This window comes from Deltaproteobacteria bacterium (assembly GCA_026388415.1).
Classification (GTDB): domain Bacteria; phylum Desulfobacterota; class Syntrophia; order Syntrophales; family JACQWR01; genus JAPLJV01.
This window is the reverse complement of record JAPLJV010000063.1, coordinates 1-57,127: the sequence shown is the minus strand read 5'-3', so window position 1 is coordinate 57,127 and position 57,127 is coordinate 1. Positions and strand designations below refer to the sequence as shown.

The 57,127-nt window shown below is 52.8% G+C and carries 60 protein-coding genes, 1 tRNA gene and 2 pseudogenes; 21 read left to right on the top strand and 42 right to left on the bottom strand.

The genetic code is table 11. From position 1 onward, the window contains the following. Window positions 1–54: 54 nt before the first annotated feature. Window positions 55–1,110: an alpha/beta fold hydrolase gene (locus NT140_13155; GenBank protein ID MCX5832807.1), complete on the bottom strand. Its 1,056-nt coding sequence runs from the start codon at window positions 1,108–1,110 to the stop codon at window positions 55–57. Window positions 1,111–1,310: 200 nt separating this feature from the next. Between NT140_13155 and NT140_13150 the strand changes: the two genes are divergently transcribed. Then, complete coding sequence (locus NT140_13150; protein MCX5832806.1) at window positions 1,311–1,469, top strand: hypothetical protein; 159 nt, start codon at window positions 1,311–1,313, stop codon at window positions 1,467–1,469. A 104-nt stretch (window positions 1,470–1,573) separates the two neighbouring features. Here the strand turns inward: NT140_13150 and NT140_13145 are convergent, their stop codons facing one another. The 28 genes and pseudogenes from NT140_13145 to NT140_13010 form a co-directional block, all read right to left on the bottom strand. Then, entirely contained in the window at window positions 1,574–1,759 is a 186-nt protein-coding gene (locus NT140_13145) for a hypothetical protein (GenBank protein ID MCX5832805.1), read from the bottom strand. 42 nt (window positions 1,760–1,801) lie between these two features. Further along, complete coding sequence (gene cydB, locus NT140_13140; protein ID MCX5832804.1) at window positions 1,802–2,812, bottom strand: cytochrome d ubiquinol oxidase subunit II; 1,011 nt, start codon at window positions 2,810–2,812, stop codon at window positions 1,802–1,804. A gap of 32 nt (window positions 2,813–2,844) precedes the next feature. Next, a complete protein-coding gene (locus NT140_13135) occupies window positions 2,845–4,146 on the bottom strand; it encodes a cytochrome ubiquinol oxidase subunit I (protein MCX5832803.1) in 1,302 nt (433 codons plus the stop codon). Window positions 4,147–4,617: 471 nt separating this feature from the next. After that, window positions 4,618–5,409 (bottom strand): alpha/beta fold hydrolase, encoded by a 792-nt coding sequence (locus NT140_13130; protein ID MCX5832802.1) that lies wholly within the window; start codon window positions 5,407–5,409, stop codon window positions 4,618–4,620. Window positions 5,410–5,441: 32 nt separating this feature from the next. Beyond that, a complete protein-coding gene (locus NT140_13125) occupies window positions 5,442–6,233 on the bottom strand; it encodes an EFR1 family ferrodoxin (GenBank protein MCX5832801.1) in 792 nt (263 codons plus the stop codon). 48 nt (window positions 6,234–6,281) lie between these two features. Further along, window positions 6,282–7,544 carry an aminotransferase class III-fold pyridoxal phosphate-dependent enzyme gene (locus tag NT140_13120; GenBank protein ID MCX5832800.1) on the bottom strand — a complete coding sequence of 421 codons (1,263 nt, stop codon included), beginning with the start codon at window positions 7,542–7,544 and terminating at the stop codon, window positions 6,282–6,284. 31 nt (window positions 7,545–7,575) lie between these two features. After that, complete coding sequence (locus tag NT140_13115) at window positions 7,576–8,718, bottom strand: saccharopine dehydrogenase NADP-binding domain-containing protein (protein ID MCX5832799.1); 1,143 nt, start codon at window positions 8,716–8,718, stop codon at window positions 7,576–7,578. 28 nt (window positions 8,719–8,746) lie between these two features. Beyond that, entirely contained in the window at window positions 8,747–9,169 is a 423-nt protein-coding gene (locus NT140_13110) for a VOC family protein (GenBank protein MCX5832798.1), read from the bottom strand. Window positions 9,170–9,346: 177 nt separating this feature from the next. Continuing rightward, on the bottom strand, window positions 9,347–11,629 hold the full coding sequence (locus NT140_13105; protein ID MCX5832797.1) for a xanthine dehydrogenase family protein molybdopterin-binding subunit: 2,283 nt from the start codon (window positions 11,627–11,629) through the stop codon (window positions 9,347–9,349). Between the two features lie 5 nt (window positions 11,630–11,634). Further along, window positions 11,635–12,105, bottom strand: coding sequence for a (2Fe-2S)-binding protein (locus NT140_13100; GenBank protein MCX5832796.1), 471 nt, complete (start codon window positions 12,103–12,105; stop codon window positions 11,635–11,637). Between the two features lie 10 nt (window positions 12,106–12,115). Continuing rightward, window positions 12,116–13,114 (bottom strand): FAD binding domain-containing protein, encoded by a 999-nt coding sequence (locus NT140_13095; protein MCX5832795.1) that lies wholly within the window; start codon window positions 13,112–13,114, stop codon window positions 12,116–12,118. Next, entirely contained in the window at window positions 13,111–15,411 is a 2,301-nt protein-coding gene (locus NT140_13090) for a xanthine dehydrogenase family protein molybdopterin-binding subunit (protein ID MCX5832794.1), read from the bottom strand. Before NT140_13090 ends, NT140_13095 begins: the two co-directional genes overlap by 4 nt. Next, complete coding sequence (locus NT140_13085) at window positions 15,408–15,881, bottom strand: (2Fe-2S)-binding protein (protein MCX5832793.1); 474 nt, start codon at window positions 15,879–15,881, stop codon at window positions 15,408–15,410. Before NT140_13085 ends, NT140_13090 begins: the two co-directional genes overlap by 4 nt. A 12-nt stretch (window positions 15,882–15,893) precedes the next feature. Beyond that, complete coding sequence (locus NT140_13080) at window positions 15,894–16,877, bottom strand: FAD binding domain-containing protein (protein MCX5832792.1); 984 nt, start codon at window positions 16,875–16,877, stop codon at window positions 15,894–15,896. Between the two features lie 15 nt (window positions 16,878–16,892). Continuing rightward, window positions 16,893–18,191 carry a phenylacetate--CoA ligase gene (locus tag NT140_13075; GenBank protein ID MCX5832791.1) on the bottom strand — a complete coding sequence of 433 codons (1,299 nt, stop codon included), beginning with the start codon at window positions 18,189–18,191 and terminating at the stop codon, window positions 16,893–16,895. 187 nt (window positions 18,192–18,378) lie between these two features. After that, on the bottom strand, window positions 18,379–18,573 hold the full coding sequence (locus NT140_13070; GenBank protein MCX5832790.1) for a hypothetical protein: 195 nt from the start codon (window positions 18,571–18,573) through the stop codon (window positions 18,379–18,381). After that, window positions 18,573–19,157, bottom strand: coding sequence for a zeta toxin family protein (locus tag NT140_13065; GenBank protein MCX5832789.1), 585 nt, complete (start codon window positions 19,155–19,157; stop codon window positions 18,573–18,575). Before NT140_13065 ends, NT140_13070 begins: the two co-directional genes overlap by 1 nt. Before the next feature lie 160 nt (window positions 19,158–19,317). Then, window positions 19,318–19,635: a helix-turn-helix transcriptional regulator gene (locus tag NT140_13060; GenBank protein MCX5832788.1), complete on the bottom strand. Its 318-nt coding sequence runs from the start codon at window positions 19,633–19,635 to the stop codon at window positions 19,318–19,320. A gap of 330 nt (window positions 19,636–19,965) precedes the next feature. Next, window positions 19,966–21,327: an SEC-C metal-binding domain-containing protein gene (locus NT140_13055; GenBank protein MCX5832787.1), complete on the bottom strand. Its 1,362-nt coding sequence runs from the start codon at window positions 21,325–21,327 to the stop codon at window positions 19,966–19,968. A 315-nt stretch (window positions 21,328–21,642) separates the two neighbouring features. After that, window positions 21,643–22,007: pseudogene (locus NT140_13050) on the bottom strand (putative DNA binding domain-containing protein). A gap of 150 nt (window positions 22,008–22,157) precedes the next feature. Then, window positions 22,158–22,649 (bottom strand): DUF6088 family protein, encoded by a 492-nt coding sequence (locus NT140_13045; GenBank protein MCX5832786.1) that lies wholly within the window; start codon window positions 22,647–22,649, stop codon window positions 22,158–22,160. Between the two features lie 499 nt (window positions 22,650–23,148). After that, the gene (locus NT140_13040; protein ID MCX5832785.1) at window positions 23,149–24,546 is read right to left on the bottom strand and encodes a DUF1566 domain-containing protein; all 1,398 of its coding nucleotides are present in this window, start codon (window positions 24,544–24,546) and stop codon (window positions 23,149–23,151) included. A gap of 150 nt (window positions 24,547–24,696) precedes the next feature. Then, a complete protein-coding gene (locus tag NT140_13035; protein MCX5832784.1) occupies window positions 24,697–24,978 on the bottom strand; it encodes a BrnA antitoxin family protein in 282 nt (93 codons plus the stop codon). Continuing rightward, a pseudogene (locus NT140_13030) lies at window positions 24,947–25,178 on the bottom strand (BrnT family toxin). Before NT140_13030 ends, NT140_13035 begins: the two are co-directional and overlap by 32 nt. A gap of 531 nt (window positions 25,179–25,709) precedes the next feature. Then, window positions 25,710–26,747, bottom strand: coding sequence for a uracil-DNA glycosylase family protein (locus NT140_13025; protein ID MCX5832783.1), 1,038 nt, complete (start codon window positions 26,745–26,747; stop codon window positions 25,710–25,712). A 617-nt stretch (window positions 26,748–27,364) separates the two neighbouring features. Then, the gene (locus NT140_13020; GenBank protein MCX5832782.1) at window positions 27,365–27,964 is read right to left on the bottom strand and encodes a hypothetical protein; all 600 of its coding nucleotides are present in this window, start codon (window positions 27,962–27,964) and stop codon (window positions 27,365–27,367) included. Window positions 27,965–28,089: 125 nt separating this feature from the next. Further along, entirely contained in the window at window positions 28,090–29,649 is a 1,560-nt protein-coding gene (locus NT140_13015) for a 4Fe-4S binding protein (GenBank protein MCX5832781.1), read from the bottom strand. A gap of 13 nt (window positions 29,650–29,662) precedes the next feature. Further along, the gene (locus NT140_13010) at window positions 29,663–30,556 is read right to left on the bottom strand and encodes a DUF362 domain-containing protein (GenBank protein ID MCX5832780.1); all 894 of its coding nucleotides are present in this window, start codon (window positions 30,554–30,556) and stop codon (window positions 29,663–29,665) included. Window positions 30,557–30,735: 179 nt separating this feature from the next. Here NT140_13010 and NT140_13005 point away from each other — a divergent pair, with 179 nt between their 5' ends. Next, window positions 30,736–32,046 carry an OmpA family protein gene (locus NT140_13005; protein MCX5832779.1) on the top strand — a complete coding sequence of 437 codons (1,311 nt, stop codon included), beginning with the start codon at window positions 30,736–30,738 and terminating at the stop codon, window positions 32,044–32,046. A 263-nt stretch (window positions 32,047–32,309) separates the two neighbouring features. Here NT140_13005 and NT140_13000 read toward each other — a convergent pair whose 3' ends face one another. Next, window positions 32,310–33,995, bottom strand: coding sequence for a glutamine--tRNA ligase/YqeY domain fusion protein (locus NT140_13000; protein ID MCX5832778.1), 1,686 nt, complete (start codon window positions 33,993–33,995; stop codon window positions 32,310–32,312). Window positions 33,996–34,161: 166 nt separating this feature from the next. Between NT140_13000 and NT140_12995 the strand changes: the two genes are divergently transcribed. The 16 genes from NT140_12995 (at window position 34,162) to lptE (ending at window position 46,157) form a co-directional block, all read left to right on the top strand. Then, window positions 34,162–34,686, top strand: coding sequence for a DUF177 domain-containing protein (locus NT140_12995; GenBank protein ID MCX5832777.1), 525 nt, complete (start codon window positions 34,162–34,164; stop codon window positions 34,684–34,686). 51 nt (window positions 34,687–34,737) lie between these two features. After that, window positions 34,738–34,923, top strand: coding sequence for a 50S ribosomal protein L32 (gene rpmF, locus NT140_12990; protein ID MCX5832776.1), 186 nt, complete (start codon window positions 34,738–34,740; stop codon window positions 34,921–34,923). Next, on the top strand, window positions 34,923–35,102 hold the full coding sequence (locus tag NT140_12985; GenBank protein ID MCX5832775.1) for a hypothetical protein: 180 nt from the start codon (window positions 34,923–34,925) through the stop codon (window positions 35,100–35,102). The genes rpmF and NT140_12985 overlap by 1 nt, the downstream gene beginning before the upstream one ends. Further along, entirely contained in the window at window positions 35,086–35,829 is a 744-nt protein-coding gene (gene fabG, locus NT140_12980; GenBank protein MCX5832774.1) for a 3-oxoacyl-[acyl-carrier-protein] reductase, read from the top strand. Before NT140_12985 ends, fabG begins: the two co-directional genes overlap by 17 nt. Window positions 35,830–35,837: 8 nt before the next feature. Beyond that, window positions 35,838–36,074 carry an acyl carrier protein gene (gene acpP, locus NT140_12975; protein MCX5832773.1) on the top strand — a complete coding sequence of 79 codons (237 nt, stop codon included), beginning with the start codon at window positions 35,838–35,840 and terminating at the stop codon, window positions 36,072–36,074. 44 nt (window positions 36,075–36,118) lie between these two features. Beyond that, window positions 36,119–37,360 carry a beta-ketoacyl-ACP synthase II gene (fabF, locus tag NT140_12970; GenBank protein ID MCX5832772.1) on the top strand — a complete coding sequence of 414 codons (1,242 nt, stop codon included), beginning with the start codon at window positions 36,119–36,121 and terminating at the stop codon, window positions 37,358–37,360. An 80-nt stretch (window positions 37,361–37,440) separates the two neighbouring features. After that, complete coding sequence (gene rpiB, locus NT140_12965; GenBank protein ID MCX5832771.1) at window positions 37,441–37,902, top strand: ribose 5-phosphate isomerase B; 462 nt, start codon at window positions 37,441–37,443, stop codon at window positions 37,900–37,902. After that, window positions 37,903–39,171, top strand: coding sequence for a serine hydroxymethyltransferase (locus NT140_12960; GenBank protein ID MCX5832770.1), 1,269 nt, complete (start codon window positions 37,903–37,905; stop codon window positions 39,169–39,171). After that, window positions 39,168–39,629, top strand: a complete 462-nt coding sequence (locus NT140_12955) for a cytidine/deoxycytidylate deaminase family protein (protein ID MCX5832769.1) — start codon at window positions 39,168–39,170, stop codon at window positions 39,627–39,629. Before NT140_12960 ends, NT140_12955 begins: the two co-directional genes overlap by 4 nt. Beyond that, entirely contained in the window at window positions 39,626–40,099 is a 474-nt protein-coding gene (nrdR, locus tag NT140_12950) for a transcriptional regulator NrdR (protein ID MCX5832768.1), read from the top strand. The genes NT140_12955 and nrdR overlap by 4 nt, the downstream gene beginning before the upstream one ends. Before the next feature lie 35 nt (window positions 40,100–40,134). Further along, the gene (locus tag NT140_12945; GenBank protein MCX5832767.1) at window positions 40,135–40,770 is read left to right on the top strand and encodes a riboflavin synthase; all 636 of its coding nucleotides are present in this window, start codon (window positions 40,135–40,137) and stop codon (window positions 40,768–40,770) included. A gap of 21 nt (window positions 40,771–40,791) precedes the next feature. Next, window positions 40,792–41,991, top strand: coding sequence for a bifunctional 3,4-dihydroxy-2-butanone-4-phosphate synthase/GTP cyclohydrolase II (locus NT140_12940; protein ID MCX5832766.1), 1,200 nt, complete (start codon window positions 40,792–40,794; stop codon window positions 41,989–41,991). 45 nt (window positions 41,992–42,036) lie between these two features. Next, window positions 42,037–42,501, top strand: coding sequence for a 6,7-dimethyl-8-ribityllumazine synthase (gene ribE, locus NT140_12935; GenBank protein MCX5832765.1), 465 nt, complete (start codon window positions 42,037–42,039; stop codon window positions 42,499–42,501). Window positions 42,502–42,533: 32 nt separating this feature from the next. Beyond that, window positions 42,534–42,959, top strand: coding sequence for a transcription antitermination factor NusB (gene nusB, locus NT140_12930; protein MCX5832764.1), 426 nt, complete (start codon window positions 42,534–42,536; stop codon window positions 42,957–42,959). A gap of 19 nt (window positions 42,960–42,978) precedes the next feature. Beyond that, complete coding sequence (gene leuS / locus NT140_12925; protein ID MCX5832763.1) at window positions 42,979–45,573, top strand: leucine--tRNA ligase; 2,595 nt, start codon at window positions 42,979–42,981, stop codon at window positions 45,571–45,573. Continuing rightward, window positions 45,570–46,157 carry an LPS assembly lipoprotein LptE gene (gene lptE / locus NT140_12920; protein ID MCX5832762.1) on the top strand — a complete coding sequence of 196 codons (588 nt, stop codon included), beginning with the start codon at window positions 45,570–45,572 and terminating at the stop codon, window positions 46,155–46,157. The genes leuS and lptE overlap by 4 nt, the downstream gene beginning before the upstream one ends. Before the next feature lie 39 nt (window positions 46,158–46,196). Here lptE and rpsT read toward each other — a convergent pair whose 3' ends face one another. Beyond that, window positions 46,197–46,460, bottom strand: coding sequence for a 30S ribosomal protein S20 (gene rpsT, locus NT140_12915; protein ID MCX5832761.1), 264 nt, complete (start codon window positions 46,458–46,460; stop codon window positions 46,197–46,199). Between the two features lie 424 nt (window positions 46,461–46,884). Here rpsT and feoB point away from each other — a divergent pair, with 424 nt between their 5' ends. Genes feoB through NT140_12900 form a run of 3 tightly spaced genes read left to right on the top strand, consistent with a single transcriptional unit; the run spans window position 46,885 to window position 49,684 of the window. After that, window positions 46,885–48,828, top strand: coding sequence for a ferrous iron transport protein B (feoB, locus tag NT140_12910; protein ID MCX5832760.1), 1,944 nt, complete (start codon window positions 46,885–46,887; stop codon window positions 48,826–48,828). Window positions 48,829–48,839: 11 nt separating this feature from the next. Beyond that, window positions 48,840–49,502, top strand: a complete 663-nt coding sequence (locus NT140_12905; protein MCX5832759.1) for a metal-dependent transcriptional regulator — start codon at window positions 48,840–48,842, stop codon at window positions 49,500–49,502. Between the two features lie 29 nt (window positions 49,503–49,531). Then, window positions 49,532–49,684, top strand: a complete 153-nt coding sequence (locus tag NT140_12900; GenBank protein MCX5832758.1) for an EcsC family protein — start codon at window positions 49,532–49,534, stop codon at window positions 49,682–49,684. 62 nt (window positions 49,685–49,746) lie between these two features. On the opposite strand, the gene NT140_12895 is transcribed toward NT140_12900, so the two are convergent. The 11 genes from NT140_12895 to NT140_12845 form a co-directional block, all read right to left on the bottom strand. Continuing rightward, window positions 49,747–50,958, bottom strand: coding sequence for an OmpA family protein (locus tag NT140_12895; protein ID MCX5832757.1), 1,212 nt, complete (start codon window positions 50,956–50,958; stop codon window positions 49,747–49,749). A 13-nt stretch (window positions 50,959–50,971) separates the two neighbouring features. Further along, complete coding sequence (locus NT140_12890; protein ID MCX5832756.1) at window positions 50,972–51,370, bottom strand: DUF4398 domain-containing protein; 399 nt, start codon at window positions 51,368–51,370, stop codon at window positions 50,972–50,974. 96 nt (window positions 51,371–51,466) lie between these two features. Beyond that, the gene (locus NT140_12885; GenBank protein MCX5832755.1) at window positions 51,467–52,285 is read right to left on the bottom strand and encodes a DUF169 domain-containing protein; all 819 of its coding nucleotides are present in this window, start codon (window positions 52,283–52,285) and stop codon (window positions 51,467–51,469) included. Between the two features lie 54 nt (window positions 52,286–52,339). Then, on the bottom strand, window positions 52,340–52,528 hold the full coding sequence (locus NT140_12880; protein ID MCX5832754.1) for a hypothetical protein: 189 nt from the start codon (window positions 52,526–52,528) through the stop codon (window positions 52,340–52,342). A 24-nt stretch (window positions 52,529–52,552) separates the two neighbouring features. Next, window positions 52,553–52,927, bottom strand: a complete 375-nt coding sequence (locus NT140_12875; GenBank protein ID MCX5832753.1) for a desulfoferrodoxin family protein — start codon at window positions 52,925–52,927, stop codon at window positions 52,553–52,555. Between the two features lie 85 nt (window positions 52,928–53,012). Then, window positions 53,013–53,099, bottom strand: a tRNA-Leu gene (locus NT140_12870). Window positions 53,100–53,132: 33 nt separating this feature from the next. After that, on the bottom strand, window positions 53,133–53,501 hold the full coding sequence (secG, locus tag NT140_12865) for a preprotein translocase subunit SecG (protein MCX5832752.1): 369 nt from the start codon (window positions 53,499–53,501) through the stop codon (window positions 53,133–53,135). Between the two features lie 22 nt (window positions 53,502–53,523). Further along, window positions 53,524–54,273: a triose-phosphate isomerase gene (gene tpiA, locus NT140_12860; GenBank protein MCX5832751.1), complete on the bottom strand. Its 750-nt coding sequence runs from the start codon at window positions 54,271–54,273 to the stop codon at window positions 53,524–53,526. Window positions 54,274–54,276: 3 nt separating this feature from the next. Then, window positions 54,277–55,287: a type I glyceraldehyde-3-phosphate dehydrogenase gene (gene gap / locus NT140_12855; GenBank protein ID MCX5832750.1), complete on the bottom strand. Its 1,011-nt coding sequence runs from the start codon at window positions 55,285–55,287 to the stop codon at window positions 54,277–54,279. A gap of 132 nt (window positions 55,288–55,419) precedes the next feature. After that, window positions 55,420–56,076 carry an endonuclease III gene (locus tag NT140_12850; protein ID MCX5832749.1) on the bottom strand — a complete coding sequence of 219 codons (657 nt, stop codon included), beginning with the start codon at window positions 56,074–56,076 and terminating at the stop codon, window positions 55,420–55,422. After that, entirely contained in the window at window positions 56,069–56,902 is an 834-nt protein-coding gene (locus NT140_12845) for a formate dehydrogenase accessory protein FdhE (protein ID MCX5832748.1), read from the bottom strand. The genes NT140_12850 and NT140_12845 overlap by 8 nt, the downstream gene beginning before the upstream one ends. Window positions 56,903–57,127 lie beyond the last annotated feature (225 nt).

Below are 57,127 nucleotides of genomic sequence, written 5' to 3'. Positions count from 1 at the left end.
TTGAGAGTCTTGTTCGGCGCATAATGCATCTCGCCTCTGGATTACCAGCGACTCTTATTTCATGAAAGCCCGGATCGGCTTGTCCGCATTGATCAGATCATAGGCACACCCTACGTGTCCGAATAGTGAATCGTACATAAACATCTGCGCCCCATTTATTGTCTTCGAAAGGGCAATTATGTCGGGGGGCGGGAAAAGCTCATCCTGGTTAATGCCGATAACGAGAGCCCGTGCCTTGATATTCGATATGCGATCTTTTGTGTCGTACGTTCTCATGCTGTCATTACGCCAGACAACGTCGTTTGCGTCCGACCTGGTGCCCGCCTGCCCGGCACCATCCAGAGTCTTGAGGAAGGCCTCCGTTGTGGGATACTTCTCCTTATAGAACATGTCAGAAAAATACCAGAGGAAATTCCCCATGAACCCATTTCTCAGGCCGGTCACGGGTTGTTCCTTGTAGTTGCCGTCCTGATAAGCAGGGTCCGTTTTTATGGCGTTGCTCATCAATGTAAATATCCCGAGCACTCGGCCCTTATTTTCATAACTCGTCGCGATGGGTATGACAAAATCCATGAAATCAGGGTATGATACGGCCCACTCCAGCGTCTGGAATCCCCCCATTGAGGGTCCCACCACCCCTTTAAGGTGTTTGATCTTCAAATGTTCGGTCACAAGGATGTACTGGGCCTTGACCATGTCCCCTACGGTATATTTTGGAAACTTCGGTCCGAGCTTCGACGTGGAAGGAGATGAGGATCCCGGTGACCCAATAGCTGTGGGCAGGATGATAAAATACTGGTTGGTGTCGAACATTTTACCCGGTCCGACGACTCCTTTCGCTTCCTTGATCTGAGCAGCCTTCCCACTCCATCCATGGCACCAGACAAGAGCGTTTATAATGGTACCGGTGTTGTCCACCTTCTTGGTTCCAATGGTTGCATATTCAACTACCATATCAGGCAGCACTTCACCTGATTGGAATCTGAAATCTTTGATGTGGAAGTACCGCGGGGTAACGGTAATTTCCTGTGCGAAGAGGGGAGAAACAAACACCAGAAGCGCGAAAAGTGCGGTTAGTAGGGAAAAATGACGTAGCCTTTCTGCTTTCACAGAACCCCTCCTTTTTTGATATTTGTTTGATAAGACATTGCTTTTCGACGGGGGGAGCATAGGTGGGCTGTTTTTGCTTGTCAAGGGGTATTTTTGGCAGACACTGTGTCTGCAATCCTGAATATATCAGTAAAATAAGTAAGATCGCTCGACCGAGGCTGTTCGCTTTTAAAACCAATTCCAACCCAAGAATCATGGGATTGGCCACCAAAATGGACCACATCCGGACAAACATCTTCTTCTTCGATCTCGTTGATCAGCGCTTAACGAATGACGAATTCGTGGCGCGCCTCAAGGAGCAGGGGGTGCTGCTCCATCATGCGGGGCCTTCCCACTTCCGGATGGTTACCCACTACTAGATCAGTGCCGCCGATATAGCAACGGCGATTGAGGCGCTCCGTGCGGTGATGAGGGATTGATACGATAAACCGGTTTTCATGCGCGGGTGGCTTCGCACGATTGCTCATATTTCAGGATCAGTAGGTACGATGGTCACGTAACCAAACACTTTAAGAATTATATCATCACCTTTAATCTGTTTTTCCATGGCGGGCGTATTTTCATCTAATGCCCGTAAGTGAGCAAAGATGGTTACCCAAACAGGATCGCTAAAATATAAGCGCCAATTATCAAGACGATCAACAATCATTTGGGATTTCCCTCGGCAGCTATTTTATTCTGGAAAAGCTTTTCAATAATGGTCAGATAATTTAGCCTTCCCCTTAAAAATCCGGTAAACAAAGATGGTATAACCAATGACAATCGGCATACCGATTAGGGCAATAGCGCTCATGACCTTTAGTGTTTGCAAACCGGTGGAACTGTTAAAAATCGTTATGCTTAAATTTTGATCGTTGCTTGCTTTGATCAAATTGGGGAAATGAACCATAGCAACCGCAAGCCACAGCCCGATAAAAGAAAATGACGATTCCCAAAACGGGGCGGAGTCATTTTCTTTTTTGATAGAGAAGAAAATTCCCGCAAGCCCTAGCAACGTAAAGAGCATCGCCACATAGAATAACCAATTTGACGTAAGCCACTGAAAAGTTAAGGCCAGGGTCACAAAATAAGCAATTGCGGTGATGAGATTAACCCAGACCAAAATGCTAACTGCGCGAAAAGACCGCTTCTGCAATTCGCCTTCGGTTCTCATCACTGCGTAAGACGCTCCCTGCAGGAGAATAGCGGCAAGCCCGGTGATGCCAAAGAATAGCGGAACTGGTCTTAACAGGGTGAAAAAGCTTCCGGTAAATTCCATTTTATTATCCAGCGGCACTCCATAAACAACATTCCCCAGCGCTACGCCAAATAAAAGAGCGGCAAGGCCACTGCCGAAAGTAAAGGCTTTCTCCCAGAGCAAGGCTCGCCCCTCGTCACCTGCGCGAAATTCCATCGAGACAGCCCGAAAAATCAGGGCGAATAAAACAAGCATCATCGCCAGATAAAAGCCGGAAAAGGCCGTGGCATAAGCTTGGGGGAAGGCCGCAAATAGCGCGCCACCGCCGGTGATCAGCCAGACTTCATTGCCATCCCAGACAGGTCCGATAGAATTGATCAGTATATCCGTTTCCTCTTTGGTCTTACCGAGAAAAGGCAGGAGCGCTCCCACGCCCAGATCAAATCCATCTAAAAGGGAGTAGCCGATAAACAGTATCAAAACTAGAACGAACCAGAGCATTTGATAGTTCTGTATAGTATCCATTTAGTATTCCCCCATATTGGTATTTATTACGCTTACGGACCTTTTTTAACAATTTTTACAAACAGCATGATAAATATTATCGCCAAGAGCAGATAAATCAGGAAAAACATAATCAGGCTGAAAGCTATTTCACCCGATGTTACGATAACCGATGCGGCCTTAGCGGTCTTCATCAGTTTATAGATTATCCACGGCTGCCGGCCTACTTCCGCCGCGATCCATCCTGTCTCATGAGCGATATGCGGTAGCGGTATCAGAAAGGGCAGCATGAAAAGATATAATTTATTCTCATAGATTTTTTTAGTCCAAAGCAGATACACGCCAAGTAATCCCAAGGCAATGGCAAGCATGCCTATCCCCACCATTATATGGTAGGCTTGAAACACAAAATTAACAGGTGGCCAATCTTCTTTGGGGAAATCTTTCAATCCTTTTATTTCCGAGTTCCAGTCAAAGTTGTATAATAAGCTCAAACCTTTGGGAACGTAAATTCCATATGTTTTTTCGTTTTGCTCATCAACAAACCCCACAATATAAAGAGGTACACCTCTGGCAGTCTCAAAATGACCCTCCATAGCTGCCGCTTTTTCCGGCTGCCTGTTGATGACTTCCACTGCATGAATATGTCCTGTTGCCAGTTGCAATATCGGTGTGATGGCAAAAAGAATTATGCCAATTTTCAGCATTGTTTTGGCCGTCTGGCCATGCAATCCTTTTCTTACATAGTATCCGGCAATTCCCGCGATCATGATCGCGCAGGTCATCCACGAAGCCACAACCGTATGACAAAACCTGATGATTGTTGATGGATTAAAAACAGCATCGGTAAAACTGGTCAGGACTATTTTGCCCGCTTCATTTATTGCGTGGCCCGCGGGAGTCTGCATCCATGAATTGGCGACTACTATCCAGAAAGCGGAAAGGTGGCCACCTAAAAATACCAGAAGCGCCGCTACCCAGTAAACTTTCGCGGATACCTTGTTTCTGCCAAAAACTAGCACACCGATGAATACTGATTCTAGAAAAAAAGCGATCACGCCTTCGGCTGCAAGTATTGGCCCGAAGATATCTCCTACCGCCCTTGAATATCCCGACCAGTTAGTACCAAAAGAAAATTCCATAGTGATGCCGGTTGCCGCTCCTACTACAAAAATCAGCCCGAGCAGTTTGGCGAGAAGATCAGTTACCTTTTTATAAATTTCATCTTTTTTGACAAGATACATGGTTTCGGATATGAGGATGATCAGGGCGGTACCCAATGTCATGGCAGGAAAAAGAAAATGAAAGCCTATCGTAAAGGCGAATTGGATACGGGCAAGGAGTAACGCACTCATAAACACCTCCATGTTTTTGATTGATTGATAAGACATTGCTTTTCGATAGCTGGAGTGTAGGGTGGCCGTTTTTGGTTGTCAAGGGATATTTTTTATCTATTTTGCATCAAAAAGCAGGGGCCGGCGATGCGACAGGGTAAGAAAGATGGATCGGTGACCGCCCTTTTGAGAAATCAGATCACTTTTTGTTCGAGTCACTCGGCAACAGGTCATATTTGAGCACAATCAAGGTACACTTCTCGCCTCAAATTAGCTTCGCTGAGAAAGCAGCAGCATTTATTACCGATTGAAATCAAGCATTTTCTTCAAGACTGACGTTTTACTGACTTCAGGAAGCCATGCTCAACACTGCTCATCCCCCAAAAGTGCCACATTTCATCTGGTACTCGGCAATATACCTTGATCAAAAAAATAGCTACTTGGATTTGAAGTCCTGGTTGCAATAAATTTTCCTCTGGATAAATGGACCGGCTACTGGAGAATCTGGCCCAGTTCCCGGTCAAATGTACCGAAATCGCTCAGATCGTTGTGACCTCCCCCCTCGATCCGGATCAGGCGGCGCGACGTGCGGACCAGTTTCTCCAGCCGGACACTGTGATCGAAAGGAATGATGTCGTCTCTTGTTCCGTGAAATAGATATACAGGGCATGCGACCTCACCGATCCGGTGGTCGTTTCTCAGCGGATATCTAAGAAACTTGGACAAGATCAGTCGGGGCAGGTACGGGTAATGATAGGATGCCAGATCTATAAGGCTCAGGAAAGGCGATTCCATAATGAGCATCCGGGGCTTCCCCGATTGGGCAACGTAGGTAGCGACACCCGTTCCAAGCGATCTTCCATAGACAATAATCCGGTTTTCCGGCCAGGTTTTTGTCAGTAGGCGATAGACGGCCAGGCCGTCGTCAAGCAACTGTTTTTCACTCGTGATCTTCCCGCTGCTCTTGCCGAAGCCGCGGTAGTCCGGAATCATGACATCATAGCCCCTGGAAGTGAAATCCGTGGCCACGGCGCCCCAGGAACTAAGACTACCGGCATTGCCGTGCCAATAAAGAACGACCCCGCGGGGATTTTTTACCTTGAAGAGGAGTGCATGCAAGGTTGCCGCATCCACGGGCACGGTCACTTCTTCAAATGGCCCGGAAAAGGTAAAAGAGTAGCCTGGTGGCAGGATTTCTGGGTAGAAGATGAGACTTTCCTGACTACAGCCGATGAAAATGGAGCATATACAGATTGCGCTGATGGGGGCCAGAAGGTTTTTCATGTTTATCCTACCTTGGGGCAGACTTTCGGCGATTATCGCATCGGCGTAACGGCGAGCATGTCCCGCAAGATTATCTCCGGATGGTGGTAGCGCTTGTAGCGGGGAGTTTTCTTGCCGAACTGGATCGCCTCCTGCGGACACCACTGGATGCAGGCGAGGCACTGTTCACAGTGGTGCAGCCAGGCGGGTCTGTCACCTGGCAGGGCGCTGTTTCCGGATGGGCAGATCGCCTTGCAGATGCCGCAGCCGTTGCACCTTTCGTCGGCCCAAAAGCTTCGGTCCATTGTGGGAACACGGGAAAAGGAGAGCCGGTTAAGTCCGGTAAACAAGATGTTCTGCCACAAGGGGCCTTTCTCTACCGGTCGCTTCTCTCTGGCCGCGCAGCCGGCGGCGATCCGGCTGATCTTGCTTCGTGCCCCCTCGATCTGACGGATTTGTTCCTCTTCCGGCCCAGGGCCGCCCCAGGGAATATAGTTGGACGGCATTACCAGTTCGTATCCGGCGGAAAGGGATAATCCCCGTGCCTGCATCCGTTTCGAAAGTTGAATCAATGTGGCTGCGACCTGACCCGCGTTGACGGCGACGGCAAAATAGTACCGGGACCCTTTTTTCTCCAGCGCGTCTACAAAAGCAATTACTCTGCGCGGCAGCCCCCAGATGTGGACGGGGAAGATGATCCCGATCGCTTCGGCCCCACTCACGATCGGATTCCCAGTAGTGCTCGATATCGGAACGATCTCTGCCCCGCTCATCTCCTTTGCCAGCATCCTGGTTGTCCAGAGCGAATTGCCGGTGCCCGTATAGTAGAATAGATCGGTTTTCATTGATAAATTCTCTCTAACTCAACTTCCGGACTGTTTGAGGAAGGCAGGTCAGGGTTTTTTCAGATATTTGTCCTTTACGTAGGCCATCGCCTCATCTATGGCCTGAACCGTTGTGTTCAGGTCTTCCTCCGTGTGCCGGTAAGAAATATAGCCATGATGGTGCGGGTGCAAGAAGATGCCCCGGCGGATAAGCTGGGTGTAAAAATCATCGCGTCTGGCGCGATGGGTATCCGTTTCATCCTTTTTGAAGGTTATATAAAACATGGGCGCCACCCCGGTCAATTCCGCGCCGACGTCGTATTTGTCAATGATGGCCTGGATTCTTTTCATTAAACGGCCGCCCTTTTCCCATATCTTGGCCAGGACGTTGTCACGTTCCAATATTTCAATGGTTTTTATAGCGGCAACGTAGCCATCGCTGTTCGGAAAGAAGGTGGAAGAGATAAAAAGCTTCTGGGCTGCGGCCATCATTACATCGGTTTTCCCGGTGACGACACTGATGGCATAGCCGTTGGCCATTCCCTTGCCCAGCACCACGAGGTCGGGTGTGACTTTATAAAGTTCCTGCGCTCCACCCATGGCAAGCCGGAAGCCCGTGCGGACCTCGTCAAAGACCAATACCGCGCCATACCTGTTAGCGAGCTCTCGAACCCCTTCCAGGAACCCGGGCTTGGGTTCGGCCATCTTTTGATGGTTGGGATGGCCAAACGGAGTCATCACGATGGCCGCCGTCTGATCGCCATGTATAGCCATCAATTCCTCGATCTGAGCAAGATTGTTGTAGCGGAATTCATAGACATCCTCGTAGAATTTTTCCGGAATGCCCCCCTTCATCTCCACGCACCAGTCATGCCAGCCGTGGTAGCCGCAGCGCATGACCTTCATCCGGTTAGTGTAGGCCCTCGCTATGCGGACGCTGGCCGTAGTGGCATCGGAACCGGTCTTTAAAAAAATGCTCATTTCTGAACAGGGGACGATTTCGCGCAGTTTCTTTGCGAGCTGATTCTGATAACGCTGGGTCAGGGTGAAGCAGAAGCCTTTGTCGGTTATTTGCCTGATAACGGCTTCATCAACCTCTTGCTCCCGATAACCCAGGATAATCGGCCCATAGCCGCAGAGGAAATCAATATATTCATTCCCGTCCACGTCCGTTAGCCTGCTGCCTTGGCCCGATTCCAGGAAAATCGGATATTCTCCCTCGATAAAATCGCTGGGCTTCCGGGCGCCCAGGACGCCGCCGGGAACTAATTTTGTTGCCTCGGCAAAAAGTTCCTGGCTCTTCGTTATATTCAGTTTCTCAATGGTTTTCATGAAATGTCCCTTTCTAAATGCCTGGCTCAGGCTAAATTGTCAGCATAGATGTGATCGTTTCCGTTTGATGTATTCTGGCGCCTCTTTGCAGCAATGCCGTGAGGAATTTTTCCGGATCAATGCAGCCTTCCGGGGCGACCACACCCTTGACCGTAACGTCGCCGGCATCGAGCATGAGAGCGGCGATAGAGGCGGGCAGCCCTGTTCCGGGCGCCATCCGGCCCGCCATGTCGGCCGTGTAGGTAATCTGGTTGCCGCCTCTCTCTCCCTTGACGATCACTTTCAGGCCTGAAGACTGGGGCCCCCGGTCTCTGTTATTGGGAATGGCCTCCCAAAGCTTTAAAGTCAGATCGTAGGGGGTAACTTTTGTCCCCTTCACATCTAACGGCTCCTTACTGAGGAAGCCTGTATCTTTCTGCTCCTTGATGAGCTTGTCCACCCAGCCGGGGATGAGCGCGCCTTTGATGACGACCTGCTTCACCCCTTTTATGTAGCGGGGCATGGTGAGCGGCTGGGGATGGCCCACATAGCAAACCTGGCAGGTGCCAAGCGGTTCGAGAAAAGTGGTGGTCTCTATGCCCGTGCCGCCTTCTACATGCACCAGCTTGCCATCTATATACTGGGGAATCTGACCGATGGTCATGTGGAGGCTGTGATCCCAGGCGGCGCCGGCGAGCTCGGCGATGCTCACCACCCAAAACAGGGCGATCTCGTTCACGCGATCGAGTTTGTTGGCAAACCACTGCACGATGACGTTGTTGGTCCCCGGGTCCGATCCCATACCGGTAAGGACGGTGATCCCGGCCGCCCTGGCCGCGCCGTCAATATCGGAAGCAAAAAGGATCTCTGCCGCCTCATAGTCATCGCAAATATCTATATAGTTGACCTTTGCCTCCACCGCCGCCCTGGCCACCGCCACGGCCGTCTTGTAGAATGGTCCCGCGCAGTTGATGACCACGTCGGCCGCCTTGATCTCGCTGACCATGCCCTGGTGATCGTTGACATCAATTTTAATGAGCGATATCTTATCACTGGCCCGCAACTTATCCTGCATTCTGCTCGGATCCGTATTTATATCACCGAGAATGACTTTCTCGATCTTATCCTGCTTGATCAGGTCACGGGAGACTCCCTGACCCATGCCGCCCAAACCGCCCATTACCAATACCCGCATTCTTGAACCTCCTTAGTAAGTCTGATAATTATTTTTTGTTGATATCGAATTCGCCTTCAATAAGTTCGGTCAGCACCCCGCTGAGTTTATCGGGGTGGTGGACGAAGGCATACTTGGTCCCGAAGAGTTCTCTGGGCTTGCTGTCAATCAGTCTGACATGTTTTTCCTGGAGCTCATGCATGGCCTGGGAAAGATTATCTACCTTATAGGATATTAGGAAGACGCCTTCGCCTTTGGTATGGATGAATTTGGCAACCTCGCCGTCCGGCGCCGTTGATTCCATAAGCTCCACGGCCACCTCGCCGATTAAATACCGCGCCACTTTTATCTTTTCCGAAGCGGCAACATACTCAAAAGCCGGCTCCAGATTCAGATCGTCCTTGTAGACTTTTTTGGTCGCTTCCAGGTCCTTTACGGCAAAGCAAATGTGATCAACCTTCTCGATTTTCATCTCTGCACCCTTTCATCCGTGAAACACATTTCAAATCCCCCTCAATCCCCCTTTGCTAAAGGGGGAAGTAAGTTGTGCCCCTTTGCTGAAGGGGGACTTCAGGATTCCCCTCTTTGGCAAAGAGGGGTTAGGGGAGATTTTCTTTGTCCTTTGTGACGGCGTACCGTCATGAGGGTTTCACCTTCCCGCCGCTTTTTTCTCCTCGATGGCCTGCACGATCTTGTCCGGCGTGATGGGATAATCGTGGAAATAGACCCCCACCGCATTGCTGATGGCGCCGCAGTAGGCCTGCGCCGCGCTCATGGCAACGGACATGCCTGCTTCCTTGGCCCCGTAAGGCCCTTTGGGATCAATGGTTTCCACAATGATGTTGTTGATCGGCGGCATATCTATCGCCAGCGGCACTAAGTAGCCGAGCTGGCTGGGGTTTAGCACCCGCCCCTCGTGCCATTGCAGGAATTCGGTCAACATTCCTCCCTGACCGCCCATGGCGACACCGCCTTCGAACTGCCCCTCGATGATTGGCGGGTTCAGGGCGAAGCCCACATCCTGGGCGGCTGTTGCCTCCAGCACCTCCACCTGCCCTGTTTCCGGGTCCACCTTCACCTCCACTATAACGGCGCCAAAGGAAAAGGCCTCCGAAAGCTGACCGTAGGGGTTTTTCACCCATTCGCGCTTGGAATCAACCGCCGGCCAGTAGGAACCTTCACCGCTGATTGATTCGTTGCGGCTCAGGGCAATCCGCACGGCCTTGTCAATGTTCAGCGATTTTGCGGGATTGGTGGTCACAAAGATTTTCCTGTCCCGGGCGGTAAGGTCATCTTCACCCACACCCAGCTCGCCGGCCACAATCCGGAAGAGCTTCTTTTTCACATCCTGCGCCGCCAGCCGCACCGCATTGCCGCCGACGAAGGTCTCGCACATGGAATAGGAGCCGGGGTCGCTCGGGGTCACTTCCGTATCGGCGCTGATGAGCTGAACATCTTCGGGGCTAAGCCCGAGCTCCTCGGCGGCAATCTGGACCACCATGTTGTCGTTGCCCTGACCGTTATCAACGATCCCCGTGATGACCGTAATCCCGCCATCTTCGTTCAATTTGATGAAGGCCTGGGAGCCCCCCCTGATTCCCATAGGGAACCCTGTCTGCACAGAGTTGCAGCCGATGCCGATGCCGTGCCAGGGGGGAAGCTTGCCGAACTTGTCTTTCCAGCCCGACTTCTCCGCCGCTTTGACGATCGCCTCCGTCATACCGCAACTGGCCACGTAGGACTTGGTCGGGGTATAGTCCCCGGCCTGACGGGCATTCCGCAGACGCATCGAGAGCGGGTCAATACCCAGCTCTGCGCCCATCTCGTCTAACTGCACATCAATACCGCAGGAAAAGGCCCGGCCATGAACGCGGTACATGCCCCGAATCGGTTTGTTGGTCAGGATCCGGTAGCCCGTGTAGCGGACGTTGTCCATCCGGTAGGCCTGTTCCAGGCAGAGAAATGGGACGGAGACGGCGATGGGGCCCGTGGAGCTGTAGGCGCCGCCGTCCATATAACAGGTGATATCCCGCGCCAGGACCTTCCCTTCCCGGTCCACGCCGGTTTTAATTTTCGTCACCAAGGCGTGGGCTTGCCGCGTGGCTACGGTATTTTCTTCCCGCGTGTAAACAATCTTGACGGGCCGGTGGGCTTTCCGCGCCAGGAAGGCGCAGATCACATCGGCGGGCGATATTTCCGACCGGCCTCCGAAGGCGCCGCCGATTGCGATTTTGCGTACCCTTACCTTGTTCAGGGGAATTTTCAGGACGTTCGCCAGTGGCTTGGACTTCATGTGAGGGCCGGCGTTGGGCATCCATATTTCGAGGTTGCCCGCCCGGTCAAACTGGGCCGCGACCGCATAGGGCTCAGTCTGGCAATAGGTATCCTCCGGGGCGCTGAACGTATCTTCCCTGACTAAGAAGGATTCGCTGAAGCCTTTTTCAATGTCTCCGACATCAATCTTTACCTCCACATTGATATTATTGGCATAGGCATCGTGGAGCTGCGGCGCTCCGGCGGCCATTGCATCCTTGATGGTGAAGACGGCCGGAAGGAGTTCATATTCAACGTCAATGAGCGCCAGGGCCTGCAGAGCCGTATCTTCATCGTCGGCGGCGACCGCCGCTACTTCTTCGCCCACATAGCGGACCTTCTCGGTGGGGAGAAACTGCTGGTCCTGGGTGTATCTGAACACCCCCCATTTATCGCCGCACATATCCTTGGCCGTGATAACCGCCTTGACTCCCGGCAGTTTTTCGGCCTTTGACGTGTCAATCGCCAGAATCCGCGCATGGGGATGGGGCGAGCGGAGCACCTTGCCGACCAGCATCCTGGGCAGGGAGATATCCGCCGAGAAGATGGCCTCTCCGGTGGCCTTGGCGGCCGTATCAATCCGTTTCATATCTTTTCCGAGCAGGGTATATTTTTCCATGTAGCCTACCTCCACTCCCCGGCCAGCGACTGGACGGCTTTGACGATCTTGGCATAGCCGGTGCACCGGCAGACATTGCCCGATATGGCGCGGCGGATCTCGCCTTCCGCAGGGTTAGGGTTATTGTTCAGGAGCGCCTGGGAGGTAAGAATCATCCCGGGGCTGCAGAAGCCGCACTGGATTGCGTGTTGCTCTACGAAGGCGGCCTGGACCGGGTGCAGCTTACCCCCCTGGGCCAGCCCTTCGATGGTGGTAATCTTTTTGCCTTCCATAGCCACGGCCAGTGTCAGGCAGGAGCGCACGGGCTGCCCGTCCACCAGCACCGTACAGGACCCGCAGGCGCCTTCGCCGCAACTCTCTTTGGCGCCCGTGAGATGGAGGTCATCGCGCAGCACTTCGAGCAGGGTGCGGTTCGGCGACGTCGTCACCTTATGGGCTTCATTATTCACCGTCAGGGTCAGGGAATATCGCTTCATCTCCTTCATTTCACTCCCCCCTCTTCATATCGGTACAGGCTCCCGCGAGGGCCCTTTGCGAGAGCACCCGTACCATTTTCCGCCGGTAATCACCGGGCAGGGCGAGATTGTCCACACCTTCCGACAGCCCATAGGCCAGATCGGAGGCGGCTTTGAAATCCGCCTCCTCGGGCAATTTCCCGAGCAGCATTGCCGAGGCCCGCTCGACAACCTTCGGCGCGCAACCGGCGGCGCCGATGACGAGACGGCTGACGGCAATTTTCCTGTCACTGCCGATCGCTAAAAGCGCGGCCGCCGATGCCAGGGGGTAATCAATGCTGCCCCTGAGCCGGAGTTTCCGGTACGCAGAACCGTAGGCGCCGCTTTGTTGCGGGACGATGATCCCCGTGAGCAGCTCGTTGTTTTCTATGGAGAAAGGTTTTGTGCCCTGTCCGGTGAAAAGCTCCCGGAGGGGAATGGTGCGTTGGGAGCCGCTCTTGGCAAGGACGCATTGGGCATCAAAAGCCATGAGCGCCGGCGCCATATCGCCCTGATAGACGCTGAAACAGCGCTTGCTGCCCTTGACGGCCAGACAGGTCGCGCCGCCCCTTTTGTGGCATACGGCCAGTCCCTTCAACACTATCCCGGACTGGTTGTAGAGCAGGCACCGCGTATTCTGCAGGATATTTCCCCCGACCGTCCCCATCTGAGCCAGCGGCGGGGCGGCCACCTGTGAGGCAGCCTCCGCAATGGCCTGGTATTTCTCTCGAAAAAGAGATGATGCGCTGATTTCCTTGATAGTGACATTGGCGCCAATGACAACTGACTGTTCCCGTGCGCCGATGCCCTCCAAATCCCGCAATTTTTTGATATTCATGACGTAGTCGGGGCTGATGAGCCGCAACCTCAGGCGATTGACCAACTCCGTCCCGCCGGCGATTATTGCCACCCTGTCCTGGTAAGTATCGAGCATCGCTAAGGCTTCCTTGACGGTGGCCGGTTCCAGGTACTCAAAAGATGGAAGCTTCATGTACCACTCCTTGTTGCGTCGGCCTGCGCCTTTTCCTGCAGGGCCCGGAGCACCTTCTCCGGAGTAATCGGCAGGTCCCTGATCCGGACGCCGACGGCATCATAAATGGCGTTGGCAATTGCCGGCGCCGTGGGCACCAGCCCCGGTTCCCCGATGCCTTTGGCCCCGAAGGGCCCGGCCTGCTCGTCCGTCTCCACGATAACGGCCTGAACCGGCGGTACATCTTTGGCGGTAGGCATCTTGTAGTCTAAGAAGTTACCGTTCTTCAGGCGCCCCTTTTCATAGATCATGGTCTCGCCGAGGGCGTAGCCGATCCCCATTAGCCCGCCGCCGTATATCTGGCCTTCCAGCAGCATGGGATTAATAGCCTTACCGACATCGTGGGCCGCGATATAATTGAGTATTTTAACCTGTCCGGTTTCCCGGTCCACTTCTACCTCCACCCCATGAACGCCGTAGGCGTAGGCGACGGAAAGGTTGCCCTTAAAATCCTTGTCGAAATTCTCGTTGGGCGGATCGTAAAAATTTTCCGCCGTGAACATGTTTCCGCCGGGAGCATAATGGACCTTTCTGAGCACCTTGGACAGGGGTATGCTCTTTTCCTTATCCTGCGTGGAAAAGACGACGCCGTTTTTTATGTCCAGGGCTGCCGGGTCTACACCCAGATTCTTGGCCGCCACTGCCAGCATCTGCTTCCTGATCTTCTGTGCCGCGCCCAAAGCCGAATTCCCGGCCACAAAGGTGGACCGGCTCGCATGAGCTCCCACGTCCCAGGGACAGACGTCCGTATCGTTATTGATAACGTTGATATCGTCAATGGCTACGCCGAGCACTTCCGCCACGATCTGCGCCAGGACCGTCTCCGATCCTTGCCCGATTTCCGTCGCCCCGGTCAGGACATCAACCTTGCCGTGGTCATCCATTTTGATGATCGTCCCGCAACCGTCGGACTTATATACCCGGGCGCCGCCGCCCACATGGATGAGCGAAGCCATCCCGACGCCGCGGCCCTTGCCGTTTCCCTTTTTGCCCTTCCAGTCGAGCCTCTGGGCGACTTCAGCCATGCACTCCTTCATCCCGCAGGAGGTGACTTTAAAATTCTGCGGTGTCAGCTCTCCCGGTTCGTTGGCATTGCGGAAACGCAGCTCATAGGGGTCAATACCCGCCTTCTCGGCTAACTGGTCGAGCGATGATTCAATGGCAAAGGTGGCCTGGGGGTTGCCGTAACCCCGCATGGCCTGACTATAGGTGTTGTTTGTATATACGCACTTGGCCACGTATTTTATGTTCGGCACCTTGTAGAGCGACGAGATGGGCATCATCATGACCGAGGGCGTCGTCGCCCCCCAGGACGTGTAGGCGCCGTTATCGAGGACCATCTCCATTTCCCGGAAGGTGAGCCTGCCGTCCTTGTCGCAGCCCTGGGATATCTTCGTAATCGTACACTGCCGCGGCGAGGTGGCAAAAAATTCCTCCTCCCGGGAGAAAACTAACTTGACGGGCTTTCTCGTCTTCATGGCGAGCAGAATGGCAATATATTCATAGGCATAGGTATCCAGCTTGCTGCCGAAACCGCCGCCGATGGCGCACTGAATGACCCGAACCCGCCGGCCTTTGAATCCGAAGGTTGCGAGCGCTTCAAAGTAGTCGTTCTGGGCCAGTGACGGGATCTGCGTGTTGCTGTACATGGTGAGGTTGTTGCTCATATCGAGTACGGCAATGCAGCCGCTCGTTCCGAGGCAGCAGTGCGTCACCCACTGGGTGCGGAAGGTATCGGAAACGACATGAGCGGACTCCTTTTTCGCCGCCTCCACATCGCCGCAGATGAGCTTCCAGGGCATCTTCAGGATATTGGACTTCATCTCCTCGTGGACGAGCGGGGCTCCCTCCTGCATCGCTTCCAAAGGATCGAAAATCCCCGGCAGCTCCTCATACTCGACTTCTATGAGCTCCAGGGCTGCCGCGGCAATCTCGGCGCTCACAGCCGCCACCGCAGCGATCTCATCGCGCGTGGAGCGAACCCGGCCCGTCTTCAGCGGCGGATTGTCTTTCATAATGCCAATTCTGAAATTATTGGGCACATCGGCGGCCGTGATGACGGCCACCACGCCGGGGAGACGCTCCGCCTTGGCGGTGTCAAGTTTCAGTATTTTCGCGTGGGCGTATTTGCTGTAGAGAATCCCGCCGTAGAGCATGCCCGGAATTTTCAGGTCCTGGATGTACGTGGCGCCCCCCGTGACTTTCAAAGGGGCGTCCCTTTTGGTGATTTTTTTCCCTACCATAGTCAGATCGCTCATGTTCGCCCCCCACCGGCAACGGTTTTTATAGCATCAATAATCTGCACATAGCCGGTGCAGCGACACAAATTGCCGGCAATGCTCTCCTTGATGTCGTCTTCCGTCGGCTTTACTTTCTCATCTATGAGCGCCTTGGCCGACATGATCATCCCCGCCGTACAGAATCCGCACTGGACGGCGCCTTCATTGACAAAGGCCTGCTGGAGCGGGTGTAGTTCACCGCTGGCCGCCCCCAGCCCTTCTATTGTCGTCACGGTCCGGCCCTCAGCTTCCAGAATCGGATAGAGGCATGAGTTCACGGACTGGCCGTCAATAATGACCGTACAGGCGCCGCACTCTCCATATCCGCAGCCTTCTTTCGTACCCATGAGTTCCAGGACGTCCCGCAGCACATAAAGCAGCGTCCACGCGGGATCAACTTCTACCTTGCGCTCTTCGTTATTGAGCTTAAACGTCATTTCTCGCTTCATTTTTTTATCCTCTCACCACAATCTGTCCGGATGTATCATGTCATCGGGTCTGAGTACGCGGTCCACGGCAGTCAGAATGGCCCTTTTCGTAAGCACTTTGACCATTTCCCGCCGGTACCTTGCCTCTCCCCGGACGCTGTCTCGCGGCTGCGCCTCTGTGGCCGCTATTTCGCCTATCTGCTCGAAGAGCGCTTCCGATATGACCTTCCCCTGGAGCGCCGCCTCCGCTTTCCGGGCGCGTACCGGTCGCGGCGCCACCACGCCCATGGCGATCCGCACCTCTTCACAGCGCAGTTCCTCGTCTTCCAGACGCTTAAGTATATTCGAGATGCTGTCAATGGTGCAGAAGGCATCTTTGCAGCCGATCTCACTGCCGCCGATCTTGATGGTTACACGCACGGCAATCCCGACCATGGGAAGATCCATGGCCTGTCTGCGGGTATGCTTGATGTAGGCGGAACCGGTATTCTGCCCGAAAGCGGGTAGATGAAAGCCCGTTACCAATTCACCCGGCCCGAGATCCACCCGGCCCGCCCCCAGATAAAAATCATCAAGGTGAACCTGGCGTTCGCCTTTTGGCCCCGCTATCTTTACATCGGCATCGAGGACCAAAAGCGGGCAGGCCGTGTCCGCCGACGGGGCGGCATTGCAGATGTTGCCGCTGACGGTAGCCACGTTGCGTATCTGCCGGGAGCCGACTTGGCCCGCGGCATCCGTAAGCGCCGAGTAGCGTTCCCGGATGAACTCGTTCGCCACGATGTCGCTAAAGGTGACACCGCCCCCGATCTGCAAACCTTCCCCCGCGCCGCTATTACTGATAGGCGCGAAATCATTGATATTACGGAGCGAAACAAGATGCGCCGGGGCGATCTTTTTCTGCCTGATGAGCACCATGATATCCGTGCCTCCGGCGATAAATTTGGCATTTTCCAGGCTCCCCATCAGAGCGATCGCTTCTTTGATGGTGTGCGGCTTATGATATTCAAAATGCGTCACGATGTACCCCCTTTATCAGTCTCTGTTGTCAAATACCCTTTTGGTTTTTCTCTCCGATCTCGGCAGAGCCGCATAATCCACGACCTCGACATCGCAACTCACCATGATCTGCTTCTTTATGTCACGTTCGATGGCCTTTCTGATCGGGCCGTCATCGTGTCCCGACGCGACGTCCCCGGCCCTCTCCACCTTGATCAGCATGCTGTCTTTGCCGTTCTCGAGCCGGTTAAGGATGACCTGGTATTCACTCCCCACGCTATCAATATGCGAAAGAATTTGATCAATATGACTCGGATAGATGTTGACGGCCCGGAAGATGAACATGTCGTCCGATCTCCCCAGAATCCTGTCGTGCCTGGGCATTATACTTCCGCAGGGACAGGGCGTGGTGATGATCCTCGTCAAATCCCGTGTCCGGTAGCGGACTAGCGGCGCCCCCTCTTTCCGGAGCGTGGTCACCACCATTTCGCCAATCTCTCCGGGGGGCACTGGTTTCAGGGTTTGAGGATCAAGTATCTCCAGGATGTAGTAATCCGCCCAATAGTGGATGCCCTGGTGGTGACGGCAGTCAAGACCCGTCCCCGGACCATAGAGCTCGGTGAGCCCGGGAATATCATATAGCTGATCCGCGGCCACCCCGGAAAGCTCGGAAATTCGCACCCGCATGGCGTCGCTCGCCCGTTCAGAGCCGAAGATCATCTTCTTGAGCGCTATCTTCCCGCGCAGACCGCGCCTGTCAATTTCCTCGGCCATGAGCAGTCCCATCGAGGCGGTGCAACACATGACCGTCGTCTGGAAGTCTTCGAGAAACTGGCACTGCATATCGAGATTGCCCGGGCCGGCCGGGATGGACATGGCCCCGAACCGTTCGCAGCCGTTCTGGAACCCCCAGCCCGCCGTCCAGACGCCATATCCTACGGCGATCTGGATTCTGTCTTCAGGCGTGCAGTCGGCGTAGGCGTAACAACGCGCAAACATCTCCGCCCAGTCGTCAATATCCTTGGCGGTGTAGCAGAGGATCTTTCTCTTGCCCGTCGTGCCGCTGGAGGCGTGGATCCGCACCACATCCTTAAATGGTACGCTCCGGAGTGGGAAGGGATAGCCTTCCTGGAGGTCTTTGCTCGAGACGAACGGTAGTTTTTGTATGTCGGCCAGTGTTTTGATATCGGCCGGTTTTACGCCGGCTTCATCAAACTTGGCCCGGTAATGCTGCGAACCTTTGTAGGCGTGCGTGACGGTCCACTTCAGACCTTTTAGTTGCCAGTCCTGCAACTCCTGAGCGGTCTTCACGACCGGCGAAAAAGTTTTTTTCATCTGCATCTCCTTTGTCCAAGCTGCTTTCCGCATAATGGCGGTACGCATTTACTTATTTCCGACTTCGGCCGGTAATCTATCTTTCTGTCCTATTAAAGTCAACAATTTTCCGAGCTCCTTTTTTCCTGTAATCCGGGGAGATTTCGAAAGACGGTTTGATTCACTACGCAATAATCTCTGCCTTCGTTTACCCTTCAGGCACAACAATTTCTTCCGGTGGTACCCAAACGGCCTTGCCATTCCGCCAGACAGCAATGGGATTCCCCTGTCGTTTGTGCTCGGCTATAGCCTCGGCAACTGCCTCTTTCAACGCCATTTCGGCCTTTACTTTCAAGGGAAGATCACGAATATCCTTCACGATTTTACGCGTCTTTGCTTTCATTATTTGGAACTCCTTTCAATAGCGGAAAACAGCTTATCATCAATAACTGTTAGATGGCCACTTTCTTCATCTGCAATCAGGCGGGGTAAATCAGCCGAATTGTCGAATAACATCCATGAATCGAGCAACTGCCTGTAAAGGTGAAAGAAATTGTACACACTTCTGGCATACCTGCGTCTTACGACTTCCGCTGGTACATCGTGCCCTCCCGCTCTGACGCGTGCGGCAATGCGCTTTAGCGCCAGATCCGGTTTATGGAGCCATAAATAAAACAGATGGATTTTATAGCCCTTTTTCTTCAGATCCTTGAGCAATCTGACATACGATCTACCCGCCAATGTTGTCTCAATAGCAAAATCATGGCCCGCGTTAATATGTTCTTGAATCTGCTCCAGCATTATTCTACCAGCTTTGATGGCGGCTATGTCCGGTGAAAACGGAGAAAGGCCGGCGGCAATCAAATCAGCATTCACAAGATTAATGCAGTCCGCATAATAGGGAAGAAACCTCCGGACAAAAGTGGTCTTTCCCGAACCATTGGGACCGGCAATAATGTAAAGATGCCGGTTTATTTCCGTCACCATCAGAACAACTCCCTTCTCTGTATTCAGAAGAAATTAGTATTGCGTCCCCGGATTTCAAAAGGATTTTGTCCACGAGGAAGACCCTACGCACCTACTCATCTATAGATTTAATCCGGGGAGTGTCCCCACATTTCCCCATATTTCCCCAGTTGGGCAGCCTTTAATTTGCTGCCGTTATGACTTTTGCCAAATCTTTTTCAGAAGCCCCCAAAGTCAACAGAGATCTCACCAATAAATCCAATGAAACAGTCGGGTCACCTGTTTCCATTTTTGCAACACGCGACTGGCTGGAACTCATCATCTTGGCCAACTGCTCCTGCGTAATTTTTTTCTTCATACGCTGTTTCTTCAAATGTTCACTCAGCGCCAGTTTCAATTCGATATACCTGGCCTCTTCCGACGATAACCCAAGAAATTCAGTTGTTGTTCCAACTTTCCATCCCTTTTTCTCCAGCATATTCTTTTTGGTTTTTTCCATCATGACTTTACCCTCCTGCTCACGACTCGTACTCTTTTATTCGCTTCTTGCATACATCGGTAACCGGCTTCGGCGTATGATTTGTTTTCTTTTCAAATACAGAGCCGGTTTGCACCTCACCGTGCAACCACACCCAGGATTTATCGTGCGGACTCGTCACCATCCATCCTATGTCATTTATGACATATCGTCAAGTGAATTGGAGTATTTTTCTGGCGTTGAAACAATGTTTTTTTCCGATACAGGTCCACCCAACACGGCAAGTTGAGCGGTTCGACGGCAGGCTGCCAAGCTTGCTCGGCAATAAAATGTGAACCCGTCCCCGATTGATCATTTAATTATCTCCAGACGCTCCCAGAGAAAGCCGAAATCGAACGGCTCCCCTCCCTGGTTCTTGACGCGGCGCGCTTCGCCATGTTCGTATGACTTGAGAAGATCGATTACCGCCTGGCGCCCTTTTTCCGTTTTTATCGCCTGTCGCGGTGTCTTGTTACCCAAAGCCGGTATGATCTCCTCAGTCCAGTTGGCGTAAAATTTACTCAGGTAGTTGTGGATGAGTTGGGACGCGATCTCCGGCGGTATCTCCGCTTGCGGTGATGCCGGGGCCGACTCCAGAGCCTTCTCGGAGCGGGGATCGACCATCTCCCTGATTTGGTAGCTAAGAACTTTACCGGCAAGGTTCTCCAGCCACTGGCGCGTATCTTCGGCCAGCTTCAGGGTGCGGCAGAAGACCTCCAGGGTATCGTTTCCTTTGGGATTGAGTGCTGCCCGCGACCGCCGTATCTCCCCTTCCAGGGGGTTAAAACGCACCCACCCCTCCTTCCGGTCACCCTCCACATCGGGTTGCCGGGCGAGCAATGCCCCAAGCTCCTGCCAATCCCTGACCCGGTAATGGTCGGTAGTCAGCATGATCGGCTCGCCGGTGGAGGTGTCCACCAGTGTAGGGAGTGGACGTTTTGCAATAAGTCCCTCAAGCCATTGGTCGGTGATATGGCAACTTACTACTTCGCGGGCCAGGTCAGAGTTCCAGGAAACTCCTTTCATTTCGCGTAGGATCTCGTCCCGGCAGGCCAGTCCCTCGACGCGGGCAAACGGATAGGCGGCGCCGGACATGACGAAACCGCTGTCGCGCCGGATGAGGCGGGTACCAAAAATGTCCAGTCGAACCAGGGACCGCGACGCTGATCGCTCGCTGATCCAGACCGGCGCAGTCTCGGGGCGCAGGAGGTCGGCCAGTTCTATTCCCACGCCCGGCGTTACTTGCTGCACCTCATACAGGCTCAAGGGGCGCTCCCCCATGTCCTTGATCCATTCCCGCCCCGCCGGAACCAACAGAAGTCCGCCGGAACCAAGGAGCAACTCGCGCACCGGGGTCCTTTTCCCCTTCACCTCAATACAGGCGTCATTGATGAGCCATTCGTGGGAGTTGATGTGAACCATCTCCTGAAGACTCGGTGATAACTTGCTCAAACGGTCACGCTCTGTTTCTTCAAGCGCTCCGAAAAACTCCGTATCGAGAGCCTCGGAAACCTGTTGGGGGTAATGCTGCGCCAGCCAGTCAAGGGCGCGTGACACCGCGGTGCCCTCCTCCCGGTGGCGGGACGTGAGTTCATCTTCCTTCAGCAGGCAGCACTTCTTGTATTTCCTGCCGCTGCCGCAGGGGCAGGGTTCGTTGCGGCTGATTTTTTCCATCACAGGGAAATTCCTTTCATCTTTAATACAGAGACACTGCCCGTATTTCCGTATTTCTTGAATTTAAGTTCCATTGGCAAGCCGTTCCCCCTTTTTCGTTAACCGGTATTTCTGAGTCGGGCTTTTTGGGGAATCTGGTTGGGTCATTTCAACAAACTCCCCATCAATAGCAGGTTTCAAATAATCGTAAAGCAATGTTGGCCGATGGTTCAATTTCAAGGATTGCATGATCTCGCGGACGGCCAATGGTTGACGCTGCAAACAGAGCAATAATCTCTGTACTTGTTCGGTGGGCTCGGTTTTCGAAAGCGGCGGTGAACCGAGCCGAACATATACACCCTGCATTGGGCCTTCGCGTTTCAGCCAGTGTGGCCGGGAGCCGCTGGGATACACTTCTACGGCCAGCAAGGTTTTATTCTGCCAAGTTATCAATTCCACGTTGGGCGCAAGTCGCGGCTCAATGCTGTCGGCAATCAGACTACATAACCGTTCCTCTTCATCCAGTGGATTCTCAAGCCCAAGAACATTCTTTGTGACATCCTCAATACCGATCAGCAACACGCCACCTGCGGTGTTAGCAAAGGCGGTCAAGGTTTTCAGGATATGCGGGGAGAACTGAGATCCCGCTTGAACTCAAGCGTTTTTCCCTCATCGCGTCCGATCAATTGGTTAATATTCATCACGGTCGAAACCCGCTTAAATAGATTTTAAAACGTGAACCCGTCCCCGATTGCCTCGATGATCTGCGGACTGAGTCGCATCCGCTCTGCCGTTTGCACAAAGTAGCGACGATGCTCATCGTCGGACAGTCGAATAAACCGATCCATGATTCAGGCCTCTCCCCGGGCAATCTCCCGCAGATGCTTGCCCACCCACGCGGGTGCATAGGCGATGTCCTTCATCAGCCGTCTCTTGTCTTGATCACTCAGTTTGCGTTGCAGGGTCAGGATCACGGCATCATCCACATGCTTTTGGCCCAGGTGCCGCAGCGCTTGAATGACCAAACCGCTGATACGATCGGCTGGTCCCATGCTCCGAGGCGTAGTCCGCTGGAGGCGAATCTCCTGATTTCCCACCCGCACCGTGCGGGAGGGACCGTCGGTCAGATAGACAATCCCGGCGGGCACCTGTGTGGACAAACCCAGCCGGTTGGCCGCGTATGCCCCAGAGGGTTGGAGGCGGATACCTTGTTTGCCTGCCAGAGCCTGGGCAATAGCATCGGGACTCGGCGCAAGAATGACCATGATCGGGTGCTGCGTCGGATAATCGTAGAGGCCGCGTGCCAATCGGCGCAGCGTGCCTTTCTGGACCAGGCGCGACATTACCTTGTCAACGGCGTCGCGGCTGCCAATGTCCAGAAAACGACCTGGGTTAAGACAACACCCCTACCGGAGCCATAAATCCTGCTAAGTATTTTTGAATCAATGCTTTGCATGGCACATCACCATTCAATTTTGTCAGGAATATAGATCAGTTTTTCTGACAAAAGGCAAATTATTTTTCGACCGGTTTACCGCAAATCCCATTTTCGATTCCCCATCAACACAACTTATTGATGTCCCGTCTGTCACGGCCTGTCCGTGCAGGTCAGTTCCTCGCGCGGAACTTACTTATTATCATGATATAATTAACAAATTAACGAAGTCGTCGATCATTTTCCTGCTAATTCTTTGCCCCCTTTGTCTGCCTCGGCAGGCTTTTTGGGGTATGTTTACCCTAATCCACTGATTTGTTCACCGCAAATGAGTGGCTGTCCCCAATTCCTCATATGTAACAAAACTGTTATCCTGATCCCGCTGAACAGGATAAGTGCCAAATAGCCTATTTGCCGGAACGAACCGGGAGTCCACGTGAGAAGCCGGAGCCAGACGGGGGCCCCGAGCAACGGTAGCCACCGCCACCGAAACGGAAGCAGGCAGCCTTGGAATCACTTGTTTCGGAAGCCCACGTCCAATAACAGGTAAGACGAATCAATTCTGTTAAATGTGCATCATCTCCGCAGGCATACTTATAACCCTTAGCCTTATCATACAAGCCCATCAGCTCATCCTGCGTCGGCATCCGCCAGTCTGTGTATCCGCCCCCCCGATAATTCTCGCAATAGCTCTTGGCGCCCTGCCAGTTAATATCAGACCCATTGTCTTTTGCCGCCCACATCAAACCGCTCCCCCTATCAAGGACTGTCCCGTCATCATAAGCGATAAACCGGCCGTCTTTCCCGATTTCCTTCCGGGCAAGCAATCTTACCGCCAATTTACTCGCCTCCTGCGCAGCTGCCTCCTCTTGCTTAATTTTGCCGAACTGATCGATCTCGGTTAATATTTTTGGATTTTCCAGAACGAATTCGCGCGTTTCCTTCGTCTCCGGATGCGTCAACCGCGCCGCCGTCAGCTTTGGGTTGAGTTCCGGCGTTTCTTCGATCTGGAAAAGTCCCTCGGCCTTCAGGTAAATACTCGTTCGGTAGAAGCCGATGGCGATATTACTATCCGTATAATTCCAATATGTTGACCACGATTTACCGCCGTGCTGCAGATGGACGGGGAACCGGTTGTTCTCTGCATCCGGTTCGCCCAGGTTAACCGTCATGGCGCCTCCCTCGGGAAGGGTGAATTTACGATCCTGCAAGTTCTGGAGGCGCTTGATGAACGGCGCCAGCAGCCGGATCTGCTGTCCAAGGTACTCCACTTTCGCCCGGGCGAGCGTCAGATTCTCCTCCATTAAGAGCTTTTCCGCGGTCTTTTCCATCACCGCTTCTTTTTCCTGACGCTTATAGGCCGATATTCTCTTATTGTACTCCTTTGTGGTCTTCACGGCATCTTTCGGGGACGCTTTGGGCGGAAGCTTTGCTTTCGTCAGGGCACGTTGCCGGGTGTAAGCGGCCTGCAGATTTCTCGTATACTCACCATACTGGTCATCGAGGCGACCCTTCAGGTGGGCTATTTCTTTTTTCAGGTCATTCGCTTCAGTCACTGCCTGCTTCAGAGAAAAGCTGTCATCGGTAACACCCCATTGATCCTGCGTCGCCTGCGCCTTCCTCGCCAGGTCGTTCCAGCGCTGCTCATGTGCCAATCGGGCGCGCTTGATGCGGCCTTGTTCCGCTGTCGAGGCTGCCGCCGCTTCTTTTCCTAAGACCTTATCCACAAAGGCAGGATATACAAAAATAAATGCACTTAAAAAGAATACGCCGAACAACAGTCGAAACCTGTCTTTTTGAACCATAGCAACTGATCCTTCCTTTAATTGTCCTTTCAATTGGTTGCGTGAAATCTGGAAATCTGGGGACATCATACTGGTTTCCGAAAATAACTGGCAAGGCGTCGCCGGATTTCACCGTAAATAAATGGCTGTCCAAAATCATTCTGGTCCCAATTATTGGTAACTTGCCAGTTCCTCGCGGACAATGCGGCGCAGGAGGGTTTCAATTTCTTCCTGGTGTATCGACCGTTTAAGCGTTTCATTGATCAGCGTCTGATACCCACGCTCACCGGCCTTGGTCTTGAAGAAAGCAATCACCCCCGTGTCGAGCATAATATTGACTCTTTGCTTGCGGGGGGCATCCTGAAGGTTGACGCGGAACCGGGCGCGATTAATATCCGCCTGTGTAACGACGGGGGCGTCATCAGAGATTTTCGAAGAAGATTTTATGTTCATGTTTTTCCGCCTTTCGCATGGAGATAATATGGATTTCGTCTTCTGTTTCAGTATGTGCGATTACCACGACCGAAAGGTCGCACAGACCTATTGTAATCCAGCGTTGTTCCCCCATAATCAAATCGAGTGTCCTCAAATGTAAAAGTAGGCCCAGCGAAAACCTTGCTTGCATCGGCAAAATCAATGCCGTGCTTTTTGATGTTTGCTTTTCGCTACGCTTCATGCCATGTGAATTGCATGGAATGATCATACACATCTTTATGCATATTGCAAGGCGATTTTATCGGGGGCAAGAAAACAGAATGCCCTCGGGAGGCGGCGTCTCGGGATGGAGCTCATAGCTGACCCAGAGATCTTCAATGTCGTAGATTTCTTTTATCTTATCGCCAATGCCCTTGCCGATGTAACAGAATGATCAGATATAGTCGGAAAAGATTTTCATTTGTATGCTCATGTAAGCTCTTCGTGTTTCCACTTGATATTACTTAAAATATCATCATGGTTTCCGAAAATAACTGGCAAGGCGCCCCCGGATTTCCCTTACCCTGTCAGGAATGTGTGCCCCTTCTCCCAAATAGGTTTTTAAACCATAATAAAGCAGGCATTAAAACAAAATCCCTCTTTTTGCGTTGGAAATTTATAGGGCAGTTAAATGATAGGCAATCATATTAATTTAATGAGGCTATTTGCTTTTAATGTTCGTTTTTTGTTAAGTTAGAAACAGAAGATCCTTATTGAATATCCACATTTCCCTTCATCCTTTCTTGGAGCACCTCTTTGGCCTGTTCTTCTCCATAGCCATTGTCCTTCTGCCACTGCCGCCACTCATTGACATCATCCAACATAGAGCCTCCATTATAGTACTTGTCCCTGGTGGTTATTGGAGATATCGTATATGTCCTGGGCTCGGGCTCAATGTCTGCATGGGTGTCATCCTGGAACACCATAACCCCATCCTTTTCGGATACCAGCTTACCAATCCAATGAATGGGATTCAGCGCAGCATCCGGCCAGCCGATGTCAAAAAATACATATCGGTCACCGGCCTTAAACAATTCCGAAACAATTCTGGTACCACATTCTTCACCAACAATTTTTAATGGCTTGTCGCTGAGTTTGATATTTCTCCTTTCGCCCCACTCTTCCCGTGGACGTAACCGCGTTAAAAGCCTAAGTAACTCTGGAAATTCACTATCCCAAGCATCCCATACATTTCTACGGCTTGAATAGTGCGTGATCTGGTATAGGATGGGCGCTATTTTCAAATGCCCCCAAATTTCTGTACGCAAAGTCTGGAAGGCGTTCCCACCTACCGCAACAATTATCGCTGGCTCAACAAGATCGATTTCGCGCACAAGGAATTTTCTGCATGCCTCAACTTCGGTCAGGCTATGCTTTCCACCCTGGCGGACTCCGCATTTGACGGTATTCGTGATGTAACAATTAGCCAAGCCGTATTGTTGGCGTACCTTCTGGAAACGGTCACCGGGAGAACCAAAGCAGCGCTCCGGAACTTCTGCACTGCCTTCTTTAGCTGATGGCCCAGGGCTTTCGCAGATGAACATCAGCCGATAATCAATTTGCTCGGTAAAACAGCCTTCTTTTTTCCAATAAGGAGCGGTCTGACTATTTGGCTCAAAATAAAACTGACGAGTATTGAGCGCGGGGCAGATTGTACTATCAGCTTTACAGTTTTGAATGTCGTTGAGTAGAAGCTCGAAAGGCCCTGTTTTACTGCGGGGATCAGGTTTTGTAATGAGTTTTATCATACGCCTTAACAATGAGGCTAATTGCGTGCGTTCTAAACGATTGACCAGCCATTAACGGCAATGTTCCAGGCTCATTTACTACATATATATATTAAAATCAATCCTGTTTGATATTTATAGTTTATAGACCCCATGCCCTTTTAAGCTTATAAAATTACAGAGGGGGCAATGTATCGTGGAAGATATTCGACTGTTTATAGGGGAACGTGTCAGGAGCTTGCGCAAACAAAAAGGGCTATCGCAGGAGGGTCTTGGCTGGAAATCGGAATGTCATCACCAAAAAAATTGAAAAATTAAGGGAAACTTCCCGTATTTATACGATGGCCTCCGTATCATTGTTGCTGGAACCGCCTTAACTCCGCCAGCCCGGCAGGGGTAATGCGATATTTTTGTAATCGGCTCATAGGCTTATCCGGCAAAGTCCTTGTAATCATGCCATCCTTGAGGAGTTTGTTCATCATCCTGTTGAGAAAACCGGTAATTGTATTTTGTCCCAATATATTCGCTATTTCGGATTTTGAACACTCTTTTTCACTCAACAGGCGGAGGATTTTCAGTCCCGTTGACTCTGCCCCAAATTTCTATGATGTCCCGGCAATTACCCGGTAAGTCAGAAATTATTTTGGTTTCGGCATATATTCGAAGATCTTTTTGGCCAGTTTAGTTGCCATATCCGTAAGATCCGGTTTGAACAGGGAGTATGTTTCCTTGGCCGCGTGAGCTGCTTTCCAGTAAATAGTGCCGGTTGCGACATCTACCATTTTTATCGCCATCCCGACTTCTCCGTTCTTTTCGCCGGCATATATTCCATAGCCCCATTTACTCACTTCGCCCACAATAATGGTGTCGGCCTGTAAAATTTCGCCGATCTTCAGGGCGCTGTCCTTATCGGAAACCGCCAGTGACCTCAATTTATTCGTGTAGGTCATCACGGCGCTCTGCAGATCGCCATTATCGGACATCTGGGACTTGGCCGTCATGGGATCTATGACCCGCCCGAAGCGCTTGGTTGCGACAGCGGCATCAAAAATTGCCTTGGCCACTTTATCAATGTCCTGTTCCGTCCCTTCGGGCATCTTGATGGCCGGAAGTACGACGGCGACTTTGGGCTGGAATGTATTAGCATTAGGCGCTATTTCGTTGTAGTTGATGGAAGCGCAGCCCGATACAATCAGAAACAATAAACCTGAACACAGGATCGTCCTCAATCTTTTCATCTTTATTTCCTCCTTTGCGATTATATGCCGGCTGTGCCGACGATGATCTTGGAGCCTCTATACCATAGATTAAGTCCCATTGCCACGATGAACACGTCACGACGCCGGGAAACACGGAAAATTAATCACTTCAGCAGCAACTGATTCTCCGGAGATCTGCTCTCGCCGATGCTCGTGACCTTGATCGCCGGCGTGCCCAGCACGGGGCATTTGGTCTCGCAGATGCCGCAGCCCATGCAGAGCTCCAGATCTACGTGGGGCTGCTTCAGGGAGACCTTCCGGCCGTCCCGCTCTGTCACTATAACGTCTTCGAACCAGATGGCCTTCTTCGGCGTGGGGCAGACCTCTTCGCAGACGATGCAGGGCCTGCCATGAGCCCAGGGAAGGCAACGCCCCTTGTCAATCATGGCCAAGCCGATCTTTGTCCGGGCCTTTTCGCCCATGGTAAGTTGTTTGATGGCACCGGTCGGACAGACCTGGCCGCAGAGGGTGCAACGGTATTCGCAGTAACCCAGCCGCGGCACGAGCACAGGCGACCAGATGCCTTCCAGACCGGCCTCCAAGAGCGTAGGCTGGAGGCCGTTGGTGAGACAGACCTTCAGGCACTCGCCGCATTTGACGCACCGGGCGAGAAAGGCCTTTTCCTCAAGCGATCCGGGTGGTCTGATGAGCAAGGGGTTGCGGCCGCCCGCACCGGCAAACGGTGTTGTCCGCAGCAGAGGAACGGCCACAACACCGCTCACCGCAGCCGCGATTACCCGTCTTCGGCCCAGATCCAGGGCCGGGGCGGCAAATTTTCGTCGGCCGCCGAAGCTTATCGCCTCCGCGGGACAGATATCATCGCAGTTCCGGCACATCAGGCACTCTGTTCCTAACCACTGATCACGCTTGTCCGGCAGCGCGTTGCCCTGGCAGACGGTTGCACAGACCCCGCATTCCTTGCAGCCTTCGCTCAGCTTGAGCTTCAGGAACGAGTAACGGGAAAGCAGGCCGAGCAGCGCCCCGAGGGGGCAGATAACTTTGCACCAGAACCGGCGTTCCCAGAGGTTCAGGCCGAGAATAAGCAGAAAGATAAGACCGATGAATATTCCCTGCCGGTAGAAAGGCTGCGTGAAAGACAGGAAGGTTTTTTTCAGAACGTCGTAGACCGGCTCGGAAACCACGCTGATGTCCAGGGGATTGGCCGTGTAGGCGGCGTCGAAAACGGCGCGGACGCAATAATTGAAAAGAGGGGCAATGGTGACGGAAAAGGAACGGATGGTCAGCGCCAGCGGATCCATGATGCCTGCAAACTGCAGCTTGAAAAGGGAAGATACAACAAGGAAAATAAGCACGTAGTATTTAAACCGATACCAGGTCCGGGGCATAACGCCGGGGCGGTGTTTTTGAAAAGAACCCACGATATTGTTCATCGTCCCCAGCGGGCAGGCCCAGCCGCAGAACACCCGGCCCAGCACGATCGTTAAAACGATGGCGGCCAGCGACAGCAGGAAGGCCGCCGGCAGCGCATGCGAGGCAAGGAGGGTGGTGAGGGAAACAAGCGGGTCGAAGTCCAGAAAGAGACGCACGGGATAACCCAGCTCGTCATTCCCCTTGGACTCGGTTTGCATGAAAAGGAAGATAAACAGCAGGAGAAAGAACCCCTGGCTGATCATGCGCCATTTCCGTGCCGATATTTTGCGCATTCAGTATCCCGTTTCAGATTTTTCTGATCGCCAGCTTGGCCAGATCCATTTTGCCGAATCCCGCTTCCTGCCCGAGACGCACGTAACCCAGGTCACTTCCCTTCATGCCGAAAAGCGTGGCCCCGTAGGAGTCTATAGCCACTTGATCGGTCCCGGCAATGACCGTATCGAGGCGCTTTACATCCCGGAGATCGCCGCCCTGGGGGCCGTTCCCCGTCAGGATGCGCACGGCGTCAAGCACGGTGAGGGTGGATTTGATCTTCATCGCCACATCCACAATGCTGGCGTCGAGTTTCTGGTGGATCCGATACCTTGACCCGCCCATGACGCCCATCCAGTTCTTCATGGACAGAGTGAGTTTAGCCTCGCCGTGGCGTTTGGCGATGGGGATGTTGATTACCTTGTCGGCCTCGATAACTTCCGTGTAGAGCGGCCAGGATGAGAGGACGATGCCCTTGATCTCCATATCCCTGAATTTCCGGTCGTCCATATAGCTCACTTCGGCGCCGGCGGCGCCAGCCGTGGCGGCAATGCCGCTCTGGACGTAGCACCGTCTGGCATCGTTTACGGGACGATCAAATACCTTGACCTTTTTGGCGCCCGCTTCGATACAGAGACGCACCACCTCGGCGACAACCTCCGGATTCGTGTTGGCTGCCTGCTCGGGGAGGCGGTCCCAGCCAATATTGGGTTTCACCACGACGACATCGCCACGGGAAATGAATTTCCTGATGCCGCCAAGGGCTTCTATGGCTGCCCGCGTGATCTGCGCGGCGGAAGAGCCCTGCACTACAACCAGGTCTATCTTCGCCGGCGGCGTGGCAGCGACGAGATTCGATAGAGAGGGCGGCAGGGAGAGGCCAAGCCCGGCTGCTGCCGTTGCCTGCAAAAATTTTCTCCGGTTCATGGGGCACCTCGCAAAAGGTTATTAACCACGGGCTGAGTATAGGAAAAAGCAGGTGGTGAGTCAAGACTATTTGGCAGGGCTAAAAAAACCTTGATATTCCCCCGCCCTTTGGCTACTATGAACCTACGCATAAAAAGCTTCAGCGTGTAATGATTTTGTCGAGAAATGGAGGAATAATAATGAAAAAAATCACAAGCTTGTTATTTGTTTTTATTGCTGTCTTTATCATGGGAGCAAATGGCCTGGCAGAGGTTAAGGCCAAGACGTACTCCTTCACGCCTTTTGTCGGACTATACACGTTCGGAAAAGACTCTGAGGGCCTGAAAAACCAAGCGGTTTCCGGTCTCCGCTTAGGTTACGATATCACCAGGAATTGGGGCCTGGAAGGTAGTTTTGAATATCTGAAAACGGAATATTCCGACCCGGCTTTAACATCCAGTACCAATGTTTTTGCGTACCGGCTGGAGACCCTTTATCACCTCTATCCGGAACGCCGGCTTTCACCACACCTTGCCGTGGGTGCGGGGGGCAGAAGCGTCAGTTATAAGCACGAGCTGATGAATGACCGGAATCATGGTGTCATTGATTACGGGGCAGGGCTGAAGTATTTCCTCTACAGTAATATAGCTCTCCGTGCGGACGTACGGCACCTGATTCTGTTGAATGACAATATTAGCAACGTGGAATACACCCTGGGCGCAACCATCTATTTCGGCGGCCCCAGTCAGCCCACGGCGCCAGTCGTTGTTGATTCTGATAACGATGGCGTATCAGACAATTACGATAAATGCCCCGGTACGCCAATAGGCGTCAAAGTTGATCAGGACGGTTGTCCTCTGGATTCCGATAAGGACGGCGTTACCGACAATCTGGACAAGTGTCCCGGTACGCCGGAAGGTGTGAAGGTTGATCAGGACGGTTGTCCTCTCGATTCCGATAAGGACGGTGTTCCCGACTATCTCGATAAGTGCCCCGGCACGCCGGCAGGCGTGAAGGTGGATCAGTACGGTTGCCCACCACCCCCACCACCGGTGGAACAGCTTCAGGAAGTTCGAGCGGAAGCGCCGGCGGCGGCCGCCATAGTGGAGACGAAAGAACAAGTAGCAGCGGCAGCGGTTGCCAAGGAAATGTTCGAGAAAGGCCGGGCGACCATCAAAGTCGAGTTCGATACCAACAAGGCGGTCATAAAACCCGTGTTTGATAAAGAAATTCAGAAATTTGCCGATGTCATGAAAAATTACCCAGATCTCAAAGTGGTTATTGAGGGACATACGGACAATGTCGGCGGCAAAGTTCCTAATGAGAAGCTTTCCGCGAAACGGGCCGACAGCGTTAAAAGCTATTTGACGAAGAAGTTCGGCATAGCAGAATCACGCGTGACGGCCAAAGGCTACGGTATGTCCAAGCCGCTTGACAGCAATAAGACGAAAGCGGGCAGGCAGAAAAACCGCCGGGTTGAAGCGGCAGTAGATTATACAATCAAGAAGTAACCCCCATGCCCGGCGCAGGCACAACGAAGCATGAAAATCCCCCCTTAATCCCCCTTTGGTAAAGGGGGGATGGGGGGGATTTTCATATAAAACGGATCGGGAGTTTGATATCTACGTGCTGTTTCTTGAAGCGGCAAAAGAGCCGGAGTCAGCGCTTCTTGTAGGTTCGGAGAGAACCCGAAACAGGATTGAACAAATTCCTGGATTGAGTAGCATCATGCAGGCAATCGCAGATAATTCGAGCCGCTAAAACCGGCGGCCCGTCATCTGCCCGCTATTTTAGTCCAGGCATCGCGTAACGTGACCGTACGGTTGAAGACCAGGGCTTGGGCCGTGGAATCGCCAGTATCCACACAGAAATAGCCGGAGCGCTCAAACTGGAATCTGGCCCCGGGCGCCGCGGCGGCCAGGCTGGGCTCCAGACGGCAGGACTTGAGAATTTCCAACGATTGCGGGTTAAGGTGCTCCATCATATCTGATCCGTTCTCCAGAGGATCGGCGACGCGAAAGAGCCGGTCGTAAAGACGCACCTCGGCGGGCAAGGCATGAGCCGCCGACACCCAGTGGATAGTGGCGGCAACCTTCCTGCCATCGGGGGCGAACCCGCTGCGCGTCTCCGGATCATAGGTGCAGTGAATCTCGGCCACATCCCCTGTATCAGGTTTTTTGACAACTCCCACACACTTGATAAAGTAGCCATAGCGCAGACGGACTTCCCGGCCCACTGCCAGCCGGTAATACTTTTTAGGCGGATTTTCCTGGAAATCCTCCTGTTCTATATAGAGTTCCCGGGAGAAGGGCACTTTTCTGGTGCCCATGGAGGCATTCTGGGGATGATAGGCGCAATCGAACTCTTCCACCTGGCCTGCCGGGTAATTGTCAATCACCACGCGCAGCGGTCGCAGCACCGCCATCACACGCGGCGCATCGGCATTCAGGCTCTCCCGGACACAGTTTTCCAGTAGCGCCATGTCTATAAGGCTATCGTTTTTTGCCACGCCGATGCGCTCACAGAAGTCGCGGATTGCCGCGGGTGTAAAGCCCCGTCTGCACATCCCGGCCAGGGTGGGCAGTTGCGGATCATCCCAGCCGCTGACCAAATGTTTTTCCACCAATTCGATGAGCTTGCGCTTACTTAACACCGTGAAGGTGAGGTTCAGACGGGCGAACTCAATCTGTTGCGGACGATCTGCCACCTGCAGGGCGGCCAGAAACCAATCATAAAGCGGCCGGTTGTTCTCAAATTCGAGGGTACAAATAGAATGGGTGATCCGTTCGATGGAGTCCGAGAGGCAATGGGCAAAATCGTACATCGGATAGATGCACCACTGATCGCCCGTGCGATAGTGGCTCTCTTTTTTAATACGGTAAATGATGGGGTCCCGCAGGGTGATGTTGGGAGAGGCCATGTCAATTTTGGCCCTCAGGACGCATGTCCCTTCCTCAAATTCTCCGGCCCGCATACGTTGGAAAATCTCCCGGTTTTCGGCTGCCGAGCGGTTACGATAGGGGCTTTCCTGGCCCGGTTCCTTCAATGTCCCACGGTAGGCGCGCATCTCATCGGCGCTTAATTCGCAGACGAAGGCCTTGTTGGCAGCGATCAGTTGCAGGGCGTACTGGTAGAGCTTCTCATAGTAAGCGGAGGCATGGTGCAAACGATCTCCCCAGTCGAAGCCCAGCCATCGCACGTCACGCATGATCGCATCCGCATATTCCTTGCTTTCTCCGCTGGGGTCGGTGTCGTCCAGACGCAAATTGCAAGTACCACCATATTGGGCGGCAATACCAAAATTGAGGCAGATGGACTTGGCGTGTCCAATGTGGAGGTAACCATTCGGTTCGGGCGGAAAGCGCGTTGCTACCCGTCCTTGATGCTTGTTGGTCTTTAAGTCTGTCTCGATAATATCCCTGATAAAATCAGAGGGAGAGGGTGTCACGGCTTGTGTCATATATCGGTACCTTTCTATTATTATTCCAGGCTAATACAATGGTGTAACGTTTGTGGACTGTACCACAGTAAAGCAGAATAGTAAATTATTCTTGACAACTGGCCCAATTTATAATCTACTCCGCAACTCACACCGATGAAACATTCGATGGGGATGGGGGGTGGATATGAAGATTAATGTCATAACCATACCCGAAGAGGGGTTGAGTGTTCAGTTTTCTCTGGCCGGGGGGCTGTTATCTGGCTCCATCGCTGAGGCCGAGCAAGTTGCTTTTACCTTGGAGAAGTGCGATGTTGCCGGCTCGATAAGGAGATATCGGCAGAATCTTTCTTTTACCGGCCACCTTTCGACCGTGCTGGCAACAGCTTGCGCCCGCTGCCTGGAGGAGGCGCAATTTCCTGTCAAGGCCGACTTCAGTTATACTTTGCTGCCCGCAACAGGAACAGGCAAAGATGAGGTCGAACTCCAGACGGAAGATTTGGAAATAGAATATTATGAAGGGGAAATAATTGATTTGGCCCCGCTGATCGCGGAGCAGGTTCTTCTGCAGATACCGATGAAGGTACTCTGCCGGGAATCATGCCGGGGCCTCTGCCCTCAATGCGGGACCAATCTGAACAGGGGCGGGTGCGATTGTCTGAAAGATTTTGTTGACCCCCGCTGGGCAGTGTTAAGAAAGATCAAGCTTTAATGAATTCCCGAGAGGCCGGACAGGCCGGAAGAAGATGGAGAGGATAGAAATATGGCAAATCCCGTAAAAAGACATTCGAGAACAAGGCGGAACATGAGGCGGGCGCACGACTTTTTGACGGCGCCCACGGCCAATGCCTGCCCCCAGTGCGGACAGGCGAAGCTCTCTCACCGTGCCTGCGCGAACTGCGGTACCTATAAAGGCCGGGAAGTCTTGCCTTTAGACAAGAAATCCTGATGCGTTCGCAGGCGGTTCGACAAGCTCACCATGAGCGGTATTATGGTCCGCTCGTCCTGAGCCTGTCGAAGGACAAGTCGCCCCGGCCGCAAGAGCGCACAGGCCGGGCAGCCGTTGGTCCGATATTGCCGATGGGCAGGCGGCAAACACTGACACCACGATATGCAACGGGACACTAAAATAGCTCTCATTACCGGATCTTCAAGGGGCATTGGCAGGGCTGTGGCCATGAAACTTGCAGATGCCGGTATTTTTGTATATATAAACTACCTCAAGCAGGAGGCAGCAGCCGAGCAGACTCTGGCAGAGATCAAAAGTGCCGGCGGCATGGGTGCTCTTTGTCCCTTTGACGTGGCAGACCGGGTGGCCGTCATAGGCGCCGTTGCGGATATTCTGCTGGATCAGGGCCGAATAGATATTCTCGTTAATAGTGCCGGGGTGGTGAAAGGCGGCTTGATTGCACGGACGAAAGAGGCAGATTGGGAGAGTCTGGTTGATACCAATCTGAAAGGTACCTTTAACTGTTGTCAAGCTGTCAGTCGTCCCATGATCAAGCAGAGGTGGGGGCGCATTGTCAATGTTGCATCCGTGGTTGCCGAAACCGGCAATGCCGGGCAAGTGGCTTATGCCGCGGTTAAAGCAGGCATCCTGGGTTTGACCAAATCCCTGGCCCGGGAACTGGGCAGCAGAAATATCTGCGTCAATGCCGTATCGCCGGGTCTGATCGAAACGGACATGACGGCAAAACTGACGGACCAGGAAAGGGAACAAATCAGATCAAAGATCCCGCTGGGGAGGGCGGGTAAACCAGATGAAGTAGCAGGAGTTATTGCTTTTTTGGTCTCGCCCCAGGCGGACTATATCACCGGTCAGGTCATACGTATCAATGGCGGACTTTACATGTGAGAGGGGAAATGGAACTCGAAGAAAAAGTCATAGAACTTATTATTGAGCAGCTTAATGTGACCAGAGAGCAATGCGTACCTGAGGCATCCTTTATCAATGATCTGGGCGCCGATTCCCTCGATTTGATGGAATTGATCATGGAAATGGAGGAGCAGTTCGGTGTTTCCATATCCGATGAAGAGCTGCAGAATATCCGCACCATTCAAAATGTAGTAGATTTTCTTAGGAAGGGCGGAGCGGCGTAACCCCGATGAACTGGATAAGCTATGGCAGGGGGAATACTTAACAATTGCGACGGCGGGTTGTAATAACAGGTCTCGGCGCGGTTACGCCACTGGGCAACACGGTGGCGGAGACCTGGGAGGCCGTCTGTGCAGGCAGATCCGGCATCGGCCCGATCACCAAATTCGACAGCAGCGCCTTTGCCACCCAAATTGCCGGTGAGATAAAACACTTCGACCCCCTGGCTTTTGTCAATAAAAAGGAACTGCGTCGCCTCGATGATTTTATCATCTACGCCCTGGCGGCGGCCGAGATGGCGGCCGCGGATGCGGCGTTGGCCGGCGGAAAGATGGATGCCGAGCGCCTGGGAGTCTACATCGGTTCGGCAATCGGCGGCTTGGCCACATTGGAAAAAGAAAAGGCAACGCTCATCCGGTCGGGCCCCGGGAAGGTATCGCCTTTTGTTATTCCCTCCGTTCTGGCCAATCTGGGCGCCGGCCACGTTTCCATCAGACTGGGAGCGAAGGGACCGATCAATTGCAGCACCACGGCCTGTGCTTCCGGAACCTCCGCCATTGGCGATGCCGTCCGGATGATTGCGTGGGGTTACGCCGAGGCAATGATTGCCGGCGGCGTCGATGCCGCCGTCACTCCTATGGCCGTGGCGGGTTTCAATGCCATGCGGGCCCTCTCCACCCGGAATGAGCAGCCGGAAAAAGCCAGCCGGCCTTTTGACAGCCGGCGGGATGGTTTCGTCATCGGGGAAGGATGCGGTCTGGTGGTCTTGGAGGAAATGTCGGCTGCCCGGCACAGAGGCGCCCGTATCTATGCGGAAATTATCGGTTACGGATTGACGAGCGATGCATATCACATGGTAGCGCCGCCCCCGGGGCATGAAGGCGCCGCCCGCTGCATGAAGGCGGCCCTTGTTGACGCCGGGATAACACCGGCCGAGGTGGATTACATCAACGCCCACGGTACGGCCACACCCTTGAATGACCGGTATGAAACAGAGGCCATCAAGGCTGTTTTCCAGGAACATAGCAAGGTGCTGGCCATCAGCTCGACAAAATCCATGCTGGGTCATATGCTGGGCGCCGCCGGCGGCGTCGAGGCCATCATGGCTACCCAGGCTATTTGCAAGGGTGTTATTCCGCCTACGATCAACCTGGACTGCCCTGATCCGGACTGCGACCTGGATTATGTTCCCCACCATGCGAGAAGGAAAGCGGTGCAGGTTGCCATGTCCAATACCTTCGGGTTTGGCGGAGTCAATGCCGTGCTTATTTTACGAAGGCTTACTGGTTAGTAAGTTAGAAATTATTTCTTGCCTTGTTCCGGCAAGAGATAATTTCGTAAACTTACTTATCCCATTTATCGGGGTGAGGCATGAAAAAAATCATTATTGGCGCCGATCATGCGGGATTTGACCTGAAGGAAGTCATCAAATCCTATTTGGCCGAGGCTGGCTGGGAAGTTGCCGATCAGGGGACTTTTGATCGCTCCCCAGTTGACTATGCGGACTTCGGCGGCCCGGTGGCGATGGCTGTTTCTACGGGCGCCTTCAGCCGGGGCATCCTGGTCTGCGGTTCCGGGGTGGGCATGACCATTCTGGCCAATAAATTCCCCCGGGTGCGCGCCGTTTTAGGTCTTGATGAGGAAATGGCCTGCCTCAGCCGAACGCACAACGACACTAATATTCTGGCTCTCGCCGGCCGACGCACAGATGGGAAAATGGCGGTGGCGATATTAAAGGGCTGGCTGGCCACGCCTTTCGAGGGTGGCCGTCATCAGCAGCGCCTGGACAAGATCAGGCAATGGGAAGAAAAAATTACAGGAGGAAAACCGTAAATGTCTAATTTAGAAGCAGTTGATCCGGAAGTTGCCTATGCCATTCATCTGGAAACGGAGCGACAGTCGAGCAATCTGGAACTTATTGCCTCGGAGAATTTCGTGAGCGAGGCGGTGCTGGAAGCACAGGGCAGCGTGATGACGAATAAATACGCCGAGGGCTATCCCGGGCACCGGTACTATGGCGGGTGCGAATATGTGGATATCGTCGAGACCCTCGCGATTGAAAGATGCAAGAAACTTTTTGGCGCGGATCATGTCAACGTTCAGCCGCATTCCGGCGTGCAGGCCAACATGGCCGTTTATTTTGCCGTTCTGCAACCGGGAGATACCATCCTCGGCATGGATCTGGCCCACGGCGGACATCTTTCCCACGGCAGCCCGGTGAGTTTTTCAGGACGCATCTACAAGGGAGTTACCTATGGTGTGGACCGACGGACGGAAACCACTGATTTTAACATGGTGGCAGACCAGGCCCGGAAGCACAAACCCAAGCTTATCGTTGTGGGAGGAAGCGCCTATCCGCGCACCATTGATTATCAACCATTCAGAGAGATTGCCGACCAGGCCGGCGCGGTAATCATGGCCGATATCGCGCACATCGGCGGTCTCGTGGCGGCCGGGCTGCACCCCTCTCCCGTGCCGATGTGCGAATTCGTAACCATGACCACCCACAAGACGATGCGCGGGCCGCGTGGCGGTATCGTCATGTGCAAAAAGGAGTTTGCCGCCTCCCTGGACAACAAGGTTTTTCCGTGCATGCAGGGAGGGCCGCTGATGCACGTTATCGCGGCTAAGGCCGTGGCCTTCCAGGAGGCGCTCACCGATGATTTTATGGCCTACCAGGTCCAGATCGTTAAAAATGCCCAGGTCATGGCCGCTACCTTGACCGCAGAAGGTTATCGCTTGGTCTCCGGCGGCACCGATACCCACCTGATTCTGGTAGATTTGACGGATCAGGGAATTTCCGGTAAAGACGCACAGGAGCTTCTGGACCGGACGGGGATTACAGTCAACAAAAACAGGATCCCCTTTGATACCAAGAATGCCCAGGTCACCAGCGGTATTCGGATCGGCACGCCGGCCGTCACCACACGGGGGATGAAGGAAGAAGAAATGAAGACGATTGCCCGGCTGATTTCTGACGTTCTCAAGCATCCCCATGATGAAGCGCGTCTGCTAACTATCCGGGAAGAGGTAAAAACCCTTTGCCACAAATTCCCTCTTTACCTCGAGCGGCGGAATAATTTCCAGGGGAAACGCGAATGAAAAATGATGGCCAGACGGGACAGCGTCCCGGTTGGGACGAATATTTCCTGGACATTGCCGAACTCGTCTCGCGACGCTCTACCTGCCGACGGCGTAGCGTCGGGGCCGTATTGGTCAAGGAAAAACGTATCCTGGCAACGGGCTACAACGGCGCCCCGACGGGTCTCAGGCACTGCCTCGATCTGGGTTGCCTGCGGGAACAGAACAATGTGCCATCCGGCGAACGTCACGAGCTGTGCCGGGGGCTCCATGCGGAACAAAACTCTATCATCCAGGCCGCCCTGCACGGGGTGAGCGTCCGGGAGGCCACGCTTTACTGCACCAATCATCCCTGCGTCATCTGTGCCAAGATGATCATCAATGCTGGCGTGGCCAAGGTTATTTTCCGGGAAGGTTACAGCGATCAGCTTTCCGAAGAGATGCTCCAGGAGGCGGGCGTAAGTCTGTGTAAAATATGAAATGCCCCTTCTGCGCCAACCGGGAAAACAAGGTCATTGATTCTCGTCTCAGCAAGGATAGCAGCGCCATCCGCCGGCGCCGGGAATGTCTGGGCTGCGAACGGCGCTTTACTACCTATGAATTTGTCGAAGAGGTGCTGCCCACAGTGGTCAAGAAGGATGGCCGCCGGGAGCCTTTCGACCGGGTGAAAATCCTGGCCGGGATCAAGAAAGCCTGTCAGAAGCGCCCCATTAGCATTGATGCCATTGAAAAAATACTGGAAAACGTGCAAAACGCCTGTCAGGAATATCAGGATAAAGAGATTGCCTCCTCCGCCATCGGAGAAATAGTCATGAAGGAGCTTCATGCTTTAGACGGTGTCGCCTATGTCCGCTTCGCCTCCGTTTACCGGCAGTTTCGCGATGTTGCGGAGTTCGTTGATGAATTGAAGGATTTCCTGAAGGCGGATAACAAACGTAACGGGAAATAAGATATACCCGCATTTGCGGCCAGGGTGGGTGCTGTATGTTTACAGGTATTATACAGGGGATGGGAACCGTCAGGCGCATGACCCGCCAGGGAGCCGATGCCCTGCTCCTGATAGATGCGCCCTGGAATGGCAGCGATTTGCGCATTGGCGACAGCGTGGCAGTCAACGGCGCCTGCCTGACGCTGACCACCAATTCCGGGCAGGGATTTACGGCCTACGTATCGTCGGAAACCCTGGGCAGGACGAACCTGAACCTGTTGAAAACAGGCGATAAAGTGAATCTGGAAAAAGCCCTGCGTATGAACGATTTTCTAAGCGGACACATCGTCCTCGGCCACGTTGATGGTCTGGGAAAGATCCGGGAAAAGACCGTACGCGCCGATTCCATAGTTTGCGGGGTGGAAGTGGCGCCGGACTTGAGCCGCTACTTGGTGGAGAAGGGCTCGGTCGCCATAGACGGGATCAGTTTGACCGTTAATCGTTGTGATAAAAATCGTTTTTATGTTAACATCATCCCGCACACAGCCCAGGAGACTACCTTAAAGATCAAACAATTGGGCGACCAGGTAAACATTGAGACGGATATTTTAGGCAAGTACGTGGAAAAATTGCTGCATGCCCCCCCGGGGATGGGACTTGATTTTTTGCAGTTGCATGGTTTTGCTAAATAGATAGAAGGAGTCTGCAATATGATAGTAAGCTCGATTCAGGATGCAATCCAGGATATCAAGGCTGGCAGGATGATCATCCTGGTTGATGACGAGGACAGGGAAAACGAAGGCGATCTCTGTATGGCGGCCGAGTTCGTGACGCCGGCAGCCATCAACTTTATGGCTCGTTATGGCCGGGGTCTGATCTGCCTTACCTTGAGCACGGAAATAGCGAATAACCTTAATCTGAGGCCAATGGTGCGGGACAATCAATCCCCCTTCGGCACGGCCTTTACCTTTTCCATAGAGGCGAAAAAGGGCGTCACCACGGGTATCTCGGCTGCCGACCGGGCCGCCACCATCAAGGCCGCTGTGGCCAATAATGCCCAACCGCACGATCTGATCAGTCCCGGGCATGTCTTTCCCATTATTGCCAAGAAGGGAGGCGTCCTCGTCAGAACCGGCCAGACGGAGGGTTCCGTGGACCTGGCCCGGTTAGCCGGGTTGAAACCAGCCGGCGTCATCTGCGAAATTATGAAGGATGACGGTACCATGGCCCGGATGCCCGACTTGGAGGTCTTTGCCCGGGAACATGACTTGAAGGTCGTGACCATCGCCGATCTGATAGATTTCCGGATGCAGAATGAGTCCATGATCAGAAGGGCGGCGACGGCCACCGTGCCCACGCGGTACGGCGGCGACTTTAAGGTCATCGTTTACGAAAATGATGTGGATGACGTCAAACACGTCGCATTGATCAAGGGTGAAATCACACCCGAAGATGAAGTCCTGGTGCGGGTGCACTCAGAATGCTTGACTGGCGATGTCTTCTGCTCCGAGCGGTGTGATTGCGGCGACCAACTCAGGACCGCCATGAAGATGATAAATAAAGAGGGGAAGGGCGTCATCGTGTACATGCATCAGGAGGGCCGGGGCATCGGTCTGATTAACAAGATTAAGGCCTATGCGCTGCAGGAACAGGGGCAAGACACGGTGGAGGCCAATCTGACCCTGGGTTTTAAGGCGGATTTGCGGGATTACGGAATCGGCGCCCAGATATTGGTTGACGTCGGCGTAAGAAAGATGCGCCTGCTGACCAACAACCCGAAAAAACTCGTCGGTTTCGACGGATACGGGATCACGATTACCGAACGGGTTCCCATTGAAATCAAGCCGGGGGAGAATAATATCCGTTACCTGAAAACAAAGAAGAAAAAGATGGGGCATATATTGAAGATCTGAGGGATTGGTCAATTTTTTCTGTATTATAAGATGGGGAGGGCAAGCATGGCGAAGATAATTGAAGGGAAGTTGTTAGCCAAAGGGATGAAGTTCGGTATTGCAGCGAGCCGTTTTAACGATTTTATCTGCGGCCGGCTGATTGAAGGCGCACTGGACGCACTGACCAGATCGGGCGCTGATGAAAAAGATATTGCGGTCTATAAGGTTCCCGGCGCTTTCGAGCTGCCGCTCGTAGCCAAAAAACTGGCGAAGACCGGCCGCTTTGATGCCGTCATCTGTCTCGGAGCGGTCATCCGTGGCGCTACGCCTCACTTTGAGTACATCAGCGCCGAGGTCTCGAAGGGTATTGCCTCCGTAGGTCTGGAGACGGAAGTCCCGGTCGCTTTTGGCGTTCTCACCACGGATACCATCGAGCAGGCCATTGAAAGGGCTGGCGCCAAGGCCGGCAACAAGGGCTGGGACGCGGCCCTGACGGCGATAGAAATGGTGGATCTTTTCCGGAAGTTGTAGTTAGCTGCTTTTCGGCGTTTATAGAGGAATAGATGCGACAGCGAAGAAAGGCCAGGGAAGTGGCCTTGCAGGTTCTTTACGGCCTTGATGTTTCAAAGGGATGCCTGCCGGAGGCCGTAGACCTTTTCTGGCAGAACTTTGAAGCTCCCGAAAAGGTCAAGGCTTTTTCCTCCGATTTAGTGGCCGGTACGTGGCAGAACGTGGAGCAGATAGATGCTCTCCTTGGCAGTTGCGCAGACAACTGGTCCGTAGAGAGGATGTCCCGGGTGGATCGCAGTATCCTCCGGATGGCGGTCTATGAACTGCTGCACTGCCATGATATCCCGCCCAAGGTCGCCATCAACGAAGCGATTGATTTGGGCAAGCTGTTCGGCTCCGAAAATTCCGGTGCCTTCATCAACGGCGTTTTAGACGCCCTTTATGCCAAATTGCGCGCAGATACCAATGTAACTAAATGAAATGAAAGGATAGTTTCAAGTGTCCAGAAAATACCATCCCCAGATGATTGAGGAAAAGTGGCAGCAACACTGGGAGAAAGAGAATACCTTCCAGGTTTTCGAAGATCCCGCCAAGAGTAAATATTACCTGCTAGAGATGTTTCCCTATCCCTCCGGCAAAATTCACATGGGCCATGTGCGCAACTATTCCATCGGCGATGTCGTGGCCCGCTACAAGCGCATGCGCGGCCATAATGTGCTGCACCCCATGGGCTGGGATGCCTTTGGCATGCCGGCGGAAAACGCCGCCATTGCACGGGGCGTTCATCCTGCGTCCTGGACGCGGGAAAACATCGCCCACATGAAAAAACAGTTACAGAGGATGGGGTTCAGTTATGACTGGAGCCGGGAACTTGCCACGTGCGATCCTGCCTACTACCGGTGGGAGCAACTCTTTTTCCTCTGGATGTATGAAAAAGGCCTGGCCTATAAAAAACGGGCCGACGTCAATTGGTGCCCCCAATGCCTGACGGTCCTCGCCAACGAGCAGGTGGAGTCCGGTCAGTGCTGGCGATGTTCTGCCGTCGTGGAAGAAAAGGTGCTGGAGCAATGGTTTTTCCGTATCACCGCTTACGTGGAAGAACTGCTCGCCGGCTGCGATAAACTGCCCGGCTGGCCCGAGCGGGTTATTGCCATGCAGAAGAACTGGATCGGCAAGAGTTACGGCTGTGAAGTTGATTTCCCGCGCGCAGACGGCAACGGGGCAATCAAGGTCTTTACCACGCGGCAGGATACCCTCTACGGGGCCACATTCATGCTCGTCGCTGCGGAGCACCCGCTGGTGATGGAACTCGTGCAGGGGAAGCCCCGGGAAGCGGAAGTCCGCACCTTCGTGGAAAAAGTAAAGAAACAGGACAAGGTCCTGCGGACGGCGGATACTTACGAAAAGGAGGGGGTCTTTCTTGATGCCTATTGTATCAATCCCCTTACGGAGAAGCTGATGCCAGTCTATGCAGCCAATTTTGTGCTGGCCGGATACGGCACCGGCTGCGTGATGGCGGTCCCGACCCACGACCAGAGAGATTTTGAATTTGCGAGAAAATTTGACCTGCCCCTGGTAGTCGTAATCCAGCCGCCCGGAAAAACCCTGGACCCCCAGACTATGCAGGAGGCTTACATTGAGGATGGCATCCTGGTAAATTCCGGTGTCTTTGACGGCCTGGAAAACATTAAAGCACTGGAGGTGATCGCGGCCCACCTGGAAGCCACCGGCAAAGGGCGGAAGACCGTTCAATACCGCCTGCGCGACTGGGGCATTTCCCGGCAGCGTTACTGGGGAGCGCCTATTCCGATGATCAATTGCGCATCTTGCGGCACTGTACCGGTGCCGGAAAACGAGCTGCCGGTCGTGTTGCCTCAGGATGTAGAGCTGACAGGGGAAGGCGGCTCGCCCTTAGCCAAACACCGCGCCTTTGTGGACACCACCTGCCCCAAATGCGGAGGTGCGGCCCAGAGAGAAACGGATACGATGGATACGTTCGTCGAATCTTCCTGGTATTTTGATCGTTTCTGTTCCGCCGATAATACGGAAAGGCCCGGTCTCGACCGGAAAAAGGTTGATTACTGGTTGCCCGTGGACCAGTACATAGGCGGCATTGAACATGCCATTCTCCACCTCCTCTATGCCCGCTTCTATACAAAAATGCTCCGTGATTTCGGGGTACTGGGCGTAGATGAACCTTTTACCAAGCTGCTGACCCAGGGCATGGTCTGCAAAGAGACCATGAGTTGCCAGGAACATGGCCATCTCTTCCCCCACGAGGCCAAGAACGGAAGCTGCACATACTGTGACGGCGCGGTCACCATCGGGAAAACGGAGAAGATGTCGAAGTCGCTGAAAAATGTGGTTGACCCAGATTATCTGATCCAGGAGTACGGCGCCGATACGGTCCGGATTTTCTGCCTTTTTGCCGCACCGCCGGAAAAAGACCTGGAATGGAGCGACCAGGGGGTGGAAGGCGGCTACCGTTTTCTGAGCCGGACCTGGCGCATCGTGATGGATTACCTGGACGACATCGGTTCTGTCACAACCTTTACAGGCCCCGGCGAGTTGGAGGGAGAGCTCAAGGCGCTCCGGAGGAAAACCCACCAGACCATCAAAAAAGTAACGAATGACATTGAGGAGCGCTTCCATTTTAATACGGCCATCAGCGCTGTTATGGAACTGGTCAATGCCCTCTACCAAATCCCTCGTCCCAATCGCAGCGACAGCTTGGCTCTCTCCGTCATTCGGGAAACTCTGGAGGCCGTTATTCTGCTTTTGGCGCCGATCGTCCCCCATATTGCCGAAGAACTCTGGCAGGCGCTCGGCTATCAGGAATGCCTGGGACTTGTTGCCCCCTGGCCATCCTATGACCCGGCGGTGGCGGCGGAGGAAGAGATTACCATCGTTATTCAGGTGAACGGCAAGGTGCGGAGCAGAATGTCCCTTGCTCCCGATGAAGATGGCGAAGAAATAAAGAAGAAAGCCCTGACAGACGAGAAGACCGGCAAATTTATCGCCGGCAAGAATATTCTGCGCGTCGTCTATGTGCCTCAAAAGCTGGTCAATATTGTTGTTCAGGAGCAGCCATGATGCAAATGCCTGAGGCTGGTAAAAGGTTAGCCAGCATTGGCGCTGTGGCCATATTGCTCATGCTCTGGGGGGTAACCGGATGCGGGTATCATCTTTATCCGGGGGGCGATGAAGGCGATAATAAAAGCGGCAAGATGAGCGCCAATATGAGCAATGATATCCGGAAGGTATTTGTAGCCGTTTTTACTAACAATACCCCGGAGGCCAACATAGAAACCGGCCTGCGGAATGCCTTTATTGATCAATTCATCAAAGGCCGGAGATTCAAGATAGTCAATGCCGAGGGCCTGGCCGATACCGTCTTGCAGGGCGACATCAAGAATCTGGTGGAGACGCCCCTCGCTTACCGGGGCGGCAGTAATTTGGCCGTGGAAAAGAGGATCACGGTTACCCTCTCGCTTGCCCTGACAGCCAAAGGCTCGCCAACCGCCCTCTGGCGTGTGGAAAACTTTTCTCAATGGGGGGATTATGTTCTTGATGGCACAAATTTATCTACCGGTCAGACCAGCCAGAAAAAAGCCCTCTCCAAGCTGGCTAATGACGTCGCCGAGAGGGCATACAGACTGATGACTGCGGATTTTTAATAAAACCTTAACCTGTGGGGGCGGGTTTGAAATCCGCCCCTACGGCAGGGCATTCACTTTTTTAGTGAGTCGCGCTATGCGCCGCGAGGCAGTCTTCTTATGAAAGGCGCCGCGGGCTGCCGCCCGGGCAATAGCCGGTATGGCGCTTTGCAGAGACTTGGTCGCTTCTTCTTTACCCTTGGCGGCCACTGATGCCGCAACTGCCTTCATACTTGTTTTAATACTGGAACGTAGCGAGGCGTTTCTTATACCGCGCTTTTCGTTTTGCGTGGCCCTTTTTTCTGCCGATTTATGTGTTGCCAATAGCCAAACCTCCTTTTTCTATGTGTTGAACTTGGCACCTCTATACGCAATCCTTCAACATGTCAAGTTTAAAGTCGCCTCATTAATGTACAATTAATTGGCTTTGTAGCAGTTATTATTTTTCAAGCGTTAACTAATTTATCCCGTTTATCGGGATCTGTTGACAGTTACCGGAGGGCGCAGGTTTTTGAGGAAATCGGGGCGGCGTTGCGTAATAAGAAAGTAGATATCTCCGCGTTTCGATGTTATGATAAATGATACGTCAAGAAGGTTCTGGAAGGGGCCGGTTACTTATTAAGTTAATGAGTTAATCTCACATTACTTACTTAATTACAGAAAGGGGATAACCGATGGAAACAACAGCGGCGAAAACGGAAGGAATGGCTGCGCTGCAGGATAGCATAAAGAAATTTGGTCTGATCCCGTGAAGAAGATTTTGCTTCTCGGCCTACCGAATGTCGGCAAAAGCACGATATTCAGCCGCTTGATTAACGATACAATCAGTACCTCCATGTATCCCGGCACCGTCGTGGAGATTAAAAGAGGCGCCCTGAAGGTGGAAGGGCACAAGACGGAAATAATTGATATCCCGGGCATATATAATCTGCTTGCTAACTCTGACAATGAGAAGGTGGCGCGTAGTATCCTGATTGACGAGACGCCGGAGCTGGTGGTGCAAATCGCGGATGCCAAAAATATCAAGCGATCACTGGCGCTGACTGCAATGCTGGCTGAATTTCATCTTCCCCTGGTACTCGTTTTAAATATGGTAGATGAGGCCGCCCAAAAGGGGATCAAGATCAAGCGGCATAAGCTGGAAGAGATGCTGGGCGTCCCCGTAATAGAAACGGTGGCCTCGGAAGGCGTAGGTATCGCCACGCTTGTTGCGGCTCTCGGCGGAGCCGGGGGGGCGCCTTCCTTCCCCTCCCGGTTGCCGGAGGTGCTTACGGAGGCGATCCAACGGCTGACGGCGCTGATGCCGGACGAGAAGCAGCCGGAGTGGAAAAAACGGGCATTGTCGTGTTTCTGTCTGGCCGATGAGCAGGAGACCGCGCGCCAGGCCCGGCAAACAAGCGCCCTTGGCGCCAACGATGACGCGCAGCACATTATGGCTGAGGCCAAGCGAACACTGTACCGGCCCCTTGATCTGGTTATTTCCCGGGCCGGCAATGCCTGGGCAGAGGCATTATGCGCGGAGTCAATCTACTTCACACCTATTTCCTCCACGCCGTTATTAGACCGGATCGGCAACCTGGCCTTGACGCCGATTGCCGGCTCCCTGATACTTTTTATTATTCTGCTGGCGTTGTATTTTATTGTGGGGAAGTTTGCCGCGGGTTATCTGGTGAATTTTTTAGTAAAGGATTTCTTCGGCGGCGTTGTGGGCCCCGTCCTGAATAATATTGTGGCCATGATACCTTACGCTCCGGCGAGAGATATTATGATGGGCGAATACGGTCTCTACAACATGGCGATTGTGCCCCTGCTCGGCCTGGTGTTGCCGGTGATCGTGGTTTTTTTCTTTACCTTTGGTTTTATTGAGGATTCTGGCTATTTTACCCGGCTTTCCATCCTGCTCAACAGATTGTTCAATAAAATCGGGCTCAATGGCAAGGCCGTGCTGCCCATAGTGCTCGGCTTTTCCTGTGTCACCATGGCTACTCTTTCCACCCGGGTGCTGGACAGCAAAAGAGAACGGTTTATAGCCATCTTCCTGCTTTCGCTCGGCGTTCCCTGTTCCGCAAAATTGAGTATGATTCTGGTTATTATGGCGCAGGTTTCTTTTTCTGCCTTTTTCGTGGTGTTCGGGGTCGTTTTTTCTCTGACGCTGGCCACCGGTTTCATCCTGAACAGGCTGATGCCGACCGAATCTTCCCATTTTATCATGGAAATTCCTCCGATCCGCATTCCGAGTCTGAAAAATATCATCACCAAAACTTCCTACCGGTCGCTGCTGTTTCTCCGGGAGGCGCTGCCGCTTTTCATCATCGGCGCGCTGGGACTTTTTACAGTCGCCAGGATCGGTCTTCTAATTGCCCTGGAAGACTTTTTTGCCCCCGTCGTCAAAGGCTTTATGGGCTTGCCGCCGCAGTTTGCCGAGTCCCTGATCATGGGCTTTATCAGGGGAGAGGCGGGCATTGCGGTGCTCAAAAAGCTGGTGGACGCCGGTGTCATGGATCATCGGCAATTGGTGGTGGCGATGATCGTCACGAGCCTTTCTATCCCCTGTGTAACGAACTTTCTGCTCATCATCAAGGAACAAGGCGCGAAGAAGGCCCTGGCCATTATTTTTTCCGTAACCGCCTGCGCCGTTATGACCGGGGGAATCATGAACTATTTTTTCCGGTGGAAAAATTATACTTTTTAAGGGGGTGACCTATGAAAATTGTAGATGTAACTGCCGAGACTCTCGAGACTATCTGGACGTTGGAGGAAAAAGGGAGCTGCACGGTAGAAAACGTCCTGAAGGAACACGCCGCCGCCATTGGCTATATTGTGGATGACGAAATCTTATCGGAGCTGGAAAAAAGCGGCCTCGTGAAAATAAGCGGCCCGGATATAGCTCTCACTGCCGAGGGAAAGGTGCAGGCGGAGCCTATCATCCGCAGGCACAGACTGGCCGAAAGGCTCCTGGTGGATGTTTTGGGCATGACGTTTGGGGAAATGGAAGAGTCGGCCTGTGAGTTTGAGCACACGTTGGCGCCCGGACTTACCGAGGCAATCTGCACCTTGCTGGGCCACCCGCGGGAATGTCCCCACGGGTTCCCGATACCGGAGGGAGGCTGCTGCAATCGAGCGGAGAGTTCTGTCAAAGCGTTTGTTAAATCTCTCGATGCCCTGGAGGTAGGCGATGAGGTCAGGATTTCCTTTATCAGAAAAGCGGACCCCGTCTTGATCGGCAAGCTGGTGTCTTTTGGCGTGTCGCCCGGGAAAAAGATAAAAATCCGCCAGAAGTTCCCCGCTTATGTCATTCAGATTGATAATACCCAGATCGCCCTGGAACAGGATATTGCCATGGGCATCTATGGATTGAAGATATAAATGGTCTTTAATGACGGCTGGGGCTGAATATCACCGAACGTAAAGTCTTGCAGGCTATCCCGGCCATCGGCGCCGCTGTCGGGGGGTCGGCCAACGCCTGGTTCATCAATGATGTAGGCTGGGCGGCCAGGCGCGCCTTTCAGGCAAGATGGCTCATCGAAAATAATATGACGGAAGTCTGAGATGGCCGGGGAAAACCTCTCAAAGTCAAAAATCATTGAAGTTGTTTTTTTTGGAGATCCTATTACCTAATCGGAATAATCACTTCCACCCTTCGGTTCAGAGATCTTCCCGTTTCGGTTGCATTTGTCGCAACGGGTTGCGTTGCCCCGAGGCCTTCTGCTGCAACCTGAAGGGGCGGAATATTTTGGTATGCAACAAGGTATTCCCGGACTTTTTGCGCCCGCTTCTCAGACGTAGCCTGGTTAACTTCCGGCTTTCCTCTACTATCGGTATGTCCCTGAACAGCAACCTTATTGTCGGTGTTAGCTTTTAATAATTTCCCGAGGTTATTCAATATTTCTTTTCCTGACGGCTTAAGATCATTGGCAGGGGTAAAGAGGTCGCTGATCAGAATGGTCAGAATAATCTTTTTATCGCCCAACTTAACCGCCACATTGGGAATGTTGCCGGCTGCGGAAAGCACGGCCTTTTCGCGCTCCAAGGCTTGCATCCTGACCTGCAGGGCGGCAAGCTTACGCTGATCTTCAGACAATTTTTCCTCCCTGGCCTTCAGTTCCATTGCTTCCTTTGCGCGCTGGGTTTCTATTGCTGCGGCCTTTAATTTGGCCTCTATAGCCGCCTTCTCCTTTTCTGCAGCTCGTTGAACTTCCTTCAATTGTGCTTCCTGGACTTCCTTTTCTTTGCGGGCTTCGAGTTCGGCCGTTCCTCTTCGGACATCCTGCAATTCCTTTTTCCTAATGGTCTCCAGCTCTGCCAATTTTTGCTGGGCCTCCTCTAACTGCTTGCGCTCGGCCTCGGCCTTGGCCTGGATTTCTTTGGCTTTATCAGCTTCGGCAATCTTTTCCTTCAGGATGGCAAGGGAACTCTGGTAGTCGGCAAGGTCTTTTTGTGTATCCTTCAATTTGGCTATGGTGGCATCCCTATTCGCTTTGGCTGTAGCGATCATGGCTTTTAATTTCGCCATAGTGGCCAAAAAAACAACCTCATCATCCTTGACCTTCCTCATTTTTACAGTGCTGAATATGGATATGCCGGAATTGGAGTCGCCGTAGGACTTTTCCGCCTGAAATAGCCAGGATTTTGCTGCGGTAAAATCGTCTAACGCTTTTTGTTCGGCCTCTGCCTTGCGGGCTTGCTCAATTGCGAGCTTGGCTTCTTCAATGAATTGGGCAGGGGTGGCTTCGGCAGACATTACCGGAGAAAGAGGGACGACAAACCCCAGAATAATGAGAAAAAATAATATTCTTCCGCCTGAACGTTTAAATATTTTCATGATCCTGCCCTCCTCAAGGCGCCTTCTTCAAATGCTCGATTTCGGACTTGATCTTATCCAATGATTCTTTTGCCGCTGTCAACTTCCCGACATCTATCTGCAATTCTGCACTGGCTTTTGCCAGTTCGGCATAGGTCCTGGCCAAGCGGGAAGCATGGCTGAACAGCACTCGATCCTTAGATTGCCTCGCGTTGACAGCCGTTTTAATGAGCTCTTGGGCTTGTTGCATTAATTCAGGCGCCAATTGCTCTGTCTGCATACTACGGGCATTCTCTATGGATGCCTTAGCATCTGAAAATTCCTGTTCCTGAGCCGGCTCCATGCTTTCTGCCTGTACAACGTTTGAAAAAGCTAATACAAACGATAGTGAACATATGGATGCCCCCAATAGCAGAAAATTTCTTGCCGACATGATACCCTCCTAAAAGATGAAAGAGATTACCAAATATGTATGTTGATGGAAAATAAGGTGTCTGGTTAACGTATGTTAACGTATCTGTCAAGAATTTTATCTAGACAACAGGCTGAACCACGTATGCCTCTCTAAAAACGAATTGGGAACATTTTGCTCCATTTCTTCAAAGAGAGCTAAGGGCACAGCAAAAGTCATCAGATTTGGATTATTCAACTGCTTGCGGATATAGACGCGCGCGGAAAGATCGGTTAAACCAACCACCGCACGGGGCTTGGCTGATTGTGCCTCCCGGTAAGGATAGATTCCGATAGTCTGGCAACCGGCCGCATAAGGCATAATCACATTCTCGTTATCGCCTCTCCCGAAGTTGGCCAGAACGGTCAGAGCGGAGAGCTGATCAGGATTAACAAAAAAAATAACCACCCGAGGTTTTTCGAGAGCAGAATCAACTTTATTTAGCGGCTGAAACACTACATATTTTTCAGGAATCTCTGTAATGGGCAAGGCCTTGACAAATTTCTCGACCAGAACGGGCGACTTGATATAGCGCTCGCCATGTAAAAAATTATCATAACTTTCTGCTGTCATATAAGGCTTAATCTTCTCGGCCAGTTCCGGTCCACCAGTCCTTGCGGCATTGCCGGTTGAGAGAAAATGGCAAAAGCCTTCTTCACCGCCGGGGAAATTTTTATACTGATTACCGAACCCAAGGCCAACGCCACCACCGAAACAACCGAATGTTTTCCCGTCTGCAACCGCGCTCTTCCCTTTGGCGGCGGCAGCAGCCAGCCACATCACACATCCCCATTTATTTTCGGAAAACTGCATCGCATCCTTCGGCTTTTCGTTTGACAAGAGAATGGCAACTGGCTGGTATTGAAGCTGAATTGCTTTAGCGATTGCACTTTCCATCATGTTGTAAAGTCATCATCCTTTTTATTTTTCAATTGCCCCCGCGCGTCTCTATCAGCCGTAATTTGCGGGATAAGCGAGTATAGCATGGAGGCCTGCACTAATGAAGAGGATCATTCCCATTCTCCGGTGCATTGGAAATGGTACTTTGATCCATCGAAGCCCCGTACTTAGCTGGAACAGGATCAGGATCAGGTTGATAAACCCCAGGATTAAAATGATCGAAACTCCGCCGATCTTCATATTAAACCATCCTGTTGAGGTTGATTACTTCACCACTATTTTATGTATTATCGGCCCTTTGCTGCCATGGACATTGCAACTCGACTCGGCGACGATTTCCGTATCTTTTGTGACCTTGATCTTGATTTCTTTGCTGAAGACCGCTCCCTCAGGGCGATTCTCTTTGGTATAGTCCCACCGGTTTAACGCTTTCCTGTCGGCTGTCACACTCAACCACTCGGTATAATGGGAAGCAGTATTCGCATTATGGGTGGACGTGATCTGGAGAGTCACCTCAGATCCTTTGGCAGCCTCGGCCGGTCCCTTAATGGAAGTTTCCGACTTGTTCGCGAGGGCAAGATTAACCGGGAGCAAAATAAATGCCAGCATTAGCGTCACAACCAACGTGATTTTTTTCATTTATTTTACCTCCGTCAATACTTTGCTTGCGGCAAAAGAGCCCAGTTGCCGTTCGATATTCAAACCCTCTTACTTTATCAAAATTTGGTGCCGAAGCCGGGACTTGAACCCGGATGGCCGTAAGCCACTACCCCCTCAAGATAGCGTGTCTACCATGTTCCACCACTTCGGCATTTTCAAAGATACAGGACTGCTTCCTTAATAATTATTTAGCTGCCGGGGGTATCCCGGGTAGGGCTGGGCCCTGGGTTTTTTCAGCGCCGACAGGCGTGGCCGGTTTTTGTGTCGTCTGCGGCGCGGCCTTCCTGGTATCAGAACGGGAAACAGAGTCCATAATGGATGAACCCTTGTAAACGGAAAAATATGACAGGGTCAGCGACGTCAGCATGAATACCGCAGCCACAATGGTGGTCATCTTGCCCAAAAATGTTCCGGCGCCGCTGCTGCCGAAAACCGTCTGACTTGATCCCCCGAAGGCGGCGCCCATATTTGCCCCCTTGCCGGCCTGCAGAAGCACGACCAAAATCAGAATGATACAAACGATAACATGCAGTAAGGTAATAAAAATATGCACTTGTTAACCCTCCCAAAATTCATTAAAATTCCACTATCTGAGCAAAGGATTCCACGTCCAGACTTGCTCCCCCCACCAGGACGCCGTTGATATCCCGCTGTGCCATGAGGGCCTTGATGTTGGCCGGATTGACGCTGCCTCCATAAATGACGGGCATCTGGCGGGAAAATTCCTCTCCGTACACCCCGCCTGCCACTCCACGAATATGCTTATGCACTGCGGCGGCCTGCTCCGGTGAAGCTGTCTGGCCCGTTCCAATCGCCCATACCGGTTCATAAGCGAGCACCACCCGCGCTGCATCGGCAGCACTTATGTCTTTCAGCCCTTCCGTAATCTGCCTGTCCACGACGGCAAATGTCTGACCGGCCTCCCGCTCGCTCAGCGTTTCGCCGATACACAAGATGGGCTGCAGGCCGGATTGTATGACCGCCTTAAGCTTCCTGTTGATCAGGGCGTCGCCCTCTCCGAAAAGGGCGCGACGTTCCGAATGACCGACAATGACGTACTGACAGCCAGCATCTACAAGCATGCGCGGCGATACTTCGCCGGTAAATGCCCCTGCTTCGCGGTCCCAGACATTCTGGGCCGCCAGACCAATCCCCGTTTCCTTGAGCGCCCCCGCCATTGCATAGAGAGCGGTAAAAGGTGGCGCTATCACTACTTTCCTGCCCGCCGTTTCTTTGATCCTGGCCCGGAGGCGGACGACAAAATCCATCCCCTCCGTAATTGTCTTGTACATCTTCCAGTTGCCGACGATAAGGGGCGGAAACATCGCTTAAGCTCCCTTTTTACCGATATACAAGGCCAGATCCCGGATGCGGCAGGCATAACCGCTTTCATTGTCATACCAGGAAAATACCTTGACGAAATTCCCGGCGATCACTTTGGTCAAAGCGGCATCCACGATGGAAGAATAAGAACTGCTCATAAAATCTATGGAAACCAGCTCCTCTTCGCAAAACTGCAGGAGGCCTTTTAAACTTCCGGACGCAGCTTCCTTGAAAGCGGCGTTAACTTCCTGGGCCGTCACCGTCTTGCCAAGCTCAACCGACAGATCTACCAGCGAAACGTTCGGCGTGGGAACGCGTAGGGCAAGACCGTCCAGTTTCCCTTTCAGGGCCGGAATCACCTCCGCCACGGCTGCCGCAGCGCCTGTGGAGGTGGGCACAATGGACATGGCCGCGGCCCGCCCCCGTCTCAGATCCTTGTGCGAACCATCCAGTAGCCTTTGATCCATGGTGTAGGAATGGACCGTCGTCATCAATCCTTTCACAATGCCGAAATTATCGTTGAGAATCTTGGCAACGGGTGCCAGGCAATTGGTTGTACAGGAAGCATTGGAGACTATGTTGTGCTTGGCCGGGTCATAGGTGCCTTCATTGACCCCCATCACGAATGTTCCATCCATGCCCTTGCCGGGAGCAGCCAGGATTACCTTTCTGGCGCCGGCGCTGATATGTCCCACGACATCTTCACGCTTGGTAAATTTCCCCGTTGACTCGACCAGCACATCTATGCCTAGATCGCGCCAGGGAAGATCGGCCGGAGTTGTGGTGGCGCCCAGTACCTTTATTTTTTTACCGTTAACAATAATTCCATCATCATCGGCCGACACCTCCGCCCGGATTTTGCCGTGCACGGAGTCATATTTGAGCAGATGGGCCAGAACAGCAGGCTTGGCCCTGGTGTTAACAGCAACTACTTCGATATCCTCATACCCAAGGCAGGCCCTGACCAAATATCTCCCGACCCTGCCGAATCCATTGATTGCCAACCTCACACTCATCGCTTACCTCCTGTTCCAAGATGTTAGTAAAAGTGACTGCATCATAGCCACCCTGCGACTTTTTGTCAATAACTTTGACGTGTAACTTTGATGTGGCATAAAATACCTGGCAAGACGAACTTGCCACATCTACTACCGGCTTTTTTGAACATCCACCCGATCGCAATAATCCCTGATCGGGCAGTTCGTGCAAAGGGGAGAAACAGGCCGGCAGGTCCGGCGGCCGAAGGCCACCAGTAAAGTATTGTAGGCGATCCAGTACCTGTGCGGCAGCTTCCCCCTCAAAGCGAATTCTGTTTCGTCGGGGGTTTTCGTCCGGACGTATCCCAGCCTGTTGGAAATCCGATGAACATGGGTATCTACGCAAATGCCTGGTTTGCCGAAGCCCAAGGTTACCACGAGATTGGCCGTCTTTCGGCCCACACCCGGCATGGTAAGCAACGTCTCGATGGTATCGGGAACATGGGAATTATAAAGATCCACCAGTTCCCGGCAGACAGCAAGGATCGTCCTGGACTTGTTACGATAAAAGCCGGCTGGATAAATGGCCTGGGCAATCGTTTCCGGAGCAAGGGCCAGCATCTCCGCCGGGTTGCTGGCCAGACGGAAGAGGCGCCGCGTTGACTCGGCGGTTACCTCGTCCTTGGTCCTCAGGCTGATCAGGGTAGAAATTAGAATGGTAAAAGGGTCGCTGTGTCCTTCGGCCAGATAGGACACAATCGGCATTTCCGACTTTTTTAGCTCCTCGGCCAGCAGGGGAATAATCTCTTCCATGTCCCGGTCATTCATAACCCTCTTCTGCTGCCAGCATATCCAGGTGCAAGGTGGCAATATCCTCGACATCAAGATTGGCATTTTTTGCGACATCGGTGGAATCAACCATTTTCACGTATCTTTTGCACACATTGCACACATCAACGCGGTATCTCTCTTCACCTTCAACGGTGAAATAGGCCAGGTTTTTTTGCTCCTCATTGCCGCAGAAAGGGCATTTGATCAGGCTGTAATTCCATTCCAGGCCGCATTGATTGCAGAAAAGCAAGCGCTGTTCTTCATTATCTTTCAGCTCGCCGATCTTCGGCTCCTTGCCGCAAATCGGGCAATATCCCTCCGCCCATTCCGATTTCGCGATGATGTCGCCGTATTGCCCGGCAAAATACTCCAGGGCCGGCCGCAAACTTTCCTCGACAAATAGCTCAATGAGATCAAAGGTATCATCATCAACATCCGGGGCCAGTTCCTCTTCGCAGGAGGGATCAAAAGAGTTGCGGATCACATCCGCGAAATCAAGTTCCCCAGACTTAATCTGCCGGGCAAATTCCGTTGTTTCACCGGGCATGCGGTTTTCCGCTATCTCCAAAAGACGCAGGAAATAATCTCTGGCTGGCCGGTAATCAAAGTTAACTACGGTAAAATCAAGGAGGGGCAGGCCTCCGGAAAGTTTCTTGGCAATCAGCCTCTCATCCAGGGGGAAGGTCATCTGCCTCATATTTTGGCGATATTCCTCCCGCAGAATAAGTATCTCGCTCAAGATATCGAACAACTCGGTATAGTGGGGACTCAGCGACTTATATTTTTCGATCATTTTTAACGTTTCTACCAGCATTTCAGCCATTTATTCATCTACTCCTTGTAACTCGACCTTTTGGCAGTCGCTGTATATATTCTTTCTTGTAGTACTTCAAGCTATTATTTGGATCGTCTCCATTGTTATGAAAGAGAATCAGAACATCGAATGGCGATTCCGGATGAGAAACTACTCATACTAAGTTGCATTCATACATAAACTAATATATAATATCCTCCATAAAAAACTATGGAGGGAGATATGCGACCACCG

Excerpts from the sequence above, each read along its gene's own strand:
- lptE (MCX5832762.1), top strand. The coding sequence starts at position 45,570 with ATGATGCAAATGCCTGAGGCTGGTAAAAGGTTAGCCAGCATTGGCGCT.
- NT140_12995 (MCX5832777.1), top strand. The coding sequence starts at position 34,162 with ATGAAGATTAATGTCATAACCATACCCGAAGAGGGGTTGAGTGTTCAG.
- NT140_13135 (MCX5832803.1), bottom strand. The coding sequence starts at position 4,146 with ATGAGTGCGTTACTCCTTGCCCGTATCCAATTCGCCTTTACGATAGGC.
- NT140_12885 (MCX5832755.1), bottom strand. The coding sequence starts at position 52,285 with ATGGAAAGTGCAATCGCTAAAGCAATTCAGCTTCAATACCAGCCAGTT.
- NT140_13095 (MCX5832795.1), bottom strand. The coding sequence starts at position 13,114 with ATGAAGCTTCCATCTTTTGAGTACCTGGAACCGGCCACCGTCAAGGAA.
- NT140_13125 (MCX5832801.1), bottom strand. The coding sequence starts at position 6,233 with ATGAAAACCGATCTATTCTACTATACGGGCACCGGCAATTCGCTCTGG.
- NT140_13020 (MCX5832782.1), bottom strand. The coding sequence starts at position 27,964 with ATGAAAAGATTGAGGACGATCCTGTGTTCAGGTTTATTGTTTCTGATT.
- NT140_13100 (MCX5832796.1), bottom strand. The coding sequence starts at position 12,105 with ATGAAGCGATATTCCCTGACCCTGACGGTGAATAATGAAGCCCATAAG.
- tpiA (MCX5832751.1), bottom strand. The coding sequence starts at position 54,273 with ATGTTTCCGCCCCTTATCGTCGGCAACTGGAAGATGTACAAGACAATT.
- acpP (MCX5832773.1), top strand. The coding sequence starts at position 35,838 with ATGGAACTCGAAGAAAAAGTCATAGAACTTATTATTGAGCAGCTTAAT.
- nusB (MCX5832764.1), top strand. The coding sequence starts at position 42,534 with ATGCGACAGCGAAGAAAGGCCAGGGAAGTGGCCTTGCAGGTTCTTTAC.
- NT140_13085 (MCX5832793.1), bottom strand. The coding sequence starts at position 15,881 with ATGAAGCGAGAAATGACGTTTAAGCTCAATAACGAAGAGCGCAAGGTA.
- ribE (MCX5832765.1), top strand. The coding sequence starts at position 42,037 with ATGGCGAAGATAATTGAAGGGAAGTTGTTAGCCAAAGGGATGAAGTTC.
- NT140_13070 (MCX5832790.1), bottom strand. The coding sequence starts at position 18,573 with ATGAAAGCAAAGACGCGTAAAATCGTGAAGGATATTCGTGATCTTCCC.
- NT140_13010 (MCX5832780.1), bottom strand. The coding sequence starts at position 30,556 with ATGAACCGGAGAAAATTTTTGCAGGCAACGGCAGCAGCCGGGCTTGGC.
- nrdR (MCX5832768.1), top strand. The coding sequence starts at position 39,626 with ATGAAATGCCCCTTCTGCGCCAACCGGGAAAACAAGGTCATTGATTCT.
- NT140_12895 (MCX5832757.1), bottom strand. The coding sequence starts at position 50,958 with ATGAAAATATTTAAACGTTCAGGCGGAAGAATATTATTTTTTCTCATT.
- NT140_13015 (MCX5832781.1), bottom strand. The coding sequence starts at position 29,649 with ATGCGCAAAATATCGGCACGGAAATGGCGCATGATCAGCCAGGGGTTC.
- NT140_13120 (MCX5832800.1), bottom strand. The coding sequence starts at position 7,544 with ATGAAAACCATTGAGAAACTGAATATAACGAAGAGCCAGGAACTTTTT.
- NT140_13115 (MCX5832799.1), bottom strand. The coding sequence starts at position 8,718 with ATGCGGGTATTGGTAATGGGCGGTTTGGGCGGCATGGGTCAGGGAGTC.
- fabG (MCX5832774.1), top strand. The coding sequence starts at position 35,086 with ATGCAACGGGACACTAAAATAGCTCTCATTACCGGATCTTCAAGGGGC.
- NT140_12945 (MCX5832767.1), top strand. The coding sequence starts at position 40,135 with ATGTTTACAGGTATTATACAGGGGATGGGAACCGTCAGGCGCATGACC.
- NT140_13005 (MCX5832779.1), top strand. The coding sequence starts at position 30,736 with ATGAAAAAAATCACAAGCTTGTTATTTGTTTTTATTGCTGTCTTTATC.
- NT140_12850 (MCX5832749.1), bottom strand. The coding sequence starts at position 56,076 with ATGAATGACCGGGACATGGAAGAGATTATTCCCCTGCTGGCCGAGGAG.
- NT140_13110 (MCX5832798.1), bottom strand. The coding sequence starts at position 9,169 with ATGAAAATCGAGAAGGTTGATCACATTTGCTTTGCCGTAAAGGACCTG.
- NT140_13130 (MCX5832802.1), bottom strand. The coding sequence starts at position 5,409 with ATGAAAAACCTTCTGGCCCCCATCAGCGCAATCTGTATATGCTCCATT.
- NT140_13075 (MCX5832791.1), bottom strand. The coding sequence starts at position 18,191 with ATGAAAAAAACTTTTTCGCCGGTCGTGAAGACCGCTCAGGAGTTGCAG.
- rpmF (MCX5832776.1), top strand. The coding sequence starts at position 34,738 with ATGGCAAATCCCGTAAAAAGACATTCGAGAACAAGGCGGAACATGAGG.
- NT140_13040 (MCX5832785.1), bottom strand. The coding sequence starts at position 24,546 with ATGGTTCAAAAAGACAGGTTTCGACTGTTGTTCGGCGTATTCTTTTTA.
- NT140_13025 (MCX5832783.1), bottom strand. The coding sequence starts at position 26,747 with ATGATAAAACTCATTACAAAACCTGATCCCCGCAGTAAAACAGGGCCT.
- rpiB (MCX5832771.1), top strand. The coding sequence starts at position 37,441 with ATGAAAAAAATCATTATTGGCGCCGATCATGCGGGATTTGACCTGAAG.
- NT140_12845 (MCX5832748.1), bottom strand. The coding sequence starts at position 56,902 with ATGGCTGAAATGCTGGTAGAAACGTTAAAAATGATCGAAAAATATAAG.
- NT140_12955 (MCX5832769.1), top strand. The coding sequence starts at position 39,168 with ATGAAAAATGATGGCCAGACGGGACAGCGTCCCGGTTGGGACGAATAT.
- NT140_13090 (MCX5832794.1), bottom strand. The coding sequence starts at position 15,411 with ATGAGCGATCTGACTATGGTAGGGAAAAAAATCACCAAAAGGGACGCC.
- cydB (MCX5832804.1), bottom strand. The coding sequence starts at position 2,812 with ATGGATACTATACAGAACTATCAAATGCTCTGGTTCGTTCTAGTTTTG.
- NT140_13055 (MCX5832787.1), bottom strand. The coding sequence starts at position 21,327 with ATGGAAAAAATCAGCCGCAACGAACCCTGCCCCTGCGGCAGCGGCAGG.
- NT140_12890 (MCX5832756.1), bottom strand. The coding sequence starts at position 51,370 with ATGTCGGCAAGAAATTTTCTGCTATTGGGGGCATCCATATGTTCACTA.
- NT140_13000 (MCX5832778.1), bottom strand. The coding sequence starts at position 33,995 with ATGACACAAGCCGTGACACCCTCTCCCTCTGATTTTATCAGGGATATT.
- NT140_13035 (MCX5832784.1), bottom strand. The coding sequence starts at position 24,978 with ATGAACATAAAATCTTCTTCGAAAATCTCTGATGACGCCCCCGTCGTT.
- gap (MCX5832750.1), bottom strand. The coding sequence starts at position 55,287 with ATGAGTGTGAGGTTGGCAATCAATGGATTCGGCAGGGTCGGGAGATAT.
- NT140_13065 (MCX5832789.1), bottom strand. The coding sequence starts at position 19,157 with ATGGTGACGGAAATAAACCGGCATCTTTACATTATTGCCGGTCCCAAT.
- NT140_13060 (MCX5832788.1), bottom strand. The coding sequence starts at position 19,635 with ATGGAAAAAACCAAAAAGAATATGCTGGAGAAAAAGGGATGGAAAGTT.
- NT140_13145 (MCX5832805.1), bottom strand. The coding sequence starts at position 1,759 with ATGATTGTTGATCGTCTTGATAATTGGCGCTTATATTTTAGCGATCCT.
- NT140_12960 (MCX5832770.1), top strand. The coding sequence starts at position 37,903 with ATGTCTAATTTAGAAGCAGTTGATCCGGAAGTTGCCTATGCCATTCAT.
- NT140_13045 (MCX5832786.1), bottom strand. The coding sequence starts at position 22,649 with ATGTCGCGCCTGGTCCAGAAAGGCACGCTGCGCCGATTGGCACGCGGC.
- NT140_12905 (MCX5832759.1), top strand. The coding sequence starts at position 48,840 with ATGAAAATTGTAGATGTAACTGCCGAGACTCTCGAGACTATCTGGACG.
- NT140_12880 (MCX5832754.1), bottom strand. The coding sequence starts at position 52,528 with ATGAAGATCGGCGGAGTTTCGATCATTTTAATCCTGGGGTTTATCAAC.
- NT140_13105 (MCX5832797.1), bottom strand. The coding sequence starts at position 11,629 with ATGGAAAAATATACCCTGCTCGGAAAAGATATGAAACGGATTGATACG.
- NT140_12875 (MCX5832753.1), bottom strand. The coding sequence starts at position 52,927 with ATGAAAAAAATCACGTTGGTTGTGACGCTAATGCTGGCATTTATTTTG.
- NT140_12985 (MCX5832775.1), top strand. The coding sequence starts at position 34,923 with ATGCGTTCGCAGGCGGTTCGACAAGCTCACCATGAGCGGTATTATGGT.